Here is a 57,491-nt window from a genome sequence, read left to right on the forward strand (position 1 = left end):
CATCCGCCTCGGGCAAGGTCCTCTCGACGCTCAAGGCGGGCACGAAGGTCACCGTGCACGACACGTTCGGGGTCTGGCGCGCGGTGACCGCGGGTTCGACGAAGGGGTGGATGCGGGACTCCGAGCTGCAGGCGGTCTCGACGGCGAAGACGATGTATCTGGCGACGACGACGAACATGACGCCGTCGGTGTCGTCGAAGGCGATCCAGGCGACGCTGCGCAAGGGCACGACGGTGAAGGCGCTCTCGGTCTCAGGTGACCGGACGCAGATCACCGTCGACGGGATGACCGGGTGGGTGTTCTCGTCGAAGCTGTCGACGAAGAACCCCGGTGCGATCTCTGGTCAGGACCGGCAGGTCATCGCGTCCACGCCGCTGCGGGCGACGGCATCCGCCTCGGGCAAGGTCCTCTCGACGCTCAAGGCGGGCACGAAGGTCACCGTGCACGACACGTTCGGGGTCTGGCGCGCAGTGACCGCGGGTTCGACGAAGGGGTGGATGCGGGACTCCGAGCTCAAGAAGCTCGACACTGCTCCCGCGACGAGCGCCAAGACGACCACCGCAGCGCTCAACCTCCGCGCTCAACCGTCGACCTCGGGGAAGGTGCTCGTCGTCATTCCGAAGGGCACGAAGGTCACCGTCACGGCATCGTCCGGCATCTGGCGGAAGACGACGTACCAGGGCAAGACCGGCTGGGTCAGCAGCGACTTCCTGCGCTGACGCGACACGAGCCCGGCCGGGGGCCGCTCAGGAACCGTCGGATAGGATGATCGACGGCCTGAACGGCACCCGCCTTCGCAAGGAAACCCGTGACACAGATCGATTACAGCGCCTTCGACACGCCTGGACGTGGACGCGGCATCCTCGACGTCTTCGAGTACCGCTACCTCCTCCGGCTGCTGATCGGCAAGAGCACGTCCCTGCGCTACCGCAACTCGGTGCTCGGCTGGTTCTGGTCCTACGTGCGGCCGACCGTGCAGTTCCTGGTGTACTTCATCGTCGTCGGACAGATCCTGGGTCTGCACAAGAGCGTGCCGGCCTTTCCGCTGTACCTGTTCAGCGGACTGGTCCTCGTGAACCTCTTCAACGAGACGCTGGGCGCGGCGACGCAGTCGATCGTCAGCAACCGCGCGCTCGTGCGGAAGATCTACCTGCCGCGCGAATTGTTCCCCCTCGCCGCCATCATCGGCGCGTTCACCCACTTCCTGCCTCAGCTCGCCGTCCTGATCGTGGTGAGTCTGCTGTTCGGCTGGCTGCCGAGCTTCGCCTCGGTCGGGTTCGTCCTGCTCGGGATGCTGCTGGTCCTCCTGTTCGTCACGGGTCTCGGGCTCTTCTTCGCGGCCCTCAACGTGCGGTTCCGCGACGCCAGCAACACGGTCGACATCATCCGGACGATCGCGACGTGGTCGGTGCCCGTGCTGTACACCTGGGCGATGGTCTACGAGCGCACCGAGGGATTCCGGTGGCTCTTCCACGTCTGGATCTCGAATCCGCTCGCCGTCGCCGTGGAGATGTTCCACCACGCCTTCTGGGGCGCGCTGCCCGTCGTCAACGACGCGTCACCGGCTCCCGCCAACCTCGGCTGGCCGCCCGAGTTCGGGTGGCACGTCGCCGCGTCCGTCGGTGTCATCCTCGTCACCCTGGTCATCGGCCAGCTCGTCTTCCGCCGCGCCGAGCGCACGTTCGCCCAGGATCTGTGATGTCGACTCCCACCACCACCGAGACCCAGCCCCGCATCATCGTCGAGCACGTCTCGAAGTGGTTCAACAAGCGGTCCGCCCGCTCGCTGAAAGACGCCTTCATCAGCGTCATCAAGCGGCAGTCCACCCGGTCCCGCCAGTTCCAGGCGCTCGACGACATCTCGTTCCAGATCGCCGAGGGCGAGTCGGTGGCGATCATGGGGCTCAACGGCTCCGGCAAGTCGACGACCCTCAAGCTCGTCTCGGGTGTCCTCGAGCCGGACGAGGGGCGCGTCTTCACCCGCGGCCGTGTCGCCGGTCTCATCGAGGTCGGCGCCGGTTTCCACCCCGACCTCACCGGGCGCGAGAACGTCTTCTTGAACGCGGCCATCCTCGGCATGACCGAGAAGGAGACGAAGGCCCGGTACGACGAGATCGTCGAGTTCAGCGGCATCGGCGATTTCATCGACCAGGAGGTCAAGCACTACTCGTCCGGCATGTTCATGCGTCTCGCGTTCAGCGTCGCGATCCACGTCGAGCTCGACGTGCTGCTCGTCGACGAGGTCCTCTCCGTCGGCGATGCGCCGTTCCGCGCGAAGTGCGACGCGAAGCTGCGCGAACTGGCCGACAAGGGCGTCACGATGATGATCGTGAGCCACAGCAAGAACATCGTGAAGAGCCTGTGCTCGCGCGGCGTCGTCATCCGCAAGGGCAAGGTCGTCTTCGACGGTCCGATCGACGACGCCCTCGGGGTGCTCGAACAGGGCTGAGACCCGCGAGGCCCTGCTCGGTCAGCGCAGGTAGTCGCGGAGGGATTCGCGCCAGTCCCGCGGGGCGTACCCCGTCGCCTCGATCTTGCCGAGGTCGAGGACGGACCATCGAGGCCGCGGGGCCACCGGATGGTCCGCATTCGCGAAGTACGCGTCCGTCGACACGCCGGTGACCGCGTCACGGTCGTGCCCGGTGAGTGCGTACACCTCGCCGGCGATCTCCGCCCACGACGCGGGGTCGCCGGATCCCGTGAGGTTGTAGATCCCGGCGGGCGCGTCGGTGGCAAGCAGGTGACGGATGCCGCCGGCGATGTCGTCCGTGAAGGTCAGACGCCCGATCTGGTCGTCGACGACCGAAGGGGAGATCCCCCGCTCGGCGAGGGTGGCCATCGTCCGGACGAAGTTCTTCCCCTCGCCGATCACCCAGGACGTGCGGAGGATGTAGTGCCGGGGGACGGTTGCGACGATCGCGTCGGCCGCCGCCTTGGTCTGCCCGTAGACGCCGAGCGGCGCGACGGGCTGCCCCTCGGTGTAGGGGGTGTCGGCCGTGCCGTCGAAGACGTAGTCGCTGGAGACGTGGACGAGCGTGATGCCGTTCTCCGTCGCGATCCGCGCGAGCTGCGCGACGGCGGTGACATTGCCCGCCCACGCGCCGCCCCGGTCGGTCTCTGCCCCGTCGACGGCCGTGTAGGCGGCGGCGTTGACGATGGTTCCGTAGTCGCGCCAGCGGCGGGCGCCGCTCAGGTCGCCGGTCAGATCGAGGTCCTCGCGCCCCGCGAACTCGACGCCCGCGTCGTCCGCGTACGCGGCGCGCAGCGCTCGGCCGAGCTGCCCGTTCGCACCGACGACGAGCGTCTTCTTCGGTGGGATCGGCACGACGTCCGCGAGGCGTGGGTGCGCGAGGTCCTTCGCCGAGATCTCCACGTCGGCGAGGGGGACCGGCCACTCGATCGCGACCGTCTCGTCGGCGAGGTTCAGGAACGAGTAGGCGGCATCGGGCGACCAGTGATCGTTGACGAGATACGTGTAGGCGGTGTCGGGCTCCAGCGTCTGATAGGAGTTGCCGACGCCGCGCGGTACGAAGATCGCCCGCGACGGGTCGAGCTCCGCAGTGAAGACCGCGCCGAAGCTCGGTCCCTCCCGCAGATCGACCCACGCCCCGAAGATCCGGCCGGTCGCGACCGACACCCATTTGTCCCAGGGTTCGGCGTGGATGCCGCGGGTCGTCCCGACCGCATCGTTGAACGAGATGTTGTTCTGCACCGGACCGAAGTCCGCGAGGCCGACGGCGGTCATCTTCTCCCGCTGCCAGTTCTCCTTGAACCAGCCGCGGCTGTCGCCGTGCACGGGCAGGTCCCAGACCACGAGCCCGGGGATGCCGGTCTCGCTGGGCGTGAGCGCCTTGCCGAACTCCGTCACGCTCACTGGCCCTTCGAGGCGTAGAAGGCTTCGACGCCGTCTTTGGCGGGTGCCCACCATGCCTCGTTGCCTCGGTACCACTCGATGGTCGCGGCGAGGCCGGCCTCGAAGTCCTGGTAGGTGGGGGTCCAGCCGAGTTCGGTGCGGAGCTTGGTGGAGTCGATCGCGTAACGCAGGTCGTGGCCGGCGCGGTCGGTGACGTGGTCGTACGCGTCGGGGGACTGGCCCATGAGCTGGAGGATGAGTTCGACGACGGTCTTGTTGTCCTTCTCGCCGTCGGCGCCGATGAGGTAGGTCTCGCCGATCTCGCCCCGCTCGAGGATGGTGAGCACGGCGGAGGAGTGGTCGTCGGCGTGGATCCAGTCCCGCACGTTCTCGCCCTTGCCGTACAGCTTGGGGCGGATGCCGCGGATGACGTTGGTGATCTGGCGCGGGATGAACTTCTCGACGTGCTGGTACGGCCCGTAGTTGTTGGAGCAGTTGCTGATCGTGGCGCGCACCCCGAATGAGCGCACCCACGCGCGCACGAGCAGGTCGCTGCCGGCCTTCGTGGACGAGTACGGGGAGGACGGGTTGTAGGGGGTGTGCTCGGTGAAGCGCGCCGGGTCGTCGAGCTCGAGATCGCCGTACACCTCGTCGGTGGAGATGTGGTGCAGCCGGGTGTCGTGACGGCGCGCGGCCTCGAGCAGCGTGTACGTGCCGATGATGTTCGTGTCCAGGAACGGCCGCGGGTCGTGCAGCGAGTTGTCGTTGTGGGATTCCGCCGCGTAGTGGACGACGGCATCCGCCTCCTCGAACAGTCCGTCGACGAGCTCGGCGTCGGCGATGTCGCCCACGACGAGGCTGACACGGTCCTCGGGGAGCCCCGCGAGGGACGCCTCGTTGCCCGCGTAGGTCAGCTTGTCGAGCACGGTCACGGTGTGGTCGGTGTGCGCGATCACGTGGTGGACGAAGTTCGACCCGATGAAACCGGCACCACCGGTGACGAGAAGATGGGACATGGTCACAGACCCCTGTTCAGGATGTCGAGCAGGTACGTGCCGTACCCGGATTTGACGAGCTTCTGCGCCCGCTCGCGGAGCTGGTCATCGGTGAGGAACCCCTGCCGCCACGCGACCTCCTCGGGCACCCCGATCTTCAGGCCTGTGCGACGCTCGATCGTGCGGACGTACTCACCGGCATCCAGCATCTGATCGAATGTCCCCGTGTCCAGCCACGCCGTCCCGCGGGGGAGCACCTGCACCTGCAGCTTCCCTGCCGCCAGGTACGCCTTGTTCACGTCGGTGATCTCGTACTCGCCGCGCGGTGAGGGCTGCAACTCGCGGGCGATCCGCACGACATCGTTGTCGTAGAAATACAGACCGGGCACCGCGTAGTTCGACTTCGGCTGCGCCGGCTTCTCCTCCAACGAGATCGCCGTACCGGCGTCGTCGAACTCGACCACACCGTACGCCTCGGGCTCACCCACGTAGTACGCGAACACCGCACCGCCGTCGACGTCGCGGAACCGCGCCAGCTGCGAGCCCAGGCCCGGGCCGTAGAGCAGGTTGTCACCCAGGACGAGGGCGACCGTGTCGTCGCCGATGAAATCCGCACCGATCGTGAACGCCTGCGCCAACCCGTCCGGCGAGGGCTGCTGCGCGAACGACAACCGGATGCCGAACTGGGAACCATCACCCAGGAGACGCTCGAAATGCTCCGCATCGTGCGGCGTCGTGATGACCAGGATGTCCCGGATGCCCGCCAACATCAGCGTCGACAGCGGGTAGTAGATCATCGGCTTGTCGAACACCGGGATCAGCTGCTTCGACACACCCAGAGTGATCGGATGCAGCCGCGTTCCCGAGCCCCCCGCGAGAATGATGCCCTTCATGGCACCCATCGTTCCACAGGAGCGCCGAGCTCCCGCACCGCGAAATCCTGGGCGAGGGCCGACCCCGCCCGTAACATGGCCTGGTGATCAAGGTCTCGGTCGTCGTGCCCACCTACAAGACACCTCCCGAGGGGCTGGCCCGGCTCATCGGATCACTGGACCGGCAGACGCTGCCGGCGTCGGAGTTCGAGGTGATCTTCGTCGACGACGGATCGCCCGACGACACCCTGGACCGCTTGACGGAACTCGCGGCCACGCGCCCTCATGTGCGTGTGGAGCCCATCGAGAACTCCGGGTGGCCCTCGAAGCCGCGCAACGTGGGCATCGACCTGGCCCGAGGCGAGTACGTGGCTTTCATGGACCACGACGATGAGCTCTACCCGGATGCGCTCCGGGCGGCGTACGAATTCGGGGCGGCCAACCACGCGGACGCCGTGAACGGCAAAGAAGCGCGCACGACGTCCCCGTCGTGGGCCCTGGGAACATACGACCATGACCGGCCGCAGTCGATCGGGCGTCCCGACGTCCATCCGCTGATTCCCATGAACCCGCACAAGATGTACCGCCGCGCATTCCTCCAGGAGCACGACATCCGCTTCGTCGAAGGCAAGCGCGTGCTGTGGGAGGACATCTTCTTCAATCTCCGCGTGGCGAGGCATGCGAAGGTCATCTCGACGCTCACCTCGGTTCCCTACTACCACTGGGTGACGACGGCCGGAAGCGGATCCACCACCTTCGTCAAGCACGGTGAGGACTTCTGGCGCTGGCTGCCGAGGGTGTGCCAGGCGGTCATCGATGAGCTCCCCGGCGAGGAGAACCGTCTGCAGCGGGAGCAGCTGGAACTCCACCAGTACAGCAACCGCGTCGTCGGGGTCTTCGACATGAAGTACGTCAGCCGCACGCCTCCGCAGCGGAAGTTCATGTTCGAACAGGCGCGCAACGTTCAGGAGCAGTTCGGGTACGAGCGTCTCGAGGATCGGATGAACTCGTCGAAGCGCGTGCGGGCCGAGCTGCTGCGAGCCGGCCGTCAGGATGTGCTGGAGGAGATCTGTCTGTCCGACGCTGCCATCCCCGGCTGGTCACGGGCCACCTCGGTGCAGTGGCGGGGCGGGGTCCTGCACATCGCGACCGATGTCACCTGGTCCGATTCCAAGGGGAATCGACCGCGGCTGCGACGCGAGGGGGGTCGCATCCGGAAGGTCCTGCCGGCCGCCGTCGACGAGCTCGTCAGCGAGGCCGCGACGGACATGACCGACGAGGTGGCGGCGATCACTCTCTCTCCTCTCGTGAGGTCGAGGCGGTCGCGCGTCGCATGGGCGCTTCCCGCGACCAGCGACGTGAGCGTCGCGGACGACGCTGACGGTACCGTCAGCGTCGCCGCCACGGCCGGGTTCACGCTCGACCCGGCGACGGCCGCCGCGGGTGCACCGCTCGAGGAGGCGACCCACTGGGACCTCCACCTTCACGCGCGCTTCGGCAACAGCTCGACCGATCGCGCCGTCCGGTCCGACGTACCCGCCTCCGTCACCGTCACGGCCGGCAAGCTGCACCTGGTCTATCCGAACGACGGCGGCAACGCGACCCTGATCCCTGGCGGTGAGCGCGAGGCGGTCCGACGGCTGATCCCGACGCGGGCCGCATTCCAGTCCGACGAGCTGGTGGTCGATCTGGCAGGGCACCACGACGGAGCCGGCAGCATCGGGACCGTCGTGTCGGTCTGGACGTCGGCGGCCGGGAAACCCTCCGATGTCCCGGCGCGCATCGAGGTCGCTGACGGCGCCGCGCGTCTCGTCGTGCCCGGGGTGGGACGCGACACCGTGGAGCTGCGCGTCGGCGACCGCGCTCCCGATGGCCCGGGGGCATGGGTCGTGCGAGCCGACGGAGACCGCCGTGCCCTGGAGCGCAGCGAGCGCCCGTCGACCGATGGTGCGCCGGCGCGACCCGCCCAAGCGGCCCCCACCCTCCGCCGCAAGGTCGGCAGAGTCCTGCGCAGACTCGGTATCCGCTGACGGGTCCGTCGCTCAGGGCTCTCGCGAGCCGGTGCCGTAGAATCGGCAAAATGCCTGAACACACACCCCGTGGCGACGGATCGACCGCGACGGCACCCGTGGGCCGCGTGACCGGGAGCGCCGTCATCGACGGTGACATCGCCGAGATCATCGGGCAGCCGCTGCCGTGGGAGAAGCTCGACGGCGCCACGGTGCTCGTGACGGGTGCGGCAGGGATGATCCCGTCGTACGCCCTCTACACACTGCTGGGTCTCAACGAGGTGCGGGATGCCGGGATCACCGTCCTCGCGCTCGTGCGCGACCTCGACAGGGCGCGTCGCCTGCTCGGACCCGTCGCCGATCGCGACGACGTCGTCCTGGTGAAGGGCGACGTCCGGGGCGAGATCCACCTCGACCGCACCGTGGACCTCGTCATCCATGGTGCGTCCCCCGCTCGGCCGGCGCTGCACGCCGCGAGTCCCGTGGACACCATCCGGGCGAACGTGACCGGCACCTTCGGCCTGCTCGATCTCTGCGTCGCATCGGGCGGTGCCCGCTTCGTCATGATGTCGTCCGCGGAGGTGTACGGGCAGCGGGTGTCGGACGGTTCGCTCGTCGCCGAGGACGAGTACGGCTCTGTCGACATCCTGAACCCCCGTGCGTCGTACACCGAGGGCAAGCGTGCCGCCGAGACCATCGCCGTCAGCTATCACGCGCAGTACGACGTCCCCGTCACGATCGGCCGGTTCGGTCACATCTACGGCCCCGGCATGGCCCTCGACGACGGTCGCGTGCAGGCGGACTTCACCGCGGACGTCCTCCGCGGAAACGACATCACTCTCAACAGCGACGGCAGCGCCCGTCGTACCTACACCTACCTGGCGGATGCCGTGTCGGGCATGTTCGCGGCGATCCTCCTGGGCGAGGACACCGCGTACAACATCTCCGATCGCGACGGGTTCATCAGCATCCGAGAACTGGCGGAGGCGTTCACCGAGGCGCGACCGGAGAAGAATCTCAGCGTGCGCTTCGCGGAGGGTGTCGACCTCAGCCGGTACAACGCCGTCAAGGGACAGGGCCTGGACGACGCCCGGCTTCGCGGTCTGGGCTGGGCACCGCACGTCGGCCTGCGTCGGGGACTGGACCGCACGCTCGCGTGGCACGAGGAGCGCGAAGCGGGGTCCCGCGCATGACGGACGCGGTCGTGCCGCCGGCATCCGTCGTCCCGGTGAGCGAGGCGGAGGTCGTCCGGCCTGCGCCCCCGTTCGACGTCACCGTCGATGCGCTCACCTGGGAACGGGCGAAGCTGACGATCCGACTGTCGGTCGCCCAGGTGGGGGACTGGACCCCGCTCACCCCCGAATGGGGCGAGGTGCCTCCGCCTGCCGTGGACTTCCGCCTGATCGACGGCAAGCGTCGCATCCCGGTGCCCTTCACCGCGGTCGGGCCCGGTGCGTACGAGCTGCATGTCGACGTCCCGACGTTCCGTGACCGCCAGGCGATCCCGAACGGCACGTGGCGCATCGTCATGTTCGCCCACGGGGAGCGCGTGGCCCCCGCCCGGTTCGACGGACGGTCGCTGCTCGAACTCGACGAGGGTTCACGGGTGTTCCTCTACGACGGGAACCGCGCCGTCACGACCGTGTCGTTCGGCATCGCAGAGAACGCCGTGGACCTCGAGCGCCTCGACTTCCTCATGCGGAGCTACCACCTGTTCCGCTCCCGTCCCAAGCCGAAGAAGTTCCGTCCGATCAAGCGCCTCAAGGCATTCTTCCTCGGCGCCCCGGCCAAGCAGCGCTACGCCGGCCTGATCTACCAGGCCATCACCCGGACGGTGGGCGTGAAGCCCGGCCGCGTCCTCTTCGCCTCCGATCAGCGTGTCCGCATCGAGGGCAACCTCCGTCGCGTGCAGGAGCGGATCGTCGAACGCGGGCTGCAGGAACGATTCGACATGAAGTACTCGTTCCGCCTGCCGCGCGCGGGCGGCTGGGGGACGACGCTCCGGATCATCTACCTGCTCGCGACGAGCGAGATCGTCCTGCTCGACGACTACTTCGGCATCCTCAAGAGCCTGCGGATGGACCCGCGCACCAAGGTGATCCAGCTCTGGCACGCCGGCAGCGGGTTCAAGTCCGTCGGGTACAGCCGGTTCGGGAACCTCGGTTCGCCCAAGCTGTGGCATCCGCATCGCCAGTACACCTTCGCCATCACGGGATCCGAGCACTTGCGTCACGTCTACGCGGAGGCGTTCGGCATCGAGGAAGCCGCCGTCATCCCGACCGGATTGCCCCGGGTGGACTGGTTCCTCGACGAGACGCTCCGCGACCGGTTCCTGGCGAAGTTCGCCACCGAGTATCCCCAGATCGCGGGCAAGAAGGTCGTCCTCTTCGCCCCGACGTTCCGCGGCCGATCCATCTACACCGCGTTCTACGACTACAGCCAGATCGACTTCGACGCCCTGTACGAGGTGTGCGGCGAGGACACGGTGGTGCTCTTCCGCATGCACCACTTCGTGAAGAATCCCATCGAGATCCCGGAGCAGTACCAGGACCGGTTCTTCGACTTCACGCACTATCCGGACGGCCTGAATCTCCTGCACGCGACCGACGTCCTCATCACGGACTACTCGTCGATCATCTACGAGTTCTCTCTGCTGGACCGGCCCATGCTCTTCTTCGCTCCCGACAAGGTGAACTACGCCGCGACGCGCGGCTTCCACCGGGACTACGACGAGACGGCGCCGGGACGCGTCGCGAACACGTTCGGGGACGTGATCGACGCCCTTCGGACCGGAGAGTTCGAGCAGGAGAAGGTCGCGGAGTTCCGTCGCCTCAACTTCGACCGCGTCGACACCGGCGCGGCTGACCGGGTCATCGACTGGCTGATCCTCGGCAACCCCGACACCGAGAAGATCACCGAGAGCCCGGTCCCCACCGAGCGTTCCGACGCGAACACCGCCGAGTCCAGTGAGAAGGACGTCCCAGAAGAGGAGATCGCGTGAACATCGCCATCATTTTCGCCGGCGGGATCGGGTCCCGCATGACGTCGGCGACCCTGCCCAAGCAGTTCCTCGAGATCCATGGAACTCCGCTGATCGTGCACACGCTCCAGCACTTCCAGGACCACCCCGAGATCGACCGCATCGCCGTCTCGATCCTGCCGGAGTGGCGCGATCGCTTCGCGCGTCTGGTCGCGAGGTACGAGCTCACGAAGGTGAACTGGATCGTGGACGGTGGTGCCACCGGTCAGGAGTCCCGACACCGCGCGCTCCGCGCCGTCGCCAACGAGGCACCCGGCGACACCGTCGTCCTGCTGCACGACGGGGTGCGCCCGCTCATCAACGCCGAGGTGATCTCGGCCAACATCGAGACCGTGCGCTCGCAGGGACCGGCGATCACCAGCACCAAGTTCAACGAGACCATCATCTCGTCGGCCAGTGGCGCCGTCGACGAGGTCATCCCGCGCGACCACCTCTACGTCGCACAGGCCCCGCAGAGCGGCCGTCTCGACACCGTCCTCGGGGTCTACGACCAGGCGGTGGCCGACGGTGAGAACGACTCGATCGACACCTGCAGCCTTCTGCGACGGTACGGCCACGAGCTGTACCGCGTGGAGGGACCTCGTTCGAACATCAAGATCACGACCGCGGAGGACTACTACGTCTGCCGCGCGTTCTTCGACGTGATCGAGCGCAACCAGATCGGCGGCTGAGCGGCGGGGTCAGCCCGCCGCGTTCCGCATCGCCGCGACGTTGACCGTCACGATCTGACCCGTGAGGTCGGATGCCGCGACGTTCAGCGTCACACGGGCGACGTCCGCGGGGTCGAGGAGGCTGTCGACCGGCTCCTCGCCGAACGCCTGCGTGCGCATGGGCGTGCGGGTGCGCTGCGGGTTGATGCAGTTGATCCGCACCCGCGATGCCTCCCACTCCTCGGCGAGCGCCTGGGTCAGGTTCACGACCCCGGCCTTCGTCGCGGAGTACGCGCTGTACCCCGCGCGTCCGCGCGTGTACGAGCTCGAGGTGAACAGCACGACCTGTCCGGCCGTCTCCGCGAGATAGGGGTGCGCCTCGCGAGCGACGACCGCCGGGGCGATGAGGTTGACCTGGATCGTGTCCTTCAGGTCGCGCTTGCGGCTCTCGACGAGCGGCGCGATGCGCAGCACCCCGGCCGTCACGATGACGACGTCGATGCGGCCGCTGCGGGAGTGCGCTTCGGCGAGGGCGGACCGCACGGCCTTGGCCGATCGGATGTCGGTGCCCGTCGAGGAGCGGCTGAACTCGTGGACGACAGCACCGGCATCCGTCGCCTGCTGGACGATGCTCTCGCCGATCCCGTAGCTGCCGCCGAAGACGACGACCGTCCTGCCCGACAGGTCGGGGACGGTCGTCATGCTCTCGAGGGAGAGGCTCGCGGATTGCAGCTGGAAGAGCTTGTCGGCGATGTGGACGTCGATCGGCTCGGTCACCTTCATGTTCTCGGCCGTGCCGTCGACGACGTAGATGGGCACGTCGGGCAGGTAGGCGAAGACGACGCCGCAGTCGTCGGTCGCCCGGAATCCCGGGTCGGTCGCCGCGATCTCGTATGCCTTCCGGATCGTCGCGAGCCGGAAGGCCTGGGGCGTCTGTCCGCGGCGGAGAAGCGAACGGTCCGGGATGCCGGTGATCAGCCGATCGGCGTCGACCTGGATGATCGTGTCCGCAGAGGGGATCGCGGTGTCGACCGCCTCGTAGGTGTCGAGCGCGCGGACGCAGTCCTCGATGATGCGGTCGTCGATGAAGGGCCGCACCGCGTCGTGGAACAGCACCTTCGTGTCGTCGCCCTGGAGGGCGGAGATGGCCAGCTGCGTCGTGTCGTTGCGTGTCTCGCCGCCGGGGAGGATGCGGGTGAGCTTCGCGAACCGGCCGCTGTCGAGGAGGTGGTCGAGCTCACCGATCGCGGCCGCGTTCATCATGATGACGATCTCATCGATGTGCGGGCTGTTCTCGAGTGCCTCGAGCGTGTGCTCGACGATCGCCTTCCCCGCGATCTTGATGAGCTGCTTGGGGATGCCGAGGCCCACCCGGACTCCGATGCCACCGGCCAGGACGACGGCGACGGTACGGGCTGTGGTCACGGCGAGAGCTCCTCGTGAGTCGATGCGGGCGTGCGCTGGCACGCCCGCACCATCCTATGCGAGGGGGTCTGCGAGCCCTCGGCCGGCCACGCGGTCGAGCACGAGACGCGCGATCCGGTCGGTGCAGGGGCGGCCGGTGGTGGTGCTCGTCTCGGCGACCCAGCGCGCGGCGAAGGCCGCCGCATCCGTCGCCGTGGCCGTGTCCGCGGCGATCGCGGCAGCGAGCTCGTCGACGGACGTGCAGACGGGGCCCGGCAGGTCGCTGCGATAGTCCAGGTAGAAGTCGCGCGTCGCCAGGTACTCGTCGAGGTCGGGGGCGAGGAAATAGGTCGGGATGCCGCGCACGGCGGCCTCGAACAGCGTCGACGAGTAGTCGGTGATGAAGACGTCGGCGATGGTGAGCATCTCCTGCGTCGAGAAACCGTCCGCGGTGTCGACGGCGCTCCCGCGCAGCGTCATGAGGGGATGCAGCTTCACCACGACGTGCACGCCGATGGCCTCGAGTGCGGCGACGACGTCGTCGGGGGCGGACATCGCGGTGTCCTCGATCCGGAACGTCGGGGCGAAGACGGCCACGCGGGCGCCGCGGAGGTGCGGATGCCGGTCGTAGATCCGCTCGCGCGTCAGCCGCGTGAGCTCCTCGTCTCGGAGCCGGTCCACGCGGGGGAGGGGGGCGACCACGATCCGACTCTCGTCGGTGCCGAACGCCTCGGCGTACGGTGCGCGGCACGCCTCGCCGCTGGCGAGCACGAGGTCGTAGCCCGCGTGCATGCGCATGGCCTCCGCGAGGCGTTCGTCACGGCCCTCGCCGGTTCCCAGGATGCTGAGACCGAACTTCTTGAAGGCGCCGAGAGCGTGCCAGATCTGGATGATGCTCAGCTCGTCCTTGTGTCGCAGCATGCTGGCGACCATCGAGTAGGTGTCCACGATCAGCACGCGGGCGGTGGCGACGTGGTACATCTGCACGAGCAGGTGCGCGGCGTAGCCGATCTTGCGCACGAGGCCGGGCGGGACCATGCGCACCAGCGAGACGACCGTCACCGACGGGTCGATCGCGGTGATCGCGTTGCGCAGGTCGATGAAGTCGTCGGTCTCCTCCGGGTGCTCGCGACTGATCATGACGACCTTGCGCCGTGTCGGCAGCACCTTGAGGGGGGCGTAGCACAGGCCCAGCACCGTCCGTGCGACGCGCGCGGCGAAGACGTGTCGGCCGATCGGACCGTCGATGCGGGTCGGCTGCACGGGCGGATCGTCCAGCAAGACGGGGCGCTCGTGGACCCGGCGGGGTGTGAGGATCATCTCGCGCACGATGCGCTCGGTGGATCGTCCGTCGCAGGCCGACATGAAGCGCTCCCGGAACGCGGCCAGATCCTCGCCCGCGCGGGCGTCGCGGATCGCCGCGGCGAGGTGGTCGCCGTCCGTCACGAGCGGACCGGCGAGGTAGTCCTCGAACGGGTGGTAGAACGAGCGCTCCGCGGCGTACACCTCGACGTCGGGGCAGAAGAACACCATGGGACGGCCGAGCAGGGAGAACTCGAAGATCGCCGACGAGTAGTCCGTGATGAGGACGTCGGCGGCCATGAGGAGGTCGTTGAGCTCGCGCTCCGCGGACACGTCGAGGATCCGTTCGTGCGACGGGATCCCGGCGGTGGCGCGCGCGACGAACGGGTGCAGCTTCACGAGGACCACCCATTCCTCGCCCAGCTCCTCGATGAGCTGAAGCCACGGAACCCAGTCGATGTCGTAGTGCGCACTCAGCTGGCCGTTGCCCCGGAAGGTGGGTGCGAAGACCGCCAGCCGCTGATCGGGTCGGATGCCGAGGCGGGTGCGGACCTCGTCGGCGGTGCGCTCGAGGAGGTCGGTGTCGAAGAACACATCGGTGCGCGGCACACCGAGGGCGTGGACCCGCGCGAGGTCCATGTCGAAAGCCTCCGCGTAGTCGGGGCGGATCGCCTCGGAGCTCACCGTGGCATCCGTGTAGTTGCGGTGCGCGACCGAACCGGGGAGAGGGCCGCCGGGAAGACCCGCGCGACTCCAGCCCACCTTCTTGTAGGCGCCGGCCGCATGCCAGACCTGCAGGAGTCGCGTCTCGGGACGCAGCTGCAGGGGATAGATCATCGGGTAGTAGTCGTCGAGGACGATCGTCTGCGCGCGCGCGAGCTCCCACGGCAGGCGCAACGAGTCCCGGAGCGGACGCCGATCGGCGAGGCTCGCCTTGAAGATCCCCACGATCCGAGCGTTCGGGCGCTGGCGTCGGATCTCGTCGCGCAGGAAGGCGATGTTGCCCGAGAAGCCCATCCGGGAGTCCGAGAGGAAGAGCGTCCGCCCGTCCTGCACACGCACCAGCCGCGAGGCCAGGGCGTAGAGAGCGATCCACAGACCGAATCGCCACCTCTGCAGGAAGGCGTTCCCTCGCAGGTGCCTGCGAAGCAATCGCACGGTGGAACCTCCTGGATTGTGGCGGATGTCGCTCGATTCTAAGCCGGTGATCCGAGTCCGAACGTGTCCGGGCTCTCCGATGCGGCCGCGGGCAGAGGCCGTTCCCGCCGCCATCCCCGCACGAGGGATGCCTGCGTCGCGCAGAGGACGAGCAGGAACCATCCGAAGCCGCCCAGGGGGGAGCTCGTCACGATCGAGTCGGTGAGCAGCACGATGATCACGAGCGCGGGCCAGACATAGACGGTCGAGCGTCGTTCGCTCGCCGTCGCCCACGCCCGGGACAGCGCCAGCCCGACGAACGCCACGAGCAGCACGACCCCGACGGCCCCTGCCTGCAGCAGCACGTCCATCCAGACGTTGAGCGCCGACGCATGCGGATGCCCCGCGACCAGGCGGATGTAGGTGAAGGGGGAGAGATGGTCCGGCCAGGTGCCGACCCAGCCCCACCCCTGAACCGGCCGCAGTGCCGACATGTCCAGGATGACGTTCCACAGCCGCGACCGGGTGTAGAAGTCGGGTTCGGCGTTGAGCCAGTAGACCAGCGGGCGGCGGAACACGTAGGCGAGCACGAGCCCCACGATCACGGTGGCGGCGAGGACGCCCTGGAGGAGGGGGCGGACTCGCGCCGGAACGCGACGGAGGACCGCGAGTGCGCCGGTCGCCGCCCCCGACACCAGCACCATGCCGAGCACGAGGGGAGAGGCGGTGAAGACCGCGAGGATCGCGGCGAGCGTGACCGAGCCGATCGCCACCCCCGAGCTCACCGAGCGGGTCCGCCACTCGACGAGGAAGGTCACGAGCGCGATGATCGTGACCACGCCCAGCACGGTGCGGGTGCCGAAGATCCCCTGGACGGGGCCTCCGTCGGCGAGGTTGCCCGCGATGCCGAGGAAGGCGATCGGGAGGTCGAGGAGGATGCCGCTCAGGATCTCGAGTCCCAACGAGACCCCCAGGAGCACTCGCAGGACGTCGCCGGTGGCGCGGACGGTCTGCAGGGTGTCGCGGAACTGGGCGACGACGACGGCGAGGAAGGTCGGTGCGCCCAGCTGCAGCCATCCCGTGAAGGTCGCCGTGGATGAGACGGACCACCCGGCCGTGATGATGAGCCACACGAGGAGCATCAGGAGAGTGGTGGGGATCAGCTGGATCAAGCGGAGTTCCGCGCGGCGGGCGACCATGATTCCCGCACCGAGGAGGCACAGACCGCTCAGGACGGCGCCGTACCCGGCGTTCCCCATCAGCTGTCGCAGGGCGTGCGTCGAGAACAGCGCGCCGAGCGTGACGAGGGTGAAGGCGGCGGCGACGTCGGGTGTCTGCAGCGCGGAGAGCAGCCGGGGGAGCGCGCGCACGGTCCTCATCGCTCGGTCGGCCTGTCGCCCTGTTCGCCGATGAGACGCTCCTCCGACGGTCCGCGCCCCACCAGGGGTGCCTGCTTGATCTTGAACGCGAAGAGGATGAGGAGGAACCATCCCCAGTTCAGCAGCGGAGTCGATTCGGCGAGGCCCTGCACGAGGAGGATCGCTCCGGTGAGGGTCGGGAGGAGCGTGACCGCGGTGTAGGGGCGGTCTGCGACCAGGTCCCAGCGTGGCCGGTCGACCGCGAAGAACCACGACCGCCAGACGAAGGCGACGTAAGCGGCGGCGATGAGCGCGACGCCGACGGCACCCAACTGGAGGAACACGTCGACCCACATGTTGTGGGCCTGCATGACGGTCTGGCCGTGGTCGACGATCCAGCGATCGAAAGCCGGATCCGTGGGGATCCACGGCGTCGAGAATCCCCAGCCGATGAGGGGGTGCTCCACGGCCCGTTCGAGGACCTTCTCCCAGATCGACTCGCGGCCGGTGAGGTCGCTCGACCGCCCCAGCGCCGTGAACACCGTGTCGCGCAGCAGCCAGACCGCGACGAGTCCGCCGATGGCGACGACGGCGTAGACGAGGTAGTAACGGGTGCGCTCACCGGCGCGGGTGGTCGTCCGCATGATGAGCACGGTGATGAGGACCACGACCACGGCGATGGCCGACACCGTGGCTGTCGCCGATCCTGCGCGGACGAAGAGGAACAGCGCGAGGGCGATCCAGAGCGCGAGCACGGGCCGACGGGGGGCGCGGGACGCGATCCGTATGGCGAAGACCACGACCGCGAGGAGAGCGACGTAGGCGAGCGCGTTCGCGTTGCCGAAGATTCCCTGGATTCGTCCACCGTCGAACAGGTTGTCGCGTGACCAGAGCACGATCGGATCGTCGACCGGGCCGTCGGGCCGCACGAAGTGCGGCAGGATCTGACCGTCCCAGATGAGACTGACCCACAGTTCGAACAGGATCGATAGTGCCAGCATCCATTTGAGAGCGGATGCCAGGGCTCGCACGACCTCGCGCCAGGTGAGCACCGCACCGACGAACAGCGCGCCCACGGTGGTCACGATCAGCAGCGCGACGGTCACGAGGGTCGCGTCGGGCCAATGCGACCAGAACAGGGAGAGGACGGCGAAGGCGAGGTAGGCGAGGGCGTACCACGGCAGACGCGGCCACTGCACCCGGGGGCGGATGACGGCCCACAGCGCGATCGAGACGAGGAAGCTGACGATGCCGATGCCTGCGGCTACCTCGATGCCGAACGCGAGAGGCAGCGCCGTCCCCGACAGCGTGATGATCAGCAGGACGATGCACCATCCGCGCAACAGGATGTGGCTCGTCCGCTCGCGCGGCGGGGCGGCCGGCGGCGCCGAGACCGGGTGCGAGGAGTGGACGGCCATGGTGACAGAAGGGTATCGCGCGGCTCTGGACGTTCCGCCGCACGCCCTAGGCTGATCGCGTGCTGGAGACCCTCTCGAACGAGCCCCGCGACTACGCCTGGGGATCCCCGTCCGCCATCGCCGACCTGCAGGGGCGTGTGCCCACCGGCGGCCCCGAGGCCGAGGTCTGGTTCGGGGATCACCCCGGCAGCCCCGCCCGACTCGGCGACGGCCGGTCCCTCCCCGAAGCGAGAGCAGAGGCGGGGAACCCGCCACTGCCCTTCCTGCTCAAGATCCTCGCCGCATCGTCCTCCCTCTCGATCCAGGCGCACCCCGACCTCGCGCAGGCGCGAGCGGGCTTCGAAGAGGAGGAAGCGGCCGGCATCCCGCGCGACGCCGGTCACCGGATCTACCGTGACGACAACCACAAGCCCGAGGTCATCGTCGCTCTCAGTGATCCCTTCCGTGCCCTCGTCGGATTGCGCCCCGTGGCCGACACCCTTCGCCTTCTCGACGGTCTCGGCGCGTCGGCCGGCGTCGAGCGGCTCCGCGCCGACCTCGCCGGCACCGATGCCTCGGCCGCCTTGCGCGGGGTCATCGAGGAGGTGCTGAGCGGCCGTGCCGAGGACATCGTCCGCGACGTGTCGGATGCTGTGATCGACGCGACCGTGCCCGGCTTCGAGCAGGAGCTCGATGTCCTCCGCGCCATCGTCCGTGACTTCCCGGGGGATGCGGGCATCGTCGTCGCGCTCCTTATGAACCTCGTCGTGCTGCGCCCGGGGGAGGCGGTCTTCGCGCCCGCCGGGGTTCTCCACGCCTACCAGGACGGCCTCGGCGTCGAACTCATGGCGGCCAGTGACAACGTGCTGCGTGGAGGTCTGACGCCCAAGCACATCGACGTACCGCAGCTCCTCCGCATCGTCGACACGGAGCCGGGGCCCGCCCCCCTGCTGATCCCGGCGGAAGAGGGCGACGGTGAGGTGTTCGATCCCGGCGTCCCCGACTTCCTCCTTCTGCGATACACACTCGCCGACGACCGCGTCACCGTTCCGCTCGAGGGGCCCGCGATCGTGCTCGCCGCGTCCGGGGAGGTGTCCGTGGCCGTCGCGGAGCGCGACGTGACCCTCTCTCCGGGCACGGCCGCGTACGCCCAGGACGAGTCGTCGGTCACCCTGTCGGGCCGCGGCGTGGCCTATCTCGCGCGACCCGGCCGATCCGCCTGAGCCCGCGACACGCCGGGACCCTCAAGAAGATTCAATCTCGGGTTGAGGGTTTACGATTTGCGACTTGACCGGAGCGAATCACACGGGTGTAATTAGGCATCGGCCGCACCGCGGCGAGTGTCTACAGGTGGGAGAGCAAGATGACGGGTTACCGTTCCGGCGTTCCCGAGAATTGGTTCGTCGACCCGGTGAACCTCGGGGTCCCCGGTGTCCGCCGGCGCGTCGAGACCGATGAGGACACCGCGCTCGCGTGGCAGGCGGACGCGCTCTGCGCACAGACCGACCCCGAGGCGTTCTTCCCCGAGAAGGGCGGATCGACGCGCGATGCGAAGCGGATCTGCACATCGTGCGACGTCCGCGGCGAATGCCTCGAATACGCGCTTCAGAACGACGAACGGTTCGGTATCTGGGGCGGACTGAGCGAGCGCGAGCGGCGCAAGCTCAAGCGTCGCGCCTCCTGACCCGATCTGCGCCACCCCGCCCGGCCTCCGCGTATCGGCGAGGTCGCGACCTAGGCTGACCTGGTCATGCCCGCCCGAGTACACGCGATCCTCGTCGTCCGCCCCCACGGACGAGGCCCCACGGATCTCCATCTGAGCCGCACCCTCCGTGCGCTCGCCGCGCAGACGCGCCGTGCCGACGTGCTGACCGTCGTGCTGTGCGGACCGGATGAGACCCTCACCCGCCTCGCATCCGAATCCGGAGCCGAAGCGGTCATCGTGGCCGGACGGAACACCGGCTTCGCCGAGGCGCTGCGCCTCGCCGGCCGTCGGATCTCGGGTGATGCCGTGTGGTTGCTCGCGCAGGACACGGCGCCGGCGCCCGATGCACTCGCCCGTCTGGCGGGTGCCCTCGAGACCGCTCCGTCGGTGGCGCTCGCTGCTCCCAAACTCGTGGCCTGGGACGACCCGACCCGGATCGTCTCGCTCGGAGTCACACTGACCCGGACCGGCCGCACCGTGGGGCTCGCCGACGGCGAGCTCGATCAAGGCCAGCACGACGCCGGTGAGGACGTCCTCGGCGCGGACATCCGCGGTGCACTCGTGCGGACGCCGGTATGGCAGGCCCTCGGCGGCGTCGACCCGGGACTCTCGGGGGCGGATGAAGGGCTCGATCTGGGCATCCGTGCGCGCCTCGCCGGTGGGCGCGTCGCGCTCGCGCCGACGGCGATCGTCGCGGTCGCCGGCGACGGCGTCGCGGGGACCCCTGGTGGGCGATCCGCGGGTGCTCGTGGCCGGCGGCTGTACGCCGCGCGCAAGGCGCAGCTTCATCGGAGGCTCGTCTACGCGCCCGCCCCCGTCGTTCCGCTGCACTGGCTGTCGCTCCTGCCGCTCGCGCTGTGGCGCACCCTGGGTCACCTCGTGGCGAAGAATCCGGGCAGGATCGGTCCGGAGTGGGCGGCATCCGTTGCGGTCCTCCTCGGGCTCGCCTCGGTCATCCGTGCACGGCGGACGATCCGGCGCACGCGGACGACGTCCTGGTCGTCCCTCGCGCAGCTGCGCATCGGTCGACGGGATCTCCGCGAACGCCTCGAAGACGAAGCGGATGCCGCAGCCGCGCCCCGCGAGGAGCTCCGCTTCTTCAGCGGCGGTGGGGCGTGGGTCGTGCTCGGCGCCCTCGCCACGTCGCTCCTCTCCTTCAGCGCCCTCCTGGCCTGGCCCGTGCTCGGCGGCGGCGGACTCGCCCCTCTCCGCAGCGGGGTCGTCGCCCTCTGGACGGATGCCGCGTACGGCCCGCGTGCGCTCGGATGGGACACGGTCGGTCCCGCAGACCCCTTCGCGGCGGTGATCGCGCTCATCGGATCGCTCTCGCCGCTCGCGCCGTCACGGGCGCTGGTGATCCTCTGGGTGCTCGCGCTGCCGCTGGCCGCGCTCGGCGGCTGGTTCGCGGCGACCCGAGTCACCGAGCGTTCTGTGCTGCGGTGTGCGACGGCGTTCGCGTGGGCGGTGGCGCCCACCTTCCTTGCCGCGCTCGTCGAGGGTCGTCCCGCCGCCGTCATCCTGCACCTGGCCCTGCCGTGGCTCGTCTACACCGCCGCCGCGGCACGACGCTCCTGGAGCAGCGCAGGCCTGGCGTCGATCGTCCTCGTCATCGTGGTCGCCTGCGCTCCGTCGGTCGCTCCCGCACTGGCCGTCCTGTGGGTCGCGGCCCTCATCCTCGTGCTCGTCGTGCGCCGCGGTCGCGGCGCGGGTCGGGTGGCCTGGCTCGTGATCCCGACGATCGCCGTTTTCCTTCCCCTCGTCTGGTACCACCTGACGACGGGCGATCCGCTCGCCGTGTTCGCCGATCCCGGCAGGCCGCTCGCCGTGTCGGGGAACCCGGACGGGCTCCTGCCGAAGATCCTTTTCGCCTTCGGCTATCCGTCGACCGACGGCGCCGGCTGGCTGCAGTTCCTCGGAGAGGACGGCCGCGCCTGGTGGGTCGCGGCGTTCACCGCCCCCGTGCTCGTCCTCGCCCTACTCGGTCCCGTCCTCGGTCGGCTTCTGCCGGCCTCGCTCGGACTCGTCGCTGCCGGTCTCGGTCTCGTGTCGGCGGTCCTCGCCTCGGGCGTCGCACTCACGGCCGGCATGTTCGGCCCCGTCGCGATCTGGCCGGGGAGCGCCCTGTCCCTTGCGTGGGCGGGCCTCCTGGTGGCAGCAGTCGCGGGGCTCGACGGGCTCCGCCGCGTCGATGCGCTCGTACCGGTCGCTGCCTCGGTGGTCATCGCCTTCCTCGCCGTCGGCGCCGTTCCGGCACTCACCGCCGTGCTCCGCGACGATGCAGCGCTCAGCGACGGACCGGCGAGCACGCTTCCCGCCTATGTGCAGACCGCTGGGAGCGAGGGGGAGCGCGACGGCGAACAGACGGCGACCCTCGTCCTGACCGCGCAAGCGGACGCCGCGTACTCGGCTTCCGTCGTGTGGGGAGCGAGCGAGACCCTGGGAGGGCAGACCACCGTGCAGTCCACGCGTCCCGAGCTCACGGCGGGAGACCGCGAACTCGCGCACGTGACCGCTGACCTGGTCTCCACCGCGACGGGGGATGTCGTCTCCGACCTCGCGCGCCACGGCATCGCCTACGTCCTGCTCGAGGAGGCGCCGGGCGAGAGCGACGTCGCGCGTGCGGCGCGGCTCGGCGCTCAGAATCTGCTCAATCAGCGCGCGGACCTCGTGAGCGTGGGCGACACGGCGCGGGGGACACTGTGGAGCGTGACGGGCGCGATCGCCGAGCGCACCGTCGACGACGCGTCCGGCCCGCATTCGACCCGCGTCGCCCTCCTGCAGCTCGGCGTGATCGTCATCGCGCTCCTGCTCGCCGTCCCGACACGTACCAGCCTGCGCGCCGGGCGCCGTCATCCGCGCATCATCGGCGAAGGGGCGCGGCTGTGACCGCGGCGCGACGCATCCGGCGGGGAGCGGGCGCCGTCGTGAGCCTCCTGATCGTCGCCGGCACGTTCTTCGTCGTCACGACACCCTGGGAGAGCGTGGAGCGCTCCACGCTGTCGATCACGACGCGGCCGGAGCCTGCGACATCCGTCCTCTCCTGCGACGGCCCGATCGTGGCGGCCGGGCGCGACGTCGACGACCCCGGCGCACTGCAGGTCGCCGCGGGGGCGCAAATCGTATCGGGAACGGCGGCCGGGACACCGGAACCCGTCGTCGGCGAGATCGCCTCGGCGATCGAGGGAGCCGATCCCACCCCGTCCTTCTCGGCTGAGCCCGTCGACCGGGTGCGGGCGGACCTGGCCGCGGCGCAGTCCGCCCGTGTCTCCGCGGACGACCTCGCCGGATTCACCGCCTCGACCTGCGCGCCGCCCGCGATGGAGACCTGGCTCGCTGCGGGCAGCGGGCTCACCGGGGCCTCCGACCTCGTCGTCATCGCGAACCCGGGCGACGTCGCCGCACGGGTCGACCTCACGGTGTTCGGAGTCGACGGGCGCGTCGCTCCGGATGCCGGCGCGAACATCCTCGTGCCTGCGGGCGAGCAGCGGATCATCCCGCTCGCCGCACTGGCCCTGGGCGAGGCGAGTCCCGTCGTGCTGGTGTCGGCGACGCAGGCGCCCGTCCAGGCGATCCTTCAGTCGACGCTGACCCGGACCCTTGTCCCCGTCGGCGTCGATCAGGGCGGAGCGACGGGACTGCCCCAGACCTCGCAGACGATCCCGGCGTTCTCCGCCGTGGGCGGCGGCGATGAGCCGACCGACACCACCGTGCGCCTCCTGGCGCCGTCCGATGACACGACGGCGTCCGTGACCGTGACACCCGTCGGCGGGTCGATGACGGCGGCGTCGTTCCCCGACCTCGCGCTGACGGCGGGCGTGCCGATCGAGGTCGACCTCGACGCGCTTCCCGAGGGTCGCTACCGCATCGAGGTGCAGGCGGATGCACCCGTCGTCGCCGCCGCGCACGCCTCCACCGGAGCGGATGCCGGTTCCGACTTCGCCTGGTACGGGACCGCCGACGACATCGGCGTCCCGACGCTCGTCGCCGTCGCGGACGGACCCCGGCCGCAGCTCGCCCTCGTCAATCCGGGAGCCGACGAGGTCGCTGCTGTCCTCGCGGGTGACGCCGGCGCCGGCGAGCCGCGTGAGATCCGCGTGCCCGCCGGCGGCTCGGTCTCGGTGGACGTGGCCGCGGGGGCGCTCTACCGGCTCGACCCCGCGGGCGGCACTCTACGGGCGAGTGTGACCTTCACCGCATCGGACGCGATCGCCGGGTACGCGGTCGTCCCGGCGGATGCCGCTGCCGCGCCGGTCGAGGTCCGGCCGCGCTGATCGGCTTCGCCCCGTCAACGGCGGAGGATCAGAACCGGAAACGGTCGGGGCCGAGGTCCCACGGGTCGCGGTCGAGATACTCGGCGGCGGCACGGAACACGCAGCTCTCGATCATCATGCGTCGGTGCAGATCGTCGTTGCGGTGCAGACGCGCGAGCCGCTCGATCGGCAGCCGGAACAGCACGATCCGTTTCTGGTCGCTGTGGACCTCCCACCGTGGGATCCCGTCGTCGTCGGCGGCCTCCGGCATCCACCCGATGTCGAAGCGGACCTCGCGGAGTTCGGGCCAGGCGCTCCGCAGGAACTCGACGGCGGTCGTGACGGTCAGGTCGAACTTCTCGGCGCGGGTCTCGATCGCGGGGAGAGGCGGACGGACGACGGGGCTGCGGTCGAGGCGGCCATGCCGTCCGTGGCGGTCGGGGCGGGCGGTCGTGCGGGCGCGGCGCCTCACGGATCCACCTTGCTCAGCATGACGCCATCCTAGGCGCCGCGCGCCCGCTGGGTCTCCGCGCGCCACGGCGCGATGCCGCGGGCGATGAGTGCGAGGACGGCCTCGACGCCGTCCTCCGCCGGGTGGGCGGCCGACTCGGGCGAGAGGGCGACCTCGGATGCGGCGGCCCCCCAGGCATCCGCGGTCCGGCGCTGCTGCTCGTGGAACGTGACTCCGACGACGTAATGAGTGACCGCGTCGGCGACGACGTCGGCGGCGGGGGAGTCGTCGACGTCGCGGAGGGCGTTGTGCAGGGGGGAGGGGACGAGTCCGAGGGCGAGCGAGCTGGAGACGACCTCGGCGCCGTCGCGGTGGGCGAGCAGGCGGTCCCGGAGGCGGCGACCGAGGGCCACCGCGGCGCCCTCGAGGTCGTCGGGGTCGCCGGCCCGGAGGGCGACCGTGACGAGGATGCGGCTGCTCACGGCGGCCAGGAGTTCCTGCTTGCTCGCGACGTGCCAGTACAGCGCGCTCGGCTGCACCCCCAGCTCCTCCGCGAGGCGCCGCATCGAGAGGTCGGGGAGCCCGACCCGATCGAGGAGGTCGACGGCGGCGTCGACGACGTCGTCCTTCGAGCGGCGGGCGACGCGAGGGTTTGGATCGCGGGGGGTCACGCGGCTACCCTACCTGAACGGTGTTCACGTGAACGCTGTTCAGGAGGAAGAGATGACCCCGCCGACCCCCGCGCGACCCCCGCGCCTCGACACCACCGACCTCGCCCGCGCGGCCGTCTTCGTCGGTGTGATCGCGCTCCTCGGCGCGCCAGGATCGTTCTCCGTCTTCGGCGGCGTGCCCATCACCGCCCAGACACTGGGGGTGATGCTCGCCGGTGCGATTCTCGGCCCGCTCGTGGGCGCCGTCTCCGTCGGGACGCTTCTCGTCCTCGTCGCCGTGGGGCTGCCCCTGCTCGCCGGCGGGCGCGGGGGAGCGGGCGTGTTCGTGGGTCCGACGGCGGGATACCTCCTGGGCTGGCTCGTCGGCGTCGTGGTGATCGGACTCATCGTGCATGTCGGCGGACGCCGGCCGGTGTGGTGGCGGACCTTCCTCGGCGTCCTGATCGGTGGGGTCGTCGTGGTCTACGCCTGCGGCATCCCGATCCAGAGCCTGGTCATGCGCATCGGAGCCGATCAGGCCCTCCTCGCGAACCTCGCGTTCGTCCCGGGCGATCTCGTGAAAGCCGTCATCGCGACCCTCGTCGTGGGCGCGCTCGTGCGGGGGTACCCCCGCGCCTTCCGGCGCACCTGGGCGCCGCGCGCCACCGCGTCGCGGGAGGAGACTCCGGTCCGGTGACCAGCACCCTCCGCCTCACCGAGGCCTCGGTGCGGCTGGCCGACACCGACGTGCTCCGGTGCATCGATCTGGATATCGAGGCGCGGACGATCGCCGTCGTCGGCGACAACGGCTCCGGCAAATCGACACTGGCCCGTCTCATCGGAGGTCTCGTCCGTCCGACGTCGGGCCGGGTCGAGGTGCTGGGATCGGACGCGGTCGGGGATGCTGCGGCCCTCCGACGCCGCGTCGCGGTCGTCTTCAGCAATCCGGACGCGCAGATCATCATGCCGACCGTCGCCGAGGACGTCGCCTTCTCGCTGCGAGCGGATCGGCTGCCGCGGGAGGAGCGCGACCGCCGTGTCGCCACCGCCCTCGACCGGTTCGGCCTGACGGATCTCGCGGACCGGCCCGCGTACGAGCTGTCGGGTGGGCAGAAGCAGCTGCTGGCCCTCTGCGGCGCTTTCGTGCGCTCGCCGGAGCTCGTCGTGGCGGACGAGCCGACGGCGTTCCTCGACGGACGCAACGCCCACACCGTCGCCGCGCATCTGCTCTCCGACGCCGGTCATCGGCTGGTGGTCGTGACGCACGACCTCGACCTCGCCGCTCGCTGCGAGGTCGCGGTGCGCGTCCACGACGGACGCGTGGCAGCGGTGGGTGGAGCGGCCGAGGTGGTCGCCGCGCACGCGGCGAGCTGGCGATGTTGACCGCCTACCGGCCCGGCAGGGGACCGTGGCACCGCATGCCGGCCGCGCCCAAGACGGTCCTCCTGCTCGTCCTGGTCCTGGCCGTCTCCCTGCTCCCCACCGCCTGGCCCGCGGCTGCCATCGCCGCGGGCGCCTGCCTCGCGTGTTATGCATCGCCGGGGGTCGGTGTCCGTGAACTCGCGCGGCAGGTGTGGGCGCTCCGCTGGCTGGTCGTCGTGGCCTTCGGCATCCCCTGCATCTTCCTCGGTGCGGAGGCGGCGCTCGTCGGCACGGTCCGCATCGTGGCCGCCGTGGCCCTCGCGGGTCTGCTCGCCCTGACGACTCCGGTCGCCGCTCTCCTCGACGTCGTCGAGCGTGCGCTGCAGCCGCTTCGCCACCTGGGGGTGGATGCCGATCGTGCGGCGCTTCTGCTCGTGGTCGCGCTCGGGACGGTCCCCACGCTGGCGCGCCTGGCGCAGGAGGTCCGCAGCGCACAGCGGGCGCGGGGAGCCCGCGGCATCCGGGGGTTCGTCGTCCCCTTCCTCGTCCTGGCCCTCCGCCACGCGGACGACCTGGGCGACGCGCTGACGGCGCGCGGCGTGCGCTGACCCCGGCGCGGCATCCGGCTCGCAGAGCAGCGGACCGATACCGTGGGCGCGATGCTCGACAGACTCTGCTCCAAGGTGGGCTGCGCCCGCGAGGCCGTGACGACCCTCACGTACGACTACGGCGACCAGATGGCCGTGCTCGGTCCGCTCGGGGCCGGGAACGACCCGCACGCGCACGACCTGTGCGCCATCCACACGAGCCGCATGTCGGTCCCCAAGGGCTGGGTCGTCGTCCGTCACGAGACCCTCCGGGTCTGAGTCCTCGTGGGAGAATGGGCGCGTGCCCACTCCCGTGAAGACCATCGAACACGTCGTCGCCGACCTCGCGCTCGCCGAGGCAGGCCGCCATCAGATCCGCCTCGCCGAGAACGAGATGCCGGGTCTCATGGCTCTCCGCGAGGAGTACGGTCCGTCGCAGCCGCTCGCCGGAGCGCGCATCGCCGGCTCCCTGCACATGACGGTCCAGACCGCGGTTCTGATCGAGACGCTCGTTGCCCTCGGTGCGCAGGTCCGGTGGGCCAGCTGCAACATCTTCTCCACGCAGGACGAGGCCGCGGCGGCCGTCGTCGTCGGGCCGACCGGCACCGTCGACGACCCCGCGGGTGTCCCTGTCTTCGCCTTCAAGGGCGAGTCCCTCGAGCAGTACTGGGAGCTCGCCGACCGGATCTTCGACTGGTCCGAGGAGGGGTTCGACGGCCCGAACCTCATCCTCGACGACGGTGGTGACGCGACGCTCCTCGTCCATAAGGGCGCGGAGTTCGAGGCTGCCGGCGCCGTCCCGGAGGCCGGACCCACCGATTCCGCCGAATACCGCATCGTCCTCGAGACGCTGCGCCGTTCGCTCGCGCGCGACCCGCAGCGCTTCACCCGCATGGCCGCCGGCCTCCTGGGTGTGACGGAGGAGACGACCACCGGCGTCCACCGGCTCTACGAGCTGCACGCCGCGGGGAAGCTCCTGTTCCCCGGGATCAACGTCAACGACTCCGTCACGAAGTCCAAGTTCGACAACAAGTACGGCATCCGGCACTCCCTCCCCGACGGCATCAACCGGGCGACCGACGTGCTCATCGGCGGCAAGGTCGCCTTCATCGTCGGTTACGGTGACGTCGGCAAGGGGGCCGCGGAGGCGCTGCGCGGTCAGGGTGCGCGCGTCATCGTGAGCGAGGTCGACCCGATCTGCGCGCTCCAGGCCGCGATGGACGGCTATCAGGTCGCTCGGCTCGAAGACGTCGCCGACCAGGTGGACATCGTGATCACGGGCACCGGCAACACGCGCGTCGTGACCGTCGACCACCTGCTCTCCCTGAAGCACCTGGCGATCGTCGGCAACGTGGGCCACTTCGACGACGAGATCGACATGGCCGGGCTCGAGTCGCTGCCCGGCGTCGAGAAGATCGAGATCAAGCCGCAGGTGCACGAGTACCGGCTGCCGACGGGGCGCAGCATCCTGGTCCTGTCCGAGGGGCGACTGCTGAACCTCGGCAACGCGACCGGGCATCCGTCCTTCGTCATGAGCGCCTCCTTCACCAACCAGGTCCTCGCGCAGATCGAGCTCTACACGAAGCTCGAGGAATACCCGACGGGCGTGTACGTCCTGCCGAAGGCTCTCGATGAGAAGGTCGCGCGACTGCACCTTCCGGCACTCGGGGTCCAGCTCACCCAGCTCACCGAGGAGCAGGCGGCGTACATCGGGGTACCGGTCGAGGGGCCCTACAAGCTCGATCACTACCGGTACTGACGCGGACGCACCCGCATCCGCGCTACTTTTGACTGAGTCAAAAGAACGCGTAGACTGAGGGTGTGACCGAATTCGCCGCCGACCCCGCCGCCGCGCTGCGGGATGCCGGCCTGCGGGTGACGGAGTCCCGACTGGCGGTGTTCGCCGCGCTCGCTTCGCACCCGCACGCCAGCGCCGAGGCGGTCTACGCCGAGGTGGCGGGCGGGTTGCCCAAGGCCAGTCGACAGTCCGTCTACAACGCGTTGAACGACTTCGCCGATGCAGCCCTGGTCCGTCGCATCGAACCCGCAGGGCAGCCCATGCTCTTCGAGTTGCGCGTCGACGACAACCACCACCACCTCGTCTGCACGTCCTGCGGTCGTGTCGAGGACGTCGACTGCGCCGTCGGCGCGGCGCCCTGTCTGCATCCGTCGGACCACCACGGCTTCCGGATCGCGGTCGCCGAGGTCACCTACTGGGGTCTCTGCGGCGATTGCGCCGCGGAGACCGCCGCCTGATCATCCCCTCTCCCACACCCCGAACGGAAGGACCACCATGACCGATCGTGACCCCCAGGCCGAGCCCCTCGGCGCCGAGGCCACCGACGTCGACCAGGCCGTCACCCCCATCGACACCCCCGTCGACGAGCGCGCCGACGGCGAGGACCGACCGCGCTCCAACGAGACCGACGGATGCCCGGTCTTCCACGGTGCACCGGGGGCCGACCGTGCGAACCACGGTGCCCAGCCCCACCCGACCGTCGGCTCCGCGAACCAGGTCTGGTGGCCGAACCAGCTGAACCTCCGCATCCTCAAGAAGAACCCCGCCGTCGGCAACCCCGTCGGCGAGGATTTCGACTACAGAGCCGCGTTCGAGAGCCTGGATCTCGCCGCTGTGAAGTCGGACATCGCCGAGGTGCTCACCACGTCGCAGGACTGGTGGCCCGCCGACTTCGGCAACTACGGCCCCCTCATGATCCGCATGGCCTGGCACTCCGCCGGCACCTACCGGGCGACCGACGGTCGCGGCGGCGGCGGCACCGGCCAGCAGCGCTTCGCGCCGCTGAACAGCTGGCCCGACAACGTCAACCTGGACAAGGCGCGTCGCCTGCTGTGGCCGGTCAAGAAGAAGTACGGGCAGTCCCTCTCCTGGGGCGACCTGATGATCCTCGCCGGCAATGTCGCGCTCGAGACGATGGGCTTCGAGACCTTCGGCTTCGGCGGCGGGCGACCCGACGTGTGGGAGCCGGACGACGACGTCTACTGGGGTCCGGAGACCACGTGGCTCGCCGACGAGCGCTACAGCGGCGACCGCAATCTCGAGAAGCCGCTCGCGGCCGTCCAGATGGGGCTCATCTACGTGAACCCCGAGGGTCCGAACGGCGAGCCCGACCCGATGAAGTCGGCCCGCGACATCCGCGAGACCTTCGGTCGCATGGGCATGGACGACGAAGAGACGGTCGCCCTCATCGCCGGCGGCCACACCTTCGGGAAGACCCACGGCGCCGCACCCGACACGAACGTCGAGGCGAACCCCGAGGCGGCCGGCATCGAGGAGCAGGGTCTCGGCTGGAAGAATAACCACGGCACCGGAAAGGGCGACGACACCATCACGTCGGGCCTCGAGGTCACCTGGACCTACCACCCGACCCGCTGGGACAACGAGTTCTTCCATATCCTCTACGCCTACGACTGGGAGCTCATGCGCAGCCCCGGCGGCGGCCACCAGTGGCGTCCCACGAACGGCGCGGGCGCCGACATGGTGCCTCTCGCTCACTCCGACGGCCGCCGTGAGCCCCGCATGCTCACGAGCGACCTCGCCCTCCGCACCGACCCGGCCTACGATGCCGTGTCGCGTCGGTTCAAGGACGACCCGGTCGCCTTCGGCGATGCCTTCGCCCGCGCCTGGTTCAAGCTGACCCACCGCGACATGGGCCCCGTGGCGCGCTACCTCGGGCCCGAGGTGCCGCAGGAAGAGCTCATCTGGCAGGACCCGGTCCCGGCGGTCGACCACCCGCTCATCGACGAGGCGGCCGCCACCGCCCTGAAGGAGCGCATCCTCGCGACGGGCCTCACCGTGTCTCAGCTCGTGTCGACGACCTGGGCGGCGGCATCCACCTTCCGCGGCAGCGACAAGCGCGGCGGCGTCAACGGCGCCCGCATCCGTCTCGCTCCGCAGAAGGACTGGGAGGTCAACAACCCCGCACAGCTGCAGACCGTCCTGACCGCGCTCGAGGGCGTCAAGGCCGCGTTCGACGCCGAGCAGCAGGACGGCACGAAGGTCTCCCTGGCCGACCTCATCGTGCTGGCGGGCAACGCCGGTGTCGAGAAGGCGGCGAAGGATGCCGGGGTCGAGATCACCGTGCCCTTCCACCCGGGCCGCACCGACGCTTCGCAGGAGCAGACCGATGAGCTGTCGTTCGGCTACCTCGAGCCGGCGGCCGACGGCTTCCGCAACTACTACGGACCGAACGCCTTCCTGCCCGCCGAGCACCACCTCATCGACAAGGCGAACCTGCTGACGCTCAGTGCCCCGGAGACCACCGTCCTCGTCGGCGGCCTCCGGGCGCTCGGCGCCAACTGGGACGGCTCGCCGTACGGAGTGTTCACCGACCGGGCCGGCGTCCTCACGAACGACGTGTTCGTGAAGCTGCTGGACCTCGGGGCCACCTGGAAGCCGCTCGACCCCGGATCGCACGCGTTCCGCGGCGCGGCGGCCGACGGTTCCGAGATCGGTATCGGGACGCGCGTCGACCTCGTCTTCAGTGCGAACTCCGAGCTGCGCGCCCTCGCCGAGGTGTACGCCTCCGATGACGCGTCGGAGAAGTTCGTGCGCGACTTCGTCGCCGCATGGACGAAGGTGACCGAGCTCGACCGGTTCGACCTCCACGCCTGACACTGCAGGATCGATGCACGGCCCGTCCCTCCGGGGGCGGGCCGTGCGCCGTTCTGCCGGGCAGGTCACGGTTCGGTTACTGTGGACTCACCCGTGGGCGGAGCACCGGCATCCGCTGACCCTGAAGGACCCTATGACATCGCGCATCCTGGTTGTCGACGACGACACCGCCCTGGCAGAGATGATCGGCATCGTCCTGCGCACCGAGGGCTTCGACGTCGCCTTCTGCGCCGACGGCGACGCCGCAGTCGACGCCTGGCGGGACGAACGCCCCGACCTCATCCTGCTCGACCTCATGCTTCCGGGGATGGACGGGATCGAGGTGTGCACGCGTGTGCGTGCCGAGTCCGGCGTGCCGATCATCATGCTGACCGCCCGCACCGACACCGCCGACGTCGTCCGCGGTCTCGAATCCGGAGCGGACGACTACATCGTCAAGCCCTTCAACCCGAAGGAGCTCGTCGCGCGCATCAAGACGCGTCTGCGGCCCACGACCGAGGCCCGTTCCGAGAGCCTGCGCATCGGCGACCTGACCGTCGACGTCGCCGCGCACGAGGTGCGCCGCGGGGACGCCGCCATCGCCCTCACGCCGCTCGAGTTCGAGCTGCTCGTCGCCCTCGCCTCCAAGCCGCAGCAGGTCTTCACCCGGGAGATGCTGCTCGAGCAGGTCTGGGGCTACCACTACAAGGCCGACACCCGGCTGGTGAACGTCCACGTGCAGCGCCTGCGCGCCAAGGTCGAGCGCGACCCCGACAACCCGCAGATCGTGACGACCGTGCGTGGTGTGGGATACCGCGCCGGCGCCGCGGTGTGACCGTCCGGAGCCTCGTCTCGTGTCGGTGACCGCCCGGACCGGCACGCACACCGTCGTCCCGGCGTGGCGCGACTGGGGGTCGTGGCAGCGCCGCGTGCGATTCGCATGGCGGAGCTCGCTGCGCTTCCGCACCCTGTCGGTGACGTTGACCCTCACCGCGCTCACGATCCTCGTCGCGCTCGTCTGGATGTCCCTGGCGATCCTCACCGATCTCTACGAGTCGCGCGCCGAGCAGGTGCAGGATGCTGCTCAGCGCGCCACGCAGGCCGCGCAGAGCACCTTCGACGCGGCGGTCGTCGACAGCGACGAGGTCGCCCTGCAGGTGCTCATGGACGAGGTGCGACGCGAGATCCTGTCGCGCCAGGCGGGCACGTCGATGCTGGCGGTCTTCCGCATCGACGACGAGCCCTCGGCGATCGCTCCGCAGAACTTCGAGGCGGGCGGCCTCGAGGAGGCGATGATCTCGCCCGAACTGCGCGAGAGCGTGCGGCTCACCGGCGACCGGCAGTGGTGGCAGTCGATCGGGCTGCCCGAAGGTGACGGGGGAGAGACCCCCGGCATCATCGTCGGCCAGCAGTTGGTCCTGCCCGAGGCGGGCGCCTACGAGGTGTACTTCGCCTACGACCTCGGCTCCGAGGCGCAGACGCTGCAGTTCGTCCAGGTGACCCTGTGGGTCGTCGGTCTGGCGCTGCTCGTTCTCATCGGCGGGATCTCGCTGTTCGTCCTCCGTTCGGTGACCGTCCCGATCGCTCAGGCCGCCGAGACCAGCGCCAAGCTCGCCGCCGGGGATCTCGGGGTCCGACTGCCGGTGCGCGGTGAGGACGAGTTCGCCACGCTGGGCCGTTCGTTCAACGCGATGGCGGACAGCATCGAGGGGCAGATCAAGGAGCTCGCCGAGCTCTCCCTCGTGCAGCAGCGTTTCGTGTCGGACGTCTCGCATGAGCTGCGAACCCCTCTGACGACCATCCGCCTCGCGTCCGACATGATCAACGACCAGCGCGAGGAGTTCGACCCGTCCACCGCACGCGCCGCGGAGCTCCTGCACGCGCAGGTCCAGCGGTTCGAGGTGCTGCTCGCCGACCTGTTGGAGATCAGCAGGTACGACGCCGGCTCGGTGCAGCTCGAGCTGGAGCCGACCAGCCTCGCGCACCTCGCGGAGGACGTCATCGAGTCGATGGCGCAGCTCGCGGAACAGCACGGCAGTGACGTGCGCCTGGTCGCGCCGGGTGGATATTCGCCGGTCGACATGGATCCGCGCCGTATCCGTCGGATCGTCCGCAACCTCCTCGGGAACGCCATCGAGCACGGCGAGGGCAGGCCGATCGTGGTGACCGTCGACAGCGATCAGCGCGCTGTGGCGCTGGGGGTGCGGGACTTCGGCCTGGGAATGAGCGAGGCCGACGCCGAACGGGTCTTCGACCGGTTCTGGCGCGCCGACCCGTCGCGTCGACGCACGATCGGCGGGACGGGACTCGGACTGTCGATCGCGCTCGGCGACGCGCGTCTGCACGGGGGCACCCTCGAGGTGTGGTCTGAGCTGGGCGGCGGCAGTCACTTCGTCCTCACCCTGCCGCGTCAGGCCGGTGAGCATCACTCCGGTGCGTCGCCGATCGAGCTCGATCCCCGCGACGACGCCGCCCTCGGCGACCTCGGCCTCACCCAGCCCATCTCCCTGCCGCCTCGGGAGGAGACGACATGACCGTCCGTCGCGCAGTCGGCGCCGCCGTCGCGGTGCTCCTCGCCCTCGCCCTCTCGGCCTGCGCCGGGCTGCCCCTCGGCGGACCGGTCCACGTCGGCAAGGCGATCGACGAGGTGGAGGGTCCGCCCGACTTCTCCTACGTCCCCGACGGGCCCGTGATGGATGCCACGCCGCAGCAGATCGTCGAAGGCTTCATCGCGGCGGGCTCGGGTCCCCGCGGCAACTGGGAGGTCGCACAGGAGTTCCTCACGGCGCAGTTCCGTCAGCAGTGGCAGCCGCAGGCTAACGTCACCGTCTACCGTCCGGGTGAGAGCTCGATCGAGTCGCCGTCCGAGAACGAGATCGTCTTCACGGTCGACCCCGTCGCCCGGGTCGACGCGACCGGTGCGTACGAGCCCGCCGATCAGGGACGCATCCCCTTCACCTTCTCGCTCGCGCAGGAGGACGGCCAGTGGCGCATCTCGCAGGCGCCCGACGGCATCGTGCTCGACGCCAACCGCTTCACCTCGGTCTTCCAGAGCTACGACCTCGCCTACTTCGACCGCACCTGGGACACCGTCATCCCCGACGTCCGGTGGTTCCCGTCGACCAACCCCGCCACCCGCATCACCGCCGCGCTCGTCTCGGGGACGCCCAGTCCCTGGCTGACGGAGTCGGTGCGATCCGCGTTCACGGGTGAGGTGGGTCTCGCGCAGCCGGCGGTGCCCGTCGAGGCGGGTGTCGCGCGCATCTCCTTCGACCCGGCGATCCGCGACCTCGGCCGCGAGACGCTCGCGCGCATGAAGACGCAGCTGGACGCCAGCCTCGCCGACGCCGGGATCCTCGACGTGCAGATGCTCGTCGGGGACGAGCCGCTGGATGTGACCGCAGCCCCGACCCGGTCGACCGCCGTCGATGCCCGGCCGCTCGTCCTGCAGGACGGCCGGCTCGGCTTCCTGTCGGGGAGCGACCTCGACGTGGTCGACGGGCTGGGCGGGTCGCTTCAGAGTGTCGATGCGCGGGCCATCGAGACGGATGCCGCGCGCACGACGGCGGCCGTCCGAACGGCCTCCGGAGCCATCTTCCGGGTCTCGGCCCAGGGCGAGCCCACCGAGCTCGACACCCGCGAGGGCATGACCAAGCCGTCCATCGACGCGGAGGGCTACATCTGGACCGTGCCCCGTGACCAGCCCGAGGAGGTCGTCGCCTACGGGCCCGACGGCAGCGCGCAGACGATCCCCTCCGGGTGGGTGGGAGCGAGCGAAGTGACGGCGATGCGGGTCTCGCGCGACGGCGCGCGGATCGCCGCACTCGTGCGCAGCGGCGGGCGCTCGGCGGTCTGGGTGGCGGGGATCGTCCGCGACGAGAACGGTGCGCCGGTGTCGCTGGGCGAACCGCTGCTGGTGACGAGCCTCGCCGGCCGCGGGATCGACCTCGCCTGGATCGACGGGGCGACCCTCGCCCTGGTCTTCGTGGACGGCGATCAGCGGGTGGTGCGCGAGCAGACCATCGGCGGACAGGGCAGCGAGGTGCGTGCGCCGGACGAGGTCGTCGCGATCGCCGCCGGGAATCAGAGCGGCAGCGTGCGACTCCTCACCTCGGACGGCAGTCTGTACGTGCAGCGCGGCTCGTGGCAGGTCATCGCCTCCGAGGTGACCGCGCTCGCCGTGCAGCAGGGGCTCCCGGGCTGAGGCCTCCTCCACACTCCTCGGGGGTCGGACGTTCTCCCGGCCTGGGCCGGCGTGCGGAGCGTGGGTGAGGTGCGGCCCGGACACTGAGCGGATGCCGCATCCCTCCGCCCTGTCCGCGTCGGTCCATCGTGCGGTGCTCGACGCGCTCGCCGTCGTGTTCCCGGTGTCCTGCGCCGGGTGCGACGTGCCGGATCGCGACCTGTGCGAGTCCTGCCGCCAGACCCTGATCCCCGCGCCGACGATGCGACGGCTGCCGAGCGGTCTCGAGGTGCGGAGTGGCCTGCTCTTCGAGGGGGAGGCCGCGCGTGTCCTCCGAGCCTTCAAGGAGGACGGGCGCACGTCCCTCGCCCGTCCGCTGGCCGTGGCCCTGGAGGCGGCTTGGCCGGTCGGGATCGACGCCGTCCCGGTCCCGGTGCCAGCGAGCGGTCCGTCGCTGCGGCGCCGAGGTTACGCGCCCGTGGAGCTCGTGTCCCGACGCGCGGGCTGGCGCCCGCATCGGCTGCTGCGCGTCACCCGCCATACCGCCGACCAGCGGATGCTCGCCAAGGACGAACGGGCCGCGAACCTGGCCGGGGCGATGGCGGTGAGACCCGGGGCGCACCGTCGTTCGGGAGGTCTCCCCGTCGTCCTCGTCGACGACGTCGTGACGACCGGGGCCACCCTCGAAGAGGCGGCGCGCGCCCTCCGTGCGGCCGGGATCACGGTGCACGGCGCCGTCACCGTCGCGGCCACACCCCGCCGGCGTCGCTCAGAGGATTCATCGTGATCGGGCCGTGACACAACCGGGGAGCGGCACTACGGTGGGGGGACACAAGGCGAACCGAGGTCCGCCCTTGACCGGGCGGACCGGAACAAGGAGGTCAGGGATGGAGATCAACATCGTCGGTGTGGGCGTGAGCGTCAGCGATCGTTTCCGCACAGTGGTCGAGGAGAAGTCCGCCCGCATCGAGCACCTTGCCCCACGAGCTCAACGGCTCGACATCAAGGTCACGCATCGCACGTACCACAACGGCGGGCGCGAGGACGAGACCGTCGAGGTCACCCTGACCGGGAAGGGGCCGGTCGTCCGCGCCGAGGCGGTGGACGCCGACAAGTTCGCGGCCCTCGACCTCGCGATGACCAAACTCGCCGAACAGATCCGTCGCGCGAAGGAGAAGCGCGTCGACTCGCGCAACCACCCGCGGGGAGCCAAGCTCGAGAAGGGCACCGGCACCCTGCAGGGCATCGATGTGCAGCCCGCGTCCGTCGACGTCATCCGGGCCGTCGCGACGGGGGAGGTGCCCATCGTCACCGGTGCCGAGGACGAAGAGGACTACACGCCCGTCGTCATCCGCACCAAGCGGTTCGATCCCGAGTGGATGACTGTCGAGGACGCCGTCGATCGCATGGAGCTGGTCGGTCACGACTTCTTCCTCTTCATCGACGCCCGCACCGACCAGCCGAGTGTCGTCTACCGCCGCAAGGGCTGGGACTACGGCGTCATCTCGCTGACGACCACCGCGGCACCCGCGGAGCTCGCCTCCTGACCCGAACAGAGGTCACACGGAGGGCGGATGCCGCACGGCATCCGCCCTCCGTCGCGCCGGGACTGCACTCAGAGCGCGGCGAGCACGGCGTCGCTGAAGGGCGGCCACGCCTGCGCGGCCCACTCGCCGAAGGGCCGATCGGTGAGGGCGATGAGCGCGGCGCCTGCCCGCGGATCGACCCAGAGGAACGTCCCGGACTGGCCGAAGTGGCCGAAGGTCTCGGGCGAGTTGGCGCTGCCGGTCCAGTGCGGGCTCTTCACGCCGCGCACCTCGAGTCCCAGGCCCCAGTCGTTCTCCCGCTGCAGGCCGAATCCGGGAAGGACGCCGCGCAGGCCGGGGAACGCCACGCGCGTCGCCGTCGCCAGCGTCTCGGAGTCGAGCAGGCGGGGCCGCTGCAGCTCCACGGCGAAGCGGGCGAGATCGCGGCAGGACGACGATCCGCCGGCCGCCGCGGACCCGCCGATGGTCGTGGCCGTCATCCCGAGCGGGGCGAACACCGCCTCGCGCGCGTACGCGTCGAAGGTGATCCCCGTCTCGGACTCCAAGAGGTCGGCCAGCACCTCGAAGCCGGTGTTCGAGTAGAGACGGCGCTCTCCGGGAGCTGCGCGGATCGTGGTCGTCGAGAAGTCGTATCCGGCGGTGTGCGCCAACAGGTGAGCGACGGTCGCTCCGGGTGGCCCGGCGGGCTGGTCGAAGGAGAGCGCACCCTCCTCGACGGCGACGAGGGTCGCGTAGGCGCTGAGCAGCTTGGTGACGGAGGCGAGGCGGTAGACGAGATCCTGATCGCCGGCGGATGCCGCTGACGTGCCGTCCGCCGTCACGACCACGGCCGATGCGTGCGGCACGTCCCACGTCTGCGACAGGGCGAGGGCGTCCTCGAGGGCGCCCATCAGTCGAACATGCCGTCGAGCAGTCCGCCGATGACGAGACCGCCGAGCAGGCCGCCGGCGAGGCTGCCGCCGCCCATGCCGCGGCCGCCGTACCCGCCGTTGCCCCAGTCGTCCGGCCGCGAGGAGTCGATGTCCCGCTGTGCGAGCTGGAGGGCTTCACCGGCCAGGTGCGCCGCGCGGCGGGCGAGCCCCATCGCCTCCTCGCGGTCGTCCTCATCGATCGGCCCCGAGAAGCGGAGCAGGTCGCCTCGGATACGCTCGGCCTCGGCGAGTCGGGTGCGGGCGTCGGCGCCGATCCAGCCCCGATGGCCGGAGATGACGCTGCGGGCGACGCCGATCTGCCGGTCCGCGTCGTCGATCGCGTGGCGGACATGCTCCTCGGTGGGCACCGGACGCGCCGCGCGCTCCTGGGCCTTGGCCACGGCGGTGTCGAGAGCGGCGTTGGCGGCGCGCAGGCGGGTGAGTTCGGCGAAGGGGTCGGGCTTGCTCCCGGGAGGCGTGAGCGAGGCCAGGGCAGCCTCGAGGTCAGCCGCCGCCGCGGCGACGGCCGGAGTGCCGCGCAACGGCTGGGCGACGATCAGGTCGTCGCGGGAATCGTCCACGATCGCGGCGAGCGTGGACTCCGCCCGGAGCGCCTCGATCTCGAACGTGTCGACGGCCTCGACGAGCGTGCCGGCGCGGCGTGCGGCCTCGATCGCGGTCTCGAGCGCCAGGTTCGCCTGCTCCCGCTGACCGCTGTCGCGGCGTCGCTCCGAGACCTCCGCGCTGTGCTCGGCGAAGTCGAGCAGCTGAGCGGCCTCGGCCGCGTTGCCGAGGACCGTCCGCATCGCGGCATCCGAATACCGTGTCGAGAGCCGTTCGAGGCTCGCGTTCAGTGCGGGCAGACGTTCCCGCAGACGTGCGACGTCCGAGCGGATGCCCGCGATGATCTCGGGAGCCCGCCGCGCACGGGCGATCGCCTCGGCGAGGGATTCGGTGCGGTCGTCGAGGAGGTCCTCGGCCCAGTCGCACAACTGGACGATCCGCGCGTTGCGTGTGCGCAGCTCCTCCGGGGTGTCGGGGATCTCGTCGTGGTTCAGCTGGTGCAGCTGGAATGCCTCGCCGAGGTGCTGGCGCACGGCCGCGAGCGCGTCCCGCAGATCCTTCGTCGCCTCCCGACCCAGCTCGATCTCGGCGTAGGCGAGTTCGTCGTCGGTGACGCGGATGCGCTCATCGGCCGCGACGAGAGCGGCTCCCGCCTTGCGGCTGAGCTCGGCGTCCTGTGCCTCGATCTCCGCCTCTTCGCGCTTGCGTCTTCCCCAGAAACCGGCCATGGGCCGATCTTACGGGCCGAGGGGTGCCGCCGGTCCTCGCGTCGCGGGGGAGGGCGGATGCCCCCAGCAACCTCGTAGGTCACAGGCGGATAACATGGCGGTGTATGTCTGCGCGTCCCGCGCACCGGCATCCCGACATCGCACGTCGGGGTGGCGAATCGACAGATGGAGATCCTCCGTGGCGAACCCCCTCGAGAAACTGCTTCGTGCCGGTGAAGGCCGCATCCTGCGCAGGCTGCAGCAGGTCGTGAAGGCCGTGTCGGCCCTCGAAGAGGACTATGCGCACCTCACCGACGAGGAGCTGCGCGGCGAGACCGCCGAACTGCGCGCCCGATACGAGGCCGGAGAGAGCCTCGACAAGCTCATGCCCGAAGCCTTCGCGGCCGTGCGCGAGGCCGCGAGCCGCACCCTCGGCCAGCGTCCGTACGACGTGCAGGTCATGGGTGGTGCCGCCCTCCACCTCGGCAACATCGCCGAGATGAAGACGGGTGAGGGCAAGACGCTCACCGCCGCGCTGCCCGCCTACCTGAACGCGATCGCGGGCAAGGGCGTCCACGTCATCACGGTCAACGACTTCCTCGCCTCGTACCAGTCGGAGCTGATGGGCCGTGTCTACCGCGCCCTCGGCATGACGACCGGCACGGTCGTCTCGGGGCAGAACCCCGAGGTGCGCCGCCAGCAGTACGAAGCCGACATCACCTACGGCACGAACAACGAGTTCGGCTTCGACTACCTGCGCGACAACATGGCGTGGCGCCGAGAGGACCTCGTCCAGCGCGGCCACTTCTTCTGCATCGTCGACGAGGTGGACTCGATCCTCATCGACGAGGCGCGCACCCCGCTCATCATCTCCGGACCCTCGTCGGGCGAGGCGAACCGGTGGTTCACCGAGTTCGCGAAGATCGCGCGCACGCTCGAGGCGGGCGTCGACTTCGAGGTGGACGAGAAGAAGCGCACCATCGGTGTCCTCGAGCCGGGTATCGAGAAGGTCGAGGACTACCTCGGCATCGACAACCTCTACGAGTCCGCGAACACCCCGCTCATCTCCTTCCTCAACAACTCCATCAAGGCTCTGGCCCTCTTCAAGCGCGACACCGACTACGTCGTGATGAACGGCGAGGTGATGATCGTCGACGAGCACACCGGTCGCATCCTCGTGGGGCGCCGGTACAACGAAGGCATCCACCAGGCGATCGAGGCGAAGGAGGGGGTCGCCGTCAAGGCCGAGAACCAGACCCTCGCCACCGTGACCTTGCAGAACTACTTCCGCCTCTACGAGAAGCTTGCCGGCATGACCGGTACCGCCGAGACCGAGGCGGCGGAATTCATGTCGACGTACAAACTCGGCGTCGTCCCGATCCCGACAAACAAGCCGATGATCCGCAAGGACCAGTCCGACCTCGTCTACAAGAACGAGCAGGCGAAGTTCGCCCAGGTCGTGGAGGACATCGCCGAACGTCACGCCTCCGGCCAACCGGTCCTCGTCGGCACCGTCAGCGTGGAGAAGAGCGAGTACCTCTCGCGTCTGCTGGCGAAGAAGGGCATCAAGCACGAGGTCCTCAACGCGAAGAACCATGCGCGAGAGGCGGAGATCGTCGCCCGCGCCGGTCGCCACGGCGCAGTGACGGTCGCCACCAACATGGCCGGTCGCGGCACCGACATCATGCTCGGCGGCAACGCCGAGTTCCTGGCCGTCTCGGAGATGAAGGCGAAGGGACTCGATCCCGTGGAGACGCCCGACGAGTACGAGGCCGCGTGGGAGGAGGTCTACGCCGGCGTCAAGGAGAAGGTGCAGGAGGAGGCCGATCGCGTCGTCGAGGCCGGCGGTCTGTACGTCCTGGGCACCGAGCGACACGAGTCGCGGCGCATCGACAACCAGCTGCGCGGTCGATCCGGACGTCAGGGAGACCCGGGCGAGAGCCGCTTTTACCTGTCCCTCACGGACGATCTCATGCGTCTGTTCCAGTCGGGCGCGGCCGAAGCGATCCTGGCGCGCACGAACTTCCCCGACGACGTCGCGATCGAGTCGTCGATGGTGTCCCGTGCCATCAAGAGCGCGCAGGCGCAGGTCGAGGCCCGCAACGCCGAGATCCGCAAGAACGTCCTGAAATACGACGATGTCCTCAACCGTCAGCGCGAGGCGATCTACGCCGACCGTCGTCACATGCTCGAGGGGGATGATCTCTCGGAGCGCATCGAGCACTTCCTCGAGGACACCATCGGCGCGATCATCGACCAGCACACCGGCTCCGGGCACAACGAGAGCTGGGACTTCGACGCGATGTGGGCGGAGCTCGGCACCCTGTATCCCGTCGGCGTGACGATCGACGAGGTCGTCGCCGAGAGCGGGAGCAAGGGTCGCGTGACCCCCGAGGTCCTGAAGCGGGAGCTGCTCTCGGACGCGAAGATCGCGTACCGCAACCGCGAGGAGAAGCTGGGTGCGCCGGCGATGCGCGAGCTCGAGCGCCGGGTCGTCCTGCAGGTGCTGGATCGCCGGTGGCGCGACCACCTCTACGAGATGGATTACCTCAAGGACGGCATCGGTCTGCGCGCCATGGCTCAGCGCGATCCGCTGATCGAGTACCAGCGCGAGGGCTACCAGATGTTCCAGTCGATGATGGACCAGATCAAGGAGGAGTCCGTCGGCTTCCTCTTCAACCTCGAGGTCGAGGTCCGTCAGACCGAGGGCGGCGACATCGAGGCGAAGGGACTCGCTGTCCCCGAGATCGACGCGCAGAAGCTGCAGTACACCGCTCCGAACGACGCCGGTGAGGTCGAGGTCCGCAATGAGCGCGGACAGGTCCAGCAGGCGGCGACGAGCAAGGCACGTCAGCGCGAGGCCGAGCAGGAAGCCCCCGCGGACGCCCCGCGCGGCGCGTTCGGCCAGCAGGTCCAGGCTCCGGCGGAGGCCGGCAACCGCGCTCAGCGGCGGGCATCCGGCAAGAAGAAGTGATCGCGGGCCGACGGGGCGGTGCGGGCCACAGACCCGCCATTGGCCCCGTCGGGTCCCCGATATCCTGAGGCGATGACCCCGCGCACCCTCGACCAGTCATCCAAGCTCAAGGACGTCCTCTACGAGATCCGCGGGGCAGCCCTGGTCGAGGCCGACCGGCTGCAGGATGAGGGTCACACGATCCTCAAGCTCAACACCGGCAACCCCGCGATCTTCGGGTTCGAGGCCCCGTTCCAGATCGTGCGGGACATGATCGAGGCCGTGCCGCAGGCCCACGGCTACTCCGATTCCCGCGGGATCATGTCCGCTCGGCGGGCGATCGTCTCGCGCTACGAGGAGGAGCCGGGGTTCCCGAAGTTCGATCCCGACGACGTGTACCTCGGCAACGGCGTGTCCGAGCTCATCACGATGACGATGCAGGCGCTGCTCGATGAGGGCGACGAGGTCCTCATCCCCGCACCGGACTATCCGCTGTGGACGGCCATGACGAGTCTCGCCGGCGGCACGCCCGTGCACTACCTCGCCGACAGCGAGAACGGGTGGCAGCCGGATCTCGAGGACATCCGGGCCAAGGTCACACCCCGCACCAAGGCGATCGTCGTCATCAACCCGAACAACCCGACCGGCGCCGTCTACACGCGCGAGGTGCTGCAGGGGATCGTCGAGATCGCTCGGGAGAACGAGCTGCTGCTGCTCTCGGACGAGATCTACGACCGCATCCTCTTCGACGATGCGCAGCACATCCCCCTCGCGACGCTCGCGCCGGACCTGCTCTGCCTCACCTACAACGGTCTCTCCAAGACGTATCGTGTCGCCGGCTACCGCTCCGGATGGATGGTCATCACGGGCCCGAAGAAGCATGCGGCGGGCTTCCTCGAGGGCATTCAGCTGCTGGCCTCGACCCGGCTGTGTCCCAACGTGCCCGCGCAGTTCGCCGTCCAGGCCGCCCTCTCCGGGGTCCAGTCGATCGACGCGCTGATCGCGCCGACGGGGCGCCTGCATGAGCAGCGGGATGCCGCCTGGGCGGGACTCACCGCGATCCCCGGGGTCACGTGCGCGAAGCCGCAGGGCGCCCTCTACGCCTTCCCGCGGCTCGACCCCGAGGTCTACGACATCCACGACGACGCCAAGTTCGTCTACGACTTCCTCGTCGCCGAACACGTGCTGCTGGTGCAGGGGACCGGCTTCAACTGGCCGACGCCGGATCACATCCGCATCGTCACGCTGCCCGAGGCCCGCGTGCTGACCGAGGCGATCGAGCGCCTGGGGAACTTCCTGGCGTCCTACAAGCAGTAACGGGCGCGACGGTCAGAGGAGGGCGAGGGACGTCGCGCGCCAGCGCCCGTCCCAACCCTCGAGCCGCATCGCGACGGCGCGTGTCCGGATCGGTCCGCCGACCACGACGACGGCTTCGAGGACGCCGTCCGAGGGTGCGCAGGTCCGATCCGTGAGGATGCGGTGCGCCGGCCGGACGGCGGCGACACCCCGTGCGCTGCGTGCCCGAGCCGACAGATTGGCACGCGTCACGAGGGCGCGATACGCGTCCTCGCCGAGCCACCTCGCGAGTTGGTCGACGTCGCGGACCCCCGCCAGCACCTCGAGGACTCCGATCGTGAGGTTCTTCACGAGCGGCAGCGGGTCCGGCAGGTCGCTCGACGGGGTGCGCTGCGGGGCGAAGTACTCGGCGACCTCGAGCGCGCTCCCCGAACGCGGTATGCGGCTGTCTTCGGTAACGGTGAGGGCCATGTCGGTTCCTCTCGGGCGACAGGTGTCTGCGGGTCGATGAATGCCACGAGTACAACACAGGCGGTCGAGGGGGTGCATGAGAATACTCCAACCTGTGGACAAAGGCGGTGCGTCGTCCCGGCGGTCGTCTACTGTCGCCCTCGTGCGCTGGGACCGATTCTTCGAAGATCTCGAAGACCAACTGGACTCCGAATGGGAGGCCGAGCGCGCCGCCCTGGACACCGAGGCCGAGCGGCTGCGGCTCGCACGTCTGTCGCTGTTCGAGCGCCTGCACGCCCTCGTCGTGGCCGCGGAGAAGGCGGTCGTCGTGGACCTCGTCGGCGGCGTCACGGCGACCGGGGCGCTGGTGGCCGTGGGGCCCGATTGGCTGGCCGTCGAGGACGGCGGTGCGCGGGGCGCGCTCATCGTCCCGCTGTCAGCGGTCGCGGCACTCGGAACGACGCACGCCGACCTCCTCCGCAGCGCGCGCGGCAGCACGCCGGGGCGACTGCGTGAACGCATGACGATGGGCTTCCTGCTGCGCGATCTCGCACGCCGTCGCGTGCCGGTCACACTCCACGCGACCGACGGGCGGGAGTACAGCGGCACCATCGACCGTGCGGCATCGGACCATGTGGACCTGGCGCTGCACGAGGTGGGTTCACCCCGACGTGCCGACCTCGTGACCGGTCACCGGATCATCCCGCTGTCGGCGGTTGCGCATGTCCGGCTGGACTCGCCCGCCGCGCTCGGGTGAAGGCTCGAAGGGGCGGGCGTCGTCACTCGCCGCCGCGGCGGCCACGCCCCCAGAGCTCGGGGAAGCTCGCGGCGTTCGACTCCCGCCAGAGGGCGTGAAGGCGGGCGTCCTCGGCCTGGTCGTCCAGGTAGTCCTCCACGCTCGCCGCCTCGATGCGCCACGCGGCCGGCGTGCCCAGCCGTGCCCCGCGCAGCCGTCCCTCGAGGGTGAGCGCCACGACCTCGTCGACCTCCAGCTGCAGCATCTCCGCGACCTGGGCGGGCGTGAGCATACGCAGCGAGGAAGCATCGGGCATGAGGCCATTATGCGGCCGCGTGAAGGCGGCGGTCCGCGCATCGCCGGGTTGTGGATAATCGTCATCGCGGTGGCTTGCTCTCGGTCACGATGACGTCATGACCACTCCCGACACCGTCCGCCCGGCGCCCCGCGCCTTCTGGGCCGACGCGCGGTTCCTCCTCGGCATCGCGTTGATCATCGCGTCCGTCGCGGGCGTCTGGCTCGTCGTCGCCTCGGCACGGCAGACAGCGCCGGTCTTCGCCGCCGCCCGCACGATCGTCCCGGGTCAGACCGTGACAGCCGAGGACCTCCGTGTCGTCGACGTCGCCCTGGGCTCTGCCGGGGAGGCGTACGTGTCGCCCGCGTCGCTCGAACCCGGGGTCATCGCCACCCGGACGATCCCGGAGGGGGAGCTCGTCCCGCACGCGGCCGTCGACGAGGCGGATGCCGCGACGACGACGAGCGTGGTCATCCGACCGGCGGGCGACGTCTCGGCGGCGGTCGCCGCCGGATCGGTCGTCGAGGTCTGGTCGGCGCCGGCGGAGGCGGACGGCGAGGTCGGCGAGCCCCGCATCCTCGTGCCATCGGCGACCGTGGTGACGGTCGCCCGAGACGACGCGGTCGTCTCGGGGACGGACGTGTCACTCGAGCTCGTCATCCCCCGCGCGGACGTCCCGGCGACACTCGCCGCGCTCGCGGACGACTCCCTGTTGTCGGTCGTCCCTGTCACGGGGGAGGCGCCGTGAGGGTCGTCGTCGCCGCCGACGGCCCGCAGGCGGACGCCCTGGCGAGGGAACTGCGGAGCGAGGAAGCCGAGGTCCGCGCCGTCGTGCCGTCGGGCGCGCCGGCCGCCGCCGCGCACGACGCCATGGCTGCGCCGGAGGCGGCCGAACTGCTTGCCGAACTGTCCCGCGCAGACGTCCTCGTCATCGAGGCGCGAGCGGCGACCCTGACCGCCGAGCTCGTTGCGGCATGCGACCGGATGTCGGTCCGAATCGTGCCGCTGTGCGGACGCGGCGCCGACCGCCGTCTCGCCGCGGCGCTCGGACTGCCGGCCCACGAACGAGACGCACCGGCTGCCGAGCTCCTCGCGAGTCCGCGGCCCTCGGCGCCCGCCGTCGCCACCCGCGGGCGCGTCATCGCGGTCTGGGGACCCCACGGTTCGCCGGGACGCACGACCATCGCCGTGGAAGTCGCGTGCGCGCTGTCACGCCCCGAGCGCCGGGTGGCGCTCGTCGACGCGGACGCCCACGCCCCCTCCCTCGCCCTCGCGACGGGGCTCGCCGACGAGGGCCCCGGTTTCGCCGCCGCATGCCGTCAGGCGGAGCGCGGCGTCCTGACCGTCGCCGAACTCAGCCGCATCTCCTCGACGTTGGCGGACGTGGATGTCCTCACGGGTCTCAACCGGCCGGGGCGCTGGCCGGAGCTCTCGCACGCGCGGGTCGGCGCGGCGTTGGACGTGTGTCGCGAATGGGTGGACGAGGTCGTCGTCGACACCGCGGCATCCCTCGAGCGGGACGAGGAGATCGTCAGCGATCTCATCGACGGGCCGCGCCGGAATGCGGCCACGCTCGCGGCGGTCGAGGCGGCCGACCTCGTCCTCGCGGTCGTCGCCGCCGACCCGGTCGGGGTCTCCCGGTTCGTGCGCGGTTGGCCGGATCTGCGGGCCGCCGCGGGGGCGGCCCCCGTCCAGGTGGTGGTCAACAAGATCCGCGCCGGTGCCCTCGGCGTCGACGCCCGAGGGCAGGTGCGGCGCACGCTCGAGCGGTACCTCGGCGTCACGGACGTCTCCTTCGTGCCGTGGGATCCGCGGGGGACGGATGCCGCGTTGCTCGCCGCCCGTCCGATCGCCCATGTCGCACCGCGCTCGGCGGTGCCGACCGCGGTGCGACGCCTCGTCGCCGAGACCCTCACGGCGCGGGAGCCTGCGACGACGGCCACGCGGCAATCGCTGCGGCGATTGGCCCGGAGCGCCTGACCCGGGGGAGCGCCCCGGCGGAGGATCTAGGGTGGAGGCGTGTCCACCCTCAGCGACCTCGTCTACGCCCAAGGCCGTTCCACCGCAGAGGACGTGGAATGGCTCCACCGCCTCGCCGGCGATGGTCAGCTCCTCGCCGACCTGGCCTTCGCGGACATCGTCATCTGGGTGCCGACACCGGACGATTCGTTCATCGCCGTCGCCCACACCCGGCCGAGCGGCGCAGCGACCCTCTTCTACCGCGACATCGTCGGCGACGCCGTCCGCCCGCAGTGGCGCACCCAGGTCAAGGACGCCTTCACGCAGGTGCGCGTTGTCGATTCCTCCTCGCCGGACTGGTTCGAGGAGACCCCGACGCGCGTGCGTGCCGTCCCCATCGTGCGCGAGCGCGGGGCGGAGGGACGCGAGACGCGCGTCATCGGTGTCCTGACCCGGCACACGAACCTCGGCGAGGCCCGCACCCCGTCGCGACAGCAGATCACCTTCAACGACTGTGCCGACGACCTCTTCGGGATGATCGCCTCGGCGGACTTCCCCGACCTGACAGCGCCCACCTCGCCGCGCCGAGGCGCACCCCGGGCGTCGGACGGCCTGATCCGGCTCGACGTGGACGGGATCACGACGTTCGCAAGCCCCAACGCGCTCTCCGCCTTCAACAGGCTCGGCTTCGACGACGAGCTCGAGGGCGAATCGCTCATGGAGGTGGCGACCACGATCATGCCGGCCTCCCGCCAGTTCGACGAGTCGCTGCCCATCGTCATGGCGGGGCGTGCGCCCTGGCGCGCCGACGTCGAGGCGCGCGGGGTCACCGTGTCGCTGCGGACCATCCCGCTGCGGGAGAACGGGACGCGCATCGGCGCGATCGTGCTGTGTCGCGACGTGAGCGAGATCCGGCACCAGGAGCAGGAGCTCATCACGAAGGACGCGACGATCCGCGAGATCCACCACCGCGTCAAGAACAACCTGCAGACCGTCGCCTCGCTGCTGCGCATCCAGGCCCGTCGCACCCATTCGGACGAGGGGCGGGATGCGCTCACGCAGGCCATGCGTCGCGTGAGCGCGATCGCCGTCGTCCACGACACGCTGTCGGAAGGCCTCACGCAGAGCGTCGACTTCGACGACGTCTTCGAACGTGTCCTCAAGCTCGTCGCCGAGGTGGCGGCCGCGCCCAACACCCGAGCCCGCACGGTCAAGCGCGGCACCTTCGGAACGCTCCCGAGCGAGTATGCGACCCCGCTCGCGCTGGCGCTCACGGAACTCGTGACCAACGCGGTCGAGCACGGGTTGGCCGACAAGGAGGGCGAGGTCGAGATCATCGCCGAGCGTGACGAGGACCGCCTCGCCGTGCGCGTCCGCGACACGGGTGTCGGTCTTCCCGAGGGTCAGGTCGGGCGGGGCCTCGGCACGCAGATCGTGCGGACGCTCATCCAGGGCGAGTTGAGCGGGACGATCGACTGGCACACGCTGGTGGGCAGTGGCACCGAGGTCACCATCGAGATCCCGATGCGCTACATCGAGCGAGCGCGGGCCTGAGGCCCGCGCTCGGCGATCTCAGGACGCGCGGCGGGCGCGTGCGGCGCGACGCTTGAGAGCGCGGCGCTCGTCCTCGGAGAGACCACCCCAGACGCCCGAGTCCTGACCGGTCTCGAGGGCGTACTGCAGGCAGAGTTCGGTGACGGTGCACCGGGCGCAGACGGACTTCGCCTTCTCGATCTGGTCGACGGCGGGCCCGGTGTTCCCCACGGGGAAGAACAGTTCGGGGTCGACGGTCAGGCAGGCGGCTTTGTCGCGCCAATCCATAGCGGTGCTCCTTGTGGGGGATCGGAAGTCGGGATGCGACGCCGGGCGACGTCGACTAACCTGAGTGGTGTGCGAGCTGTTGCTCGCCCCACGCCGCTGTGGGAGCACACTTGCCCGTCAATATTCCCATGCTCGGGCATGTGAATCAAGGGTTATGTGAATCACGGGTTAACGGAGTATTTCGGCGCCTCGCCGTGTCCGGCGCCCAGGAGGAGCAGTGAACGTGCCCACCACGCGAGTCGAGCGGATCGCGGCCGGATGGCTGGCCCTCGAGGCGGTCGGCGTCCTGGCCCTCGCAGCCTGGGAACTGGTCGCCCTCGTCCGCGGCGACAGTGAGAGTGTGCCCAGCTCGCTCGCCCTCCTCGCACTGACCGTCATCGGCGCGGCCGCGGTGACGGGCTTCGCGGTCGCTGTGTGGCGGGGTGGCTCGTGGGGACGCTCCGGCGGTGTGGTGGTGCAGCTGCTCGTGCTGTCGATCGCGCTCGGAACGCTGACGGGCGAGGGCGCTGACGCGCGGCTGGCCGCGGCGATCGCGGTGCCCGCCGTCGTGGGCCTGGTGCTCATGATCGCCGCCGCGCGGGCAGCGGGTGCCCGCGCGAGGGCCGCGACGGACGGCGCCTGATCAGACTCCGAGGAGGGTCCGGACCCGCGCCACGTGGCCGGTGGCCTTGACGTTGTAGAGGGCGTGGGCGATCGTGCCGTCCCCATCGATCACGAAGGTCGATCGGATGACTCCCTCGACGACCTTGCCGTAGTTCATCTTCTCGCCCCACGCGCCGTAGGCCTCGTGGACGGCGTGGTCAGGATCGCTCAGCAGGGCGTAGGGGAGGGCGTCGCGCTCGCGGAACTCGCGGAGCTTCGCCGGCTCGTCCCGTGAGATGCCCACCACCGTGTAGCCAGCCTCCTGCAGAGGCGTGACGCTGTCGCGGAAGTCGCAGGCCTCGGTCGTGCAACCGGGCGTCATGGCGGCGGGGTAGAAGAAGGCGATGAGGCCTCCGCCGCGGAAGTCGCTCAGGGAGACGGTCTGACCGTCCTGATCGACGAGGGTGAAGTCGGGGGCGGAGTCTCCGGGGTTCAGTCGCGGCATCCGCTCATTTTAATCGGTCGCTCAGGTGGCGAAGGTGGCGAGGAGTCGCTGCAGGGAGTCGAGTCGCGCGGGCCCGCGTTCGCCCAGTCGGCCCTCCGCGACAGCCTCGATGATCGCGCAGTCGGGCGCGTCGGGCAGGTGCGTGCAGCCGCGCGGGCACTCCTCGGCGATCGCTGCCAAGTCGGTGTAGGCACGGAGGATGTTCGCCGGGTCGACATGGCCGAGCCCGAAGGACCGCACCCCGGGGGTGTCGATGACCCACCCGCGGCCGTCGTCGCCCACGTAGCGCAGGGAGACGGCGGAGCTCGAGGTGTGTCGACCGCGACCGGTGACTTCGTTGACGTGACCCGTCGCGCGGGCGGCGTCGGGAACGAGGGCGTTGACGAGGGTCGACTTGCCGACGCCGGAGTGTCCGACGAAGACGGTGGCGTGCCCCGCCAGACGCGCGCCGATCTCGCCCACCGGCATCCGCTCCCGCCCGCTCGTGAAGACCTCGAGGTCGTCGAGGCCCTCGAAGTGCGCCAGGAAGGAGGCCGGGTCCGCGAGGTCGGTCTTGGTGACCACCAGCAGGGGGCGCATGCCGGCGTCCAGCGCGGCGATGAGGTAGCGATCGACGAGGCGGGGGCGCGGCTCGGGATCGGCAGCAGCGACGACGATCAGGAGCTGATCGGCGTTGGCGACGATGACCCGCTCGACCTGGTCGGTGTCGTCCGCGCTGCGGCGCAGGAGGGACGTGCGCTCCTCGATGCCCACGATGCGCGCGAGTGTTCCCTCGTCGCCCGAGGTGTCTCCGACGACGCGGGCACGGTCACCGTTGACGATCGGCTGCTTGCGGAGCTCTCGAGCCCGCGTAGCGACGATCTGACGCTCGTGCGGACCGTCCTCGTCCACGAGGACGGTGTAGCGGCCGCGGTCCACTCCGAGGACCCGGGCGATCTGCGCATCCGCGTGAGCGGGGCGGCGCTTGGTCCGCGGCCGGTTGGCCTTGGGGTTCGGTCGGACGCGGATGTCGGCCTCGTCGTAGTCGAGGTCGTCGTCATCGCCGTCGTCGAGCCAGCTCACGCGAGCATGTCCGCCCACAGCTGGGGGAACTCCGGCATGGTCTTCGCCGTCGTCCCGATGTCGTCCACGACCACGCCGGGCACCCGGAGGCCGATGACGGCGCCCGCGGTCGCCATCCGGTGGTCGTGGTGCGCCCGCCACACACCGCCGTGGAGCGGGCGAGGGACGACATGGATGCCGTCCTCCTGCTCCTCGGCCTCGCCGCCGAGAGCCCGGAGGTTGTCCACCAGGGCTGCGATCCGGTCGGTCTCGTGCCCCCGGATGTGCCCGATGCCGTGGAACGTCGTGGGGGCGTCGGCGAACGCCGCCAGTGCGAATAGGGTGGGCGTGAGCTCGCTCGCTGCGGACAGGTCGAGGTCCACACCCGAGAGGCGATCGCCGGCGGTCACCGTGAGCGCCCCCGCGCGCCGGGAGACGTGCGCCCCCATGACTGCGAGGATGTCGGCGAGCAGTGCACCAGGCTGCGTCGAATGCGCGGGCCACCCGGGGACGGTCACCGAGCCGCCCGTCAGGATGGCGGCGGCCAGGAACGGCGCGGCGTTGGAGAGGTCCGGCTCGATGGCGATGTCCTTGCCGCGGACAGGACCTGCCGGGACGAGCCACTCGTTGGGGGTCGGGTGCTCGACGTGCACTCCGCGGCGGGCGAGGGCCTCGACGGTCATCTCGATGTGGGGGAGGCTCGGAAGGCGCTCGCCGTCATGGATGAGCCGGAGCCCCACGTCGAAGCGTGCCGCCGCAAGGAGGAGCCCCGACACGAACTGGCTGGACTGACTGGCGTCGATCGTGACCTCGCCCCCGCGGAGGTGTCCGTGTCCTCGCACATCGAAAGGGAGCGCCCAACTGCCGGCATCGTCGATGTCGGCGCCGATCTCCCGCAGCGCGTGGATCATCGCGCCCATGGGCCGGTGCATCGCCGTCGGATGCGCCGTGACGTGCACATCGCCGACCGCGAGCCCCGCGATCGGAGAGATGAACCGCATCACGGTCCCGGCCTGTCCGCAGTCGATCGTGGTGTCGCCGGAGAAGCTCGCCGGCGGTATCACCTCGAGGTCCGGGCCGAACGGCGAGTCCCCGGCGATGGGGTCGATCGTGACACCGAGGGCACGGAGGGCGTCGATCATACGGGCGGAGTCGTCCGAGTGCAGCGCACCGCTGAGCAGGCTCGGTCCGTCGGCGATCGCGGCGAGCACGAGCTCGCGGTTCGTGAGCGACTTGGATCCGGGCACCGTCACGCGCGCCTGGACCGGCTCGACGGAGGTCGGTGCCGGCCAGCCCGCTGCGTACGCACCGTCGGCGGGGGAAGGGGGAGGGGGCGCGTCGCTCATCGCTCCCAGCCTACTGAACGGGGTGACGTCATCCGAGAAACGGGGAATAGGTGCGGCCCGGTCCCGGTTGGCCCCATTGTCGACACCGTGCACGCCAGGGGAGAGGAGCGCGATGATCGCCACGACTGACGCGCCCATGCTCGCAGAATGGGCGGACGTAGACTGGCCTGTGATGAACGAGCAGGCGGTCGACGACCCGCGAACCCAGTTCGAGGAGCAGGCGCTCCCCTTCATGGACCAGCTGTACGCTGCGGCCATGCGGATGACCCGCAATCCCGCCGACGCGTCGGACCTCGTCCAGGAGACCTTCGTCAAGGCGTTCGCGGCATGGGCGTCGTTCACGCAGGGCACGAATCTGAAGGCGTGGCTGTACCGCATCCTCACGAACACGTACATCAACACCTATCGCAAGAAGCAGCGAGAGCCCTACCAGGGAACGATCGACGACCTGGAGGACTGGCAGCTCGGCGGCGCCGAATCGACCACGGCGTCGTCCGCCCGATCGGCCGAGGCCGAGGCGATCGATCACATGCCGGCATCCGTCGTGAAGGACGCGCTGCAGTCCCTCCCGGAGGACTTCCGACTTGCCGTCTACCTCGCGGACGTCGAAGGATTCGCGTATCAGGAGATCGCGGACATCATGAAAACCCCCATCGGCACGGTCATGAGCCGTCTGCACCGTGGCAGACGACAGCTCCGCGACCTGCTGTCCGAGTATGCGAAAGAGCGCGGCATCGAGGTGCCGGCGACGAGGAGTGTGAAATGACCGACTGCGGTTGCGACAAGGCCCGTCAGGATCTCGAGGAGTACCTGCGCAACGAGATCTGCCACACGCGCCATTCGGACATCACCGAGCATCTGGAGAACTGCGCGGCGTGCCGCGACGAGGCGCTCGTGGCGACCACGCTGACGGCGGTCGTCGCGCGGGCGTGCAAGGAGGCGGCTCCGGAGGACCTGCGCGATCAGGTGCTCACGCGTCTGCGTGCGGAGCAGGCGACCCACCACTGACCCGCGGTCAGACCTGTACGCGAAAGGCCCCGCCGGAGCGGGGCCTTTCGCGTACACGTCGGACTCAGACGCTCAGTGCCTTCTCCATGATCGCGGCGTGCTCGCGGGCGTGGACCTTCGGTGATCCGGTCGCCGTGGACGCGGCCGAGGCGCGCGAGATCCGCTTGATGGTGCGGCCATGGAGGTGCTTGACGACCTCGAGCGCGATGAACGGCCACGCGCCCTGGTTCTCGGGCTCCTCCTGGACCCAGAACAGCTCCGCGTTCGGGTAGCTGTCGAGCACCGCGTTGAGCTGGTCGATCGGCGCCGGGTAGTACTGCTCGAGGCGGACGAGCGCGACCTTCTCGTTCGGGTTCTTCTCGAGTTCGGCGGCGAGGTCCCAGTGGATCTTGCCTGCGTGGAGCAGGACGCGGGTCACGGCGTTGCGGTCGAGGTTCCGACCGTCGTCGATGACCGGCTCGAACCGACCGTCGAGGAAGTCCTCGACGGTGCTCGTCGCGTTCCGCAGTCGCAGCATGGCCTTCGGGGTGAAGACGACGAGCGGCCGACGCGGCCGGGCGTAGGCCTGGCGCCGCAGCAGGTGGAAGTAGGACGCCGGCGTCGACGGGCGCGCGACGGTCATGTTGTCCTGCGCGCACATCTGCAGGTACCGCTCGATGCGAGCCGACGAGTGATCGGGTCCCTGACCCTCGTACCCGTGGGGGAGCAGCAGTACGACACTCGACTGCTGACCCCACTTCTGCTCGGCCGAGGAGATGAACTCGTCGATCACCGACTGCGCTCCGTTGGCGAAGTCGCCGAACTGGGCCTCCCACAGCGTGAGGGTGTCGGCTCGCTCGACCGAGTAGCCGTACTCGAACGCCATCGCCGCGTACTCGCTCAGGAGCGAGTCGTAGACATAGAACCGGCCCTGGTTGTCGCCGAGGTTCGCCAGGGGCAGCCATTCCTGACCGTTCGCACGGTCGTGCATGACGGCGTGGCGCGTGACGAACGTGCCGCGCCGGACGTCCTGTCCGGCCAGTCGCACGTTCGAGCCCTCGACGAGGAGCGAGCCGAACGCGAGCAGCTCGCCGAAGCCCCAGTCGATCTTGCCGTTGCGGCTCATGTCGTGCCGCTTCTCCAGCAGCTGCTGCAGCTTGGTGTGGACCGTGAAGCCCTCGGGCTTGTTGAGGAACGCGTCCCCGATGCGCTCGATGACATCGCGGGCGACACCGGTGCTCTCAGGCTCACCCATCGCGGTCTCCGCGGGTTCGTCGGAGGCGACGACCGGCGAGGTGCCGGTCTGGGCGGCGTGGGTCTCCGCGAAGGCGATCTCGAGGCGGTTCTGGAAGTCCTGCTTGGCCTTCTCGTACTCCTCCTCGGTGATGTCGCCTCGGCCGACGAGCGCCTCCGTGTAGAGCTTGCGAACCGACCGCTTCGCCTCGATGAGGTTCGTCATCAGGGGCTGCGTCATCGAGGGGTCGTCTCCCTCGTTGTGCCCGCGGCGGCGGTAGCAGACGAGGTCGATCACGACGTCGCGGTTGAACTCCTGCCGGTAGCGGAAGGCGAGCTCCGCGACATGGACGACGGCCTCGGGGTCGTCGCCGTTCACATGGAAGATCGGCGCCTGGATGGTCTTGGCGACATCCGTCGCGTAGATCGAGGTGCGGGCGTCGAGGGGCAGGGTCGTGAAGCCGACCTGGTTGTTGACCACGACGTGGACCGTGCCGCCGGTGCGGTAGCCACGCAGACGCGACATCTGCAGCGTCTCCATCACGACACCCTGGCCGGCGAAGGCCGCGTCACCATGGACGAGGATCGGCAGCCAGGAGAAGGATCCGATGGGGAGGCGGTCCTGCTTGGCGCGGACGATTCCCTCGAGGACTCCGTCGACGGTCTCGAGGTGCGAGGGGTTCGCGGCGAGGTAGACGGGGAGCTCCTCGCCGCCGTCGGCGACGAACGTGCCTTGCGTGCCCAGGTGATACTTGACGTCGCCCGAACCGCTCTTCGAGCCCACGGCGACAGAGCCCTCGAACTCGCGGAAGATCTGGCTGTAGGTCTTGCCGGCGACGTTCGTGAGGACGTTCAGGCGACCGCGGTGCGCCATGGCGATCGCGGCGCCGTCGAGGCCCTCGGCGGCGGCACCCTGCAGGATCTGGTCGAGGAGCGGAACGAGGGATTCGCCGCCCTCCAGGCTGAACCGCTTCTGACCGACGAACTTCGTCTGCAGGAACGTCTCGAACGCCTCGGCCTCGTTCAGCTTGCCGAGAACGCGCAGCTGTTCGTCGTGTCCGGGCTTCTGGTACTTGACCTCGAGATTGTCCTGGAACCATTTGCGCTGGGTCGGGTCCTGGATGTGCATGTACTCGACACCGAGGGTGCGGCAGTAGGAGTCGCGCAGGATGCCGAGGATGTCGCGCAGCTTCATCGTGCGCTTGCCGCCGAAGCCGTTCGTGACGAACTCGCGGTCGAGGTCCCAGAAGGTGAGGCCGTGATTCTCGATCTCGAGGTCGGGGTGCGTGCGCTGCACGTACTCGAGGGGATCGATGTCGGCCATCATGTGGCCGCGGACGCGGTAGGAGTTGATCAGCTCCTGCACCCGCGCCGTCTTGTCGACGCGCTCGGCGATGTCGACCTTGATGTCGCTCGACCAGCGGATGGGGGAGTACGGGATGCGGAGGGCCGCGAAGATGTCGTCGTAGAAACCCTCCTGACCGATCAGGAGCTGGTGCACGATCTTCAGGAACTCACCCGAGCCCGCACCCTGGATCACGCGGTGGTCGTACGTGCTCGTGAGCGTGATCGTCTTACCGATGCCGAGCTCGCCGAGCGTCTTCTCACTGGCGCCCTGGAACTCGGCGGGGTAGTCGAGGGCGCCGGCGCCGATGATGCAGCCCTGCCCCTTCATCAGGCGGGGGACGGAGTGCACCGTGCCGATGCCGCCCGGGTTGGTCAGCGAGACCGTGGTCCCCTGGAAGTCCGCTGCGGTCAGCTTGTTCTTGCGGGCGCGCTGAACGAGGTCCTCGTAGGCGGTGAGGTACTCGCCGAAGGTCAGCGTCTCGGCCTGCTTGATGCTGGGGACCATCAGGGCGCGGGTGCCGTCGGGCTTGGGGAGGTCGATCGCGATGCCGAGGTTGATGTGCGCGGGCGCGACGACCGAGGGCTTGCCGTCGACCTCGGCGTAGTACACGTTCTGCGTCGGGAAGGCCTTCAGAGCCTGGATGAGGGCCCATCCGATGATGTGGGTGAAGCTCACCTTGCCCCCGCGCGTGCGGGACATGTGGTTGTTGATGACGATGCGGTTGTCGATCATCAGCTTGGCCGGGATCGTCCGGACGCTCGTCGCGGTCGGGACGGTCAGCGACTCGTCCATGTTGGCGGCGAGGGTCTTGGGCAGACCGCGCAGCGGGGTGACGGTGTCCTCGAGGACGGCCTTGTCGCCGGCGGGTGCCGCCTTCGGTGCTTCGGCCGGGATCGGCTGAGGCGCCGCAGGGCGCGCGGTCGTGCGGGCCACGGGCTGGGCGCCGGTCGCCGCGGCGCGGGACTCGGCTGCCGCGGGAGCAGATGCGGCGGGAGCAGGTGCGGCGGGAGCCGGTGGTGCAGATGCAGCGGAAGCCGGTGCGGCCTCCGCCGTCGGGGCGCCGGAGGAGCCCTCGGGCGTGTACGCCTCGAGGATCGGCCACCACTCCTTGTCCACTGAGTTCTTGTCGCGGGTGTACTGCTCGTACAGCTCTGCGACGAGCCACTCATTGGCTCCGAACTCCCCGTCGCTCGTAGTTCCCACGCCGGTCACCTGACTGGACACGGATCCGCCTGCTTTCGTCGTCGACGTTCGAAATGTGCGGTGCCCGCGCGGCCTCGCGCACAGACATCAAGGGTATCCCAGGTTCTGCCGCGCCCGACCCGCGCAGCCCGACCGGCGCGGGGGGTCGACGGTCGCCTAGCGTTGGGGTATGCACTTCTCCGGTGAGCGAC

51 protein-coding genes (1 of these 51 running past the window's edge) are annotated in these 57,491 nt (G+C 69.9%); 33 read left to right on the forward strand and 18 right to left on the reverse strand.

The annotated features are described in order from the left end of the window. From M3190_RS04785 to M3190_RS04795, 3 genes are all read left to right on the forward strand, one after another. A partial coding sequence (locus M3190_RS04785; RefSeq protein ID WP_251579019.1) for an SH3 domain-containing protein occupies positions 1-719 on the forward strand: 719 nt, incomplete at its 5' end. An 89-nt stretch (positions 720-808) separates the two neighbouring features. Beyond that, positions 809-1,699 carry an ABC transporter permease gene (locus tag M3190_RS04790; protein ID WP_251579021.1) on the forward strand — a complete coding sequence of 297 codons (891 nt, stop codon included), beginning with the start codon at positions 809-811 and terminating at the stop codon, positions 1,697-1,699. Then, a complete protein-coding gene (locus tag M3190_RS04795; protein ID WP_251579023.1) occupies positions 1,699-2,448 on the forward strand; it encodes an ABC transporter ATP-binding protein in 750 nt (249 codons plus the stop codon). The genes M3190_RS04790 and M3190_RS04795 overlap by 1 nt, the downstream gene beginning before the upstream one ends. A 21-nt stretch (positions 2,449-2,469) precedes the next feature. On the opposite strand, the gene M3190_RS04800 is transcribed toward M3190_RS04795, so the two are convergent. From M3190_RS04800 to rfbA, 3 genes are read right to left on the reverse strand one after another with little or no spacing between them, the layout of a single operon-like run. Beyond that, positions 2,470-3,873 carry a sugar nucleotide-binding protein gene (locus tag M3190_RS04800; protein WP_251579025.1) on the reverse strand — a complete coding sequence of 468 codons (1,404 nt, stop codon included), beginning with the start codon at positions 3,871-3,873 and terminating at the stop codon, positions 2,470-2,472. Then, entirely contained in the window at positions 3,870-4,868 is a 999-nt protein-coding gene (gene rfbB / locus M3190_RS04805; RefSeq protein ID WP_251579027.1) for a dTDP-glucose 4,6-dehydratase, read from the reverse strand. The genes M3190_RS04800 and rfbB overlap by 4 nt, the downstream gene beginning before the upstream one ends. Positions 4,869-4,870: 2 nt before the next feature. Further along, the gene (gene rfbA, locus M3190_RS04810; RefSeq protein WP_251579037.1) at positions 4,871-5,740 is read right to left on the reverse strand and encodes a glucose-1-phosphate thymidylyltransferase RfbA; all 870 of its coding nucleotides are present in this window, start codon (positions 5,738-5,740) and stop codon (positions 4,871-4,873) included. An 83-nt stretch (positions 5,741-5,823) separates the two neighbouring features. On the opposite strand from rfbA, the gene M3190_RS04815 reads away from it, so the two are divergent. Genes M3190_RS04815 through M3190_RS04830 form a run of 4 tightly spaced genes read left to right on the forward strand, consistent with a single transcriptional unit; the run spans position 5,824 to position 11,439 of the window. Beyond that, positions 5,824-7,749, forward strand: a complete 1,926-nt coding sequence (locus M3190_RS04815; protein ID WP_251579039.1) for a glycosyltransferase family 2 protein — start codon at positions 5,824-5,826, stop codon at positions 7,747-7,749. Positions 7,750-7,799: 50 nt separating this feature from the next. After that, entirely contained in the window at positions 7,800-8,921 is a 1,122-nt protein-coding gene (locus M3190_RS04820) for an NAD-dependent epimerase/dehydratase family protein (protein ID WP_251579041.1), read from the forward strand. Next, entirely contained in the window at positions 8,918-10,729 is a 1,812-nt protein-coding gene (locus M3190_RS04825; RefSeq protein WP_251579043.1) for a CDP-glycerol glycerophosphotransferase family protein, read from the forward strand. Before M3190_RS04820 ends, M3190_RS04825 begins: the two co-directional genes overlap by 4 nt. Continuing rightward, positions 10,726-11,439 carry an IspD/TarI family cytidylyltransferase gene (locus M3190_RS04830; protein ID WP_251579047.1) on the forward strand — a complete coding sequence of 238 codons (714 nt, stop codon included), beginning with the start codon at positions 10,726-10,728 and terminating at the stop codon, positions 11,437-11,439. Before M3190_RS04825 ends, M3190_RS04830 begins: the two co-directional genes overlap by 4 nt. 9 nt (positions 11,440-11,448) lie before the next feature. Here M3190_RS04830 and M3190_RS04835 read toward each other — a convergent pair whose 3' ends face one another. Genes M3190_RS04835 through M3190_RS04850 form a run of 4 tightly spaced genes read right to left on the reverse strand, consistent with a single transcriptional unit; the run spans position 11,449 to position 18,037 of the window. After that, positions 11,449-12,843 (reverse strand): SDR family NAD(P)-dependent oxidoreductase, encoded by a 1,395-nt coding sequence (locus M3190_RS04835; protein ID WP_251579048.1) that lies wholly within the window; start codon positions 12,841-12,843, stop codon positions 11,449-11,451. Positions 12,844-12,897: 54 nt separating this feature from the next. Beyond that, positions 12,898-15,282, reverse strand: coding sequence for a CDP-glycerol glycerophosphotransferase family protein (locus M3190_RS04840; protein ID WP_251579049.1), 2,385 nt, complete (start codon positions 15,280-15,282; stop codon positions 12,898-12,900). Positions 15,283-15,320: 38 nt separating this feature from the next. Beyond that, positions 15,321-16,640, reverse strand: coding sequence for an O-antigen ligase family protein (locus tag M3190_RS04845; RefSeq protein WP_251579050.1), 1,320 nt, complete (start codon positions 16,638-16,640; stop codon positions 15,321-15,323). After that, positions 16,637-18,037, reverse strand: coding sequence for an O-antigen ligase family protein (locus tag M3190_RS04850; RefSeq protein ID WP_251579051.1), 1,401 nt, complete (start codon positions 18,035-18,037; stop codon positions 16,637-16,639). The genes M3190_RS04845 and M3190_RS04850 overlap by 4 nt, the downstream gene beginning before the upstream one ends. Positions 18,038-18,096: 59 nt before the next feature. Between M3190_RS04850 and manA the strand changes: the two genes are divergently transcribed. From manA to M3190_RS04870, 4 genes are all read left to right on the forward strand, one after another. Then, complete coding sequence (gene manA, locus M3190_RS04855; RefSeq protein WP_251579052.1) at positions 18,097-19,239, forward strand: mannose-6-phosphate isomerase, class I; 1,143 nt, start codon at positions 18,097-18,099, stop codon at positions 19,237-19,239. 140 nt (positions 19,240-19,379) lie between these two features. Next, the gene (locus M3190_RS04860; RefSeq protein WP_082886057.1) at positions 19,380-19,700 is read left to right on the forward strand and encodes a WhiB family transcriptional regulator; all 321 of its coding nucleotides are present in this window, start codon (positions 19,380-19,382) and stop codon (positions 19,698-19,700) included. A gap of 66 nt (positions 19,701-19,766) precedes the next feature. After that, positions 19,767-22,607, forward strand: coding sequence for a glycosyltransferase (locus M3190_RS04865; protein WP_251579053.1), 2,841 nt, complete (start codon positions 19,767-19,769; stop codon positions 22,605-22,607). After that, complete coding sequence (locus M3190_RS04870) at positions 22,604-23,992, forward strand: DUF5719 family protein (protein ID WP_251579054.1); 1,389 nt, start codon at positions 22,604-22,606, stop codon at positions 23,990-23,992. Before M3190_RS04865 ends, M3190_RS04870 begins: the two co-directional genes overlap by 4 nt. A gap of 28 nt (positions 23,993-24,020) precedes the next feature. Here M3190_RS04870 and M3190_RS04875 read toward each other — a convergent pair whose 3' ends face one another. Beyond that, complete coding sequence (locus M3190_RS04875) at positions 24,021-24,443, reverse strand: metallopeptidase family protein (protein ID WP_251579056.1); 423 nt, start codon at positions 24,441-24,443, stop codon at positions 24,021-24,023. A 29-nt stretch (positions 24,444-24,472) separates the two neighbouring features. Further along, on the reverse strand, positions 24,473-25,093 hold the full coding sequence (locus M3190_RS04880; protein ID WP_251579061.1) for a TetR/AcrR family transcriptional regulator: 621 nt from the start codon (positions 25,091-25,093) through the stop codon (positions 24,473-24,475). Between the two features lie 52 nt (positions 25,094-25,145). On the opposite strand from M3190_RS04880, the gene M3190_RS04885 reads away from it, so the two are divergent. From M3190_RS04885 to hpf, 12 genes are all read left to right on the forward strand, one after another. Beyond that, the gene (locus M3190_RS04885; RefSeq protein ID WP_251579067.1) at positions 25,146-25,769 is read left to right on the forward strand and encodes a biotin transporter BioY; all 624 of its coding nucleotides are present in this window, start codon (positions 25,146-25,148) and stop codon (positions 25,767-25,769) included. Further along, positions 25,766-26,455: an energy-coupling factor ABC transporter ATP-binding protein gene (locus M3190_RS04890; protein WP_251579070.1), complete on the forward strand. Its 690-nt coding sequence runs from the start codon at positions 25,766-25,768 to the stop codon at positions 26,453-26,455. The genes M3190_RS04885 and M3190_RS04890 overlap by 4 nt, the downstream gene beginning before the upstream one ends. Next, the gene (locus M3190_RS04895; protein ID WP_251579072.1) at positions 26,449-27,042 is read left to right on the forward strand and encodes an energy-coupling factor transporter transmembrane component T; all 594 of its coding nucleotides are present in this window, start codon (positions 26,449-26,451) and stop codon (positions 27,040-27,042) included. Before M3190_RS04890 ends, M3190_RS04895 begins: the two co-directional genes overlap by 7 nt. Positions 27,043-27,093: 51 nt before the next feature. Then, the gene (locus M3190_RS04900) at positions 27,094-27,300 is read left to right on the forward strand and encodes a DUF3499 family protein (RefSeq protein ID WP_251579074.1); all 207 of its coding nucleotides are present in this window, start codon (positions 27,094-27,096) and stop codon (positions 27,298-27,300) included. Between the two features lie 22 nt (positions 27,301-27,322). Next, the gene (gene ahcY, locus M3190_RS04905; protein WP_251579076.1) at positions 27,323-28,780 is read left to right on the forward strand and encodes an adenosylhomocysteinase; all 1,458 of its coding nucleotides are present in this window, start codon (positions 27,323-27,325) and stop codon (positions 28,778-28,780) included. 62 nt (positions 28,781-28,842) lie between these two features. Then, entirely contained in the window at positions 28,843-29,277 is a 435-nt protein-coding gene (locus tag M3190_RS04910; protein ID WP_251579078.1) for a Fur family transcriptional regulator, read from the forward strand. 37 nt (positions 29,278-29,314) lie between these two features. Continuing rightward, complete coding sequence (katG, locus tag M3190_RS04915; RefSeq protein WP_251579084.1) at positions 29,315-31,654, forward strand: catalase/peroxidase HPI; 2,340 nt, start codon at positions 29,315-29,317, stop codon at positions 31,652-31,654. A 133-nt stretch (positions 31,655-31,787) separates the two neighbouring features. After that, positions 31,788-32,468 (forward strand): MtrAB system response regulator MtrA, encoded by a 681-nt coding sequence (gene mtrA, locus M3190_RS04920; protein ID WP_251579094.1) that lies wholly within the window; start codon positions 31,788-31,790, stop codon positions 32,466-32,468. 19 nt (positions 32,469-32,487) lie between these two features. After that, the gene (gene mtrB, locus M3190_RS04925; protein ID WP_251579102.1) at positions 32,488-34,167 is read left to right on the forward strand and encodes an MtrAB system histidine kinase MtrB; all 1,680 of its coding nucleotides are present in this window, start codon (positions 32,488-32,490) and stop codon (positions 34,165-34,167) included. After that, positions 34,164-35,837, forward strand: coding sequence for an LpqB family beta-propeller domain-containing protein (locus tag M3190_RS04930; RefSeq protein WP_251579104.1), 1,674 nt, complete (start codon positions 34,164-34,166; stop codon positions 35,835-35,837). The genes mtrB and M3190_RS04930 overlap by 4 nt, the downstream gene beginning before the upstream one ends. 91 nt (positions 35,838-35,928) lie before the next feature. Then, entirely contained in the window at positions 35,929-36,603 is a 675-nt protein-coding gene (locus M3190_RS04935) for a ComF family protein (protein ID WP_251579106.1), read from the forward strand. Between the two features lie 100 nt (positions 36,604-36,703). Continuing rightward, entirely contained in the window at positions 36,704-37,363 is a 660-nt protein-coding gene (gene hpf, locus M3190_RS04940; protein ID WP_251579108.1) for a ribosome hibernation-promoting factor, HPF/YfiA family, read from the forward strand. Between the two features lie 68 nt (positions 37,364-37,431). Here hpf and M3190_RS04945 read toward each other — a convergent pair whose 3' ends face one another. Further along, entirely contained in the window at positions 37,432-38,253 is an 822-nt protein-coding gene (locus M3190_RS04945) for a serine hydrolase domain-containing protein (protein ID WP_251579110.1), read from the reverse strand. Continuing rightward, positions 38,253-39,566, reverse strand: coding sequence for a hypothetical protein (locus tag M3190_RS04950; RefSeq protein ID WP_251579112.1), 1,314 nt, complete (start codon positions 39,564-39,566; stop codon positions 38,253-38,255). The genes M3190_RS04945 and M3190_RS04950 overlap by 1 nt, the downstream gene beginning before the upstream one ends. Positions 39,567-39,744: 178 nt before the next feature. On the opposite strand from M3190_RS04950, the gene secA reads away from it, so the two are divergent. Continuing rightward, positions 39,745-42,519 (forward strand): preprotein translocase subunit SecA, encoded by a 2,775-nt coding sequence (gene secA / locus M3190_RS04955; RefSeq protein ID WP_251579114.1) that lies wholly within the window; start codon positions 39,745-39,747, stop codon positions 42,517-42,519. Positions 42,520-42,591: 72 nt separating this feature from the next. Next, positions 42,592-43,815 (forward strand): pyridoxal phosphate-dependent aminotransferase, encoded by a 1,224-nt coding sequence (locus M3190_RS04960; protein ID WP_251579115.1) that lies wholly within the window; start codon positions 42,592-42,594, stop codon positions 43,813-43,815. Positions 43,816-43,827: 12 nt separating this feature from the next. Here the strand turns inward: M3190_RS04960 and M3190_RS04965 are convergent, their stop codons facing one another. Continuing rightward, the gene (locus tag M3190_RS04965) at positions 43,828-44,265 is read right to left on the reverse strand and encodes an Rv3235 family protein (RefSeq protein WP_251579117.1); all 438 of its coding nucleotides are present in this window, start codon (positions 44,263-44,265) and stop codon (positions 43,828-43,830) included. A gap of 142 nt (positions 44,266-44,407) precedes the next feature. Between M3190_RS04965 and M3190_RS04970 the strand changes: the two genes are divergently transcribed. Then, the gene (locus tag M3190_RS04970; RefSeq protein WP_251579119.1) at positions 44,408-45,001 is read left to right on the forward strand and encodes a hypothetical protein; all 594 of its coding nucleotides are present in this window, start codon (positions 44,408-44,410) and stop codon (positions 44,999-45,001) included. A 22-nt stretch (positions 45,002-45,023) separates the two neighbouring features. On the opposite strand, the gene M3190_RS04975 is transcribed toward M3190_RS04970, so the two are convergent. After that, positions 45,024-45,272 (reverse strand): helix-turn-helix domain-containing protein, encoded by a 249-nt coding sequence (locus tag M3190_RS04975; protein WP_439958014.1) that lies wholly within the window; start codon positions 45,270-45,272, stop codon positions 45,024-45,026. A gap of 121 nt (positions 45,273-45,393) precedes the next feature. On the opposite strand from M3190_RS04975, the gene M3190_RS04980 reads away from it, so the two are divergent. Genes M3190_RS04980 through M3190_RS04990 form a run of 3 tightly spaced genes read left to right on the forward strand, consistent with a single transcriptional unit; the run spans position 45,394 to position 48,788 of the window. Beyond that, positions 45,394-46,023 carry an SAF domain-containing protein gene (locus M3190_RS04980; RefSeq protein WP_251579123.1) on the forward strand — a complete coding sequence of 210 codons (630 nt, stop codon included), beginning with the start codon at positions 45,394-45,396 and terminating at the stop codon, positions 46,021-46,023. Continuing rightward, complete coding sequence (locus tag M3190_RS04985; RefSeq protein WP_251579126.1) at positions 46,020-47,255, forward strand: AAA family ATPase; 1,236 nt, start codon at positions 46,020-46,022, stop codon at positions 47,253-47,255. The genes M3190_RS04980 and M3190_RS04985 overlap by 4 nt, the downstream gene beginning before the upstream one ends. A 39-nt stretch (positions 47,256-47,294) precedes the next feature. Further along, positions 47,295-48,788: a sensor histidine kinase gene (locus M3190_RS04990; protein WP_251579127.1), complete on the forward strand. Its 1,494-nt coding sequence runs from the start codon at positions 47,295-47,297 to the stop codon at positions 48,786-48,788. Positions 48,789-48,806: 18 nt separating this feature from the next. On the opposite strand, the gene M3190_RS04995 is transcribed toward M3190_RS04990, so the two are convergent. Then, positions 48,807-49,055 carry a WhiB family transcriptional regulator gene (locus tag M3190_RS04995; RefSeq protein WP_018188706.1) on the reverse strand — a complete coding sequence of 83 codons (249 nt, stop codon included), beginning with the start codon at positions 49,053-49,055 and terminating at the stop codon, positions 48,807-48,809. Between the two features lie 223 nt (positions 49,056-49,278). On the opposite strand from M3190_RS04995, the gene M3190_RS05000 reads away from it, so the two are divergent. Next, positions 49,279-49,677, forward strand: coding sequence for a histidine kinase (locus M3190_RS05000; RefSeq protein WP_251579128.1), 399 nt, complete (start codon positions 49,279-49,281; stop codon positions 49,675-49,677). On the opposite strand, the gene bcp is transcribed toward M3190_RS05000, so the two are convergent. From bcp to aroA, 3 genes are read right to left on the reverse strand one after another with little or no spacing between them, the layout of a single operon-like run. Then, positions 49,678-50,142, reverse strand: a complete 465-nt coding sequence (gene bcp / locus M3190_RS05005; RefSeq protein WP_251579130.1) for a thioredoxin-dependent thiol peroxidase — start codon at positions 50,140-50,142, stop codon at positions 49,678-49,680. Positions 50,143-50,163: 21 nt separating this feature from the next. After that, positions 50,164-51,204, reverse strand: a complete 1,041-nt coding sequence (gene rsgA, locus M3190_RS05010) for a ribosome small subunit-dependent GTPase A (protein ID WP_251579132.1) — start codon at positions 51,202-51,204, stop codon at positions 50,164-50,166. Further along, positions 51,201-52,529 carry a 3-phosphoshikimate 1-carboxyvinyltransferase gene (aroA, locus tag M3190_RS05015; protein ID WP_251579139.1) on the reverse strand — a complete coding sequence of 443 codons (1,329 nt, stop codon included), beginning with the start codon at positions 52,527-52,529 and terminating at the stop codon, positions 51,201-51,203. The genes rsgA and aroA overlap by 4 nt, the downstream gene beginning before the upstream one ends. A gap of 112 nt (positions 52,530-52,641) precedes the next feature. Between aroA and M3190_RS05020 the strand changes: the two genes are divergently transcribed. After that, complete coding sequence (locus M3190_RS05020) at positions 52,642-53,295, forward strand: sigma-70 family RNA polymerase sigma factor (protein ID WP_285875891.1); 654 nt, start codon at positions 52,642-52,644, stop codon at positions 53,293-53,295. Beyond that, positions 53,292-53,537, forward strand: a complete 246-nt coding sequence (locus M3190_RS05025) for an alpha-ketoglutarate decarboxylase (RefSeq protein WP_251579141.1) — start codon at positions 53,292-53,294, stop codon at positions 53,535-53,537. The genes M3190_RS05020 and M3190_RS05025 overlap by 4 nt, the downstream gene beginning before the upstream one ends. Positions 53,538-53,601: 64 nt before the next feature. Here the strand turns inward: M3190_RS05025 and M3190_RS05030 are convergent, their stop codons facing one another. Continuing rightward, positions 53,602-57,321, reverse strand: coding sequence for a multifunctional oxoglutarate decarboxylase/oxoglutarate dehydrogenase thiamine pyrophosphate-binding subunit/dihydrolipoyllysine-residue succinyltransferase subunit (locus M3190_RS05030; protein WP_251579149.1), 3,720 nt, complete (start codon positions 57,319-57,321; stop codon positions 53,602-53,604). Between the two features lie 148 nt (positions 57,322-57,469). Here M3190_RS05030 and M3190_RS05035 point away from each other — a divergent pair, with 148 nt between their 5' ends. Beyond that, positions 57,470-57,491: the 5' portion of a GuaB1 family IMP dehydrogenase-related protein gene (locus M3190_RS05035; protein ID WP_251579150.1), read on the forward strand. The gene runs 1,451 nt beyond the window's last position; the window shows 22 of its 1,473 coding nt (coding positions 1-22); the start codon lies at positions 57,470-57,472; its stop codon lies beyond the right edge, outside the window.

The organism is Microbacterium oleivorans (genome assembly GCF_023715745.1).
In the GTDB taxonomy this organism is placed as follows: domain Bacteria; phylum Actinomycetota; class Actinomycetes; order Actinomycetales; family Microbacteriaceae; genus Microbacterium; species Microbacterium oleivorans_D.

Bases quoted from the DNA above. Each gene is read 5' to 3' on its own strand.
- M3190_RS04930 (WP_251579104.1), top strand. From the start codon at position 34,164: ATGACCGTCCGTCGCGCAGTCGGCGCCGCCGTCGCGGTGCTCCTCGCC.
- katG (WP_251579084.1), top strand. From the start codon at position 29,315: ATGACCGATCGTGACCCCCAGGCCGAGCCCCTCGGCGCCGAGGCCACC.
- M3190_RS04795 (WP_251579023.1), top strand. From the start codon at position 1,699: ATGTCGACTCCCACCACCACCGAGACCCAGCCCCGCATCATCGTCGAG.
- M3190_RS04960 (WP_251579115.1), top strand. From the start codon at position 42,592: ATGACCCCGCGCACCCTCGACCAGTCATCCAAGCTCAAGGACGTCCTC.
- M3190_RS04935 (WP_251579106.1), top strand. From the start codon at position 35,929: ATGCCGCATCCCTCCGCCCTGTCCGCGTCGGTCCATCGTGCGGTGCTC.
- M3190_RS04850 (WP_251579051.1), bottom strand. From the start codon at position 18,037: ATGGCCGTCCACTCCTCGCACCCGGTCTCGGCGCCGCCGGCCGCCCCG.
- mtrA (WP_251579094.1), top strand. From the start codon at position 31,788: ATGACATCGCGCATCCTGGTTGTCGACGACGACACCGCCCTGGCAGAG.
- M3190_RS04950 (WP_251579112.1), bottom strand. From the start codon at position 39,566: ATGGCCGGTTTCTGGGGAAGACGCAAGCGCGAAGAGGCGGAGATCGAG.
- M3190_RS04895 (WP_251579072.1), top strand. From the start codon at position 26,449: ATGTTGACCGCCTACCGGCCCGGCAGGGGACCGTGGCACCGCATGCCG.
- M3190_RS04975 (WP_439958014.1), bottom strand. From the start codon at position 45,272: ATGCTCACGCCCGCCCAGGTCGCGGAGATGCTGCAGCTGGAGGTCGAC.
- rfbA (WP_251579037.1), bottom strand. From the start codon at position 5,740: ATGAAGGGCATCATTCTCGCGGGGGGCTCGGGAACGCGGCTGCATCCG.
- hpf (WP_251579108.1), top strand. From the start codon at position 36,704: ATGGAGATCAACATCGTCGGTGTGGGCGTGAGCGTCAGCGATCGTTTC.
- M3190_RS05020 (WP_285875891.1), top strand. From the start codon at position 52,642: ATGATCGCCACGACTGACGCGCCCATGCTCGCAGAATGGGCGGACGTA.
- M3190_RS04995 (WP_018188706.1), bottom strand. From the start codon at position 49,055: ATGGATTGGCGCGACAAAGCCGCCTGCCTGACCGTCGACCCCGAACTG.
- M3190_RS04860 (WP_082886057.1), top strand. From the start codon at position 19,380: ATGACGGGTTACCGTTCCGGCGTTCCCGAGAATTGGTTCGTCGACCCG.
- M3190_RS05025 (WP_251579141.1), top strand. From the start codon at position 53,292: ATGACCGACTGCGGTTGCGACAAGGCCCGTCAGGATCTCGAGGAGTAC.
- M3190_RS04820 (WP_251579041.1), top strand. From the start codon at position 7,800: ATGCCTGAACACACACCCCGTGGCGACGGATCGACCGCGACGGCACCC.
- M3190_RS04865 (WP_251579053.1), top strand. From the start codon at position 19,767: ATGCCCGCCCGAGTACACGCGATCCTCGTCGTCCGCCCCCACGGACGA.
- M3190_RS04945 (WP_251579110.1), bottom strand. From the start codon at position 38,253: ATGGGCGCCCTCGAGGACGCCCTCGCCCTGTCGCAGACGTGGGACGTG.
- M3190_RS04825 (WP_251579043.1), top strand. From the start codon at position 8,918: ATGACGGACGCGGTCGTGCCGCCGGCATCCGTCGTCCCGGTGAGCGAG.
- rfbB (WP_251579027.1), bottom strand. From the start codon at position 4,868: ATGTCCCATCTTCTCGTCACCGGTGGTGCCGGTTTCATCGGGTCGAAC.
- aroA (WP_251579139.1), bottom strand. From the start codon at position 52,529: ATGAGCGACGCGCCCCCTCCCCCTTCCCCCGCCGACGGTGCGTACGCA.
- M3190_RS04980 (WP_251579123.1), top strand. From the start codon at position 45,394: ATGACCACTCCCGACACCGTCCGCCCGGCGCCCCGCGCCTTCTGGGCC.
- M3190_RS04845 (WP_251579050.1), bottom strand. From the start codon at position 16,640: ATGAGGACCGTGCGCGCGCTCCCCCGGCTGCTCTCCGCGCTGCAGACA.
- bcp (WP_251579130.1), bottom strand. From the start codon at position 50,142: ATGCCGCGACTGAACCCCGGAGACTCCGCCCCCGACTTCACCCTCGTC.
- M3190_RS04965 (WP_251579117.1), bottom strand. From the start codon at position 44,265: ATGGCCCTCACCGTTACCGAAGACAGCCGCATACCGCGTTCGGGGAGC.
- M3190_RS04885 (WP_251579067.1), top strand. From the start codon at position 25,146: ATGACCCCGCCGACCCCCGCGCGACCCCCGCGCCTCGACACCACCGAC.
- M3190_RS04900 (WP_251579074.1), top strand. From the start codon at position 27,094: ATGCTCGACAGACTCTGCTCCAAGGTGGGCTGCGCCCGCGAGGCCGTG.